Origin of the sequence: Actinomadura atramentaria DSM 43919, assembly GCF_000381885.1 — a bacterium.
Taxonomy (GTDB): domain Bacteria; phylum Actinomycetota; class Actinomycetes; order Streptosporangiales; family Streptosporangiaceae; genus Spirillospora; species Spirillospora atramentaria.
The window spans coordinates 677,751-728,992 of record NZ_KB907209.1 but is presented as its reverse complement, the minus strand read 5'-3'; the positions used below and the strand labels follow the sequence as shown (position 1 = coordinate 728,992).

Below are 51,242 nucleotides of genomic sequence, written 5' to 3'. Positions count from 1 at the left end.
CCTTTCCGCTCGACTTGCATGTGTTAAGCACGCCGCCAGCGTTCGTCCTGAGCCAGGATCAAACTCTCCATCAAGGCCCAACGACGCACCAGAGGGGCGAACCCCCAGCACGCCAAACCTTAAAAGGATCGAAATCCCAGCAATGCGCCGACTCCATCAAAAGAAGCCGACGACTGCCTCAAAGAAATCCCCGCCACCATCGTCAGACGACAGTGACCACGGGGCGGCCGAGCAAACCGAAAGGTCACCCGGCCGATAAAGGCACTGGCTTTTAACACGCTGTTGAGTTCTCAAGAAACGGACACCCACCGCGCTCCGACCGCTTCCGCGATCCTCGCTCCGGGGCAACCCTTCAAGCTTACCCGGGACTTACCCCCTGTCAAACCGATCCACCGGAAGGAATTTTCCGCCGCATCGCCTTGACCGAGAAGCCAGCCCACCCACCCGACCGCACGCAAGCCACGCTCACGAACCATGATCGAAGTAGAGTCCCTCGGGCCGACCGCCAACCGGCGTTCCGCATCCCGTGCTGGGCTGTCCACTCAAGCGTACCCCGGCGCGAAGCGAGCTTCGAACCGTTTTCCGCTCGGGTGTTCCCCGGGGCCGTCCGCCTTCCGGCGTCCCGCATCCCCTCGGGGCAGGAAGAACATTAGGTACGGTCCCGAGGTCCGTCAAATCGGGGTCGGCGGGGGTTCGCGGGTGTGCGGCGGCGGGTTCGGGAACGCGCAGGTCGCGGGCTTCCCGGCCGGTTGCGGGCACTGCCCGGTCCGGCAACGGCGTGCGGGGTGTCGGCCGGTGTGGACAGACTCGTCTCCGGGTCCGGCGACGCGAGGGAGAGCGGTCATATGAGCGCGGTACGGGGTGGGCGCAGCGGGCAGATCGTCTGCGCGGTCGTGCGGCGGGGCGCGGACGTCCTCATGGTGCGGGAGCGGATGCTGCCGCCGGACGAGGCGTGGGTGCTGCCCGGCGGTCTGGTCGAGCCGGGCGAGCTGGTCCACGACGCGGTGGTCCGCGAGGTGCAGGAGGAGACCGGGCTCGCGGTGTGCAGGCCGGTCGGCCTCGCCTACGTGTGCCAGTTCTCCGTCGAGGAACCCGCGTGGCCGGGGATGTGGACGGTGTTCGCGTTCGAGACGGAGATCGTCCCGCAGGGTCTGGCGGCGACGGACCACGCGTTGGACCCCGACGATCCGGACGGCCTGGTGCTCGAAGCCGCGTGGGTTCCCGGCGACGAGGCCGTCGCGCGGCTGGCCCGGTCCACGTTCCGGCCCCGCCGCGACCCGGCCGTCCGCCATCTGCGCGACGGCGGCGCGGGCGCGGCGCTGTGGCTGTGGCCGGACGGAGTCGAGGGCGAACCGCTCGTCCTTCCAACGCGTCCGATGGGCGTCTGACCTGGGCTGATACACCGCTGATACGGCCACGCCAGCGGCGTGTCAGCGCCCTGTCAGCGCGTGACGGCGCGATATCAGCGGCATGGACCACGGTGTGTCCCATGACGGAAGTGATTCGGGCCGAGGGCCTGCAGAAGAGGTACGGGGCGACCCGCGCTCTCGACGGGGTCGACCTCTCGGTCCCGCGGGGCTCGGTGCTCGGGGTGCTGGGCCCCAACGGGGCGGGGAAGACGACGGCCGTCCGCACGCTGGCGACGCTGATCAAGCCGGACGCGGGCCGCGCGGAGATCTGCGGTTTCGACGTGGTGCGCGACGCCGTCCAGGTGCGCGCGAAGATCGGGCTGACCGGGCAGTACGCGTCGCTGGACGAGGAGCTGACCGGCACCGAGAACCTGGTGATGATCGGTCGGCTGCTGGACTTCCCGCGCGCCGAGGCGCGGTCCCGGGCGCGGGAGCTGCTGGCGCGGTTCCGGCTGACGGACGCGGCGGGCCGCGCGGTGAAGACGTACTCGGGCGGGATGCGGCGGCGGCTGGACCTGGCCGCGAGCCTGGTGAACCGGCCGGAGGTCGTGTTCCTGGACGAGCCGACGACGGGCCTGGACCCGCGGGCGCGCAACGAGGTGTGGGACACGGTCCGCGCGGTCGTCGCCGAGGGCGCGTCGGTGCTGCTGACGACCCAGTACCTGGAGGAGGCGGACGCGCTCGCCGACCGGATCGTGGTGTTCGACCACGGCAAGGTCATCGCGGCGGGCACGGCGGACGAGCTGAAGGCGGGCGCGGGCCGGCAGACGCTGGTCGTCCGCGCGAAGGAGGCGCACCGGACGGAGCAGCTCACGGCGATCGTCGCGCAGCTCACCGGTGAGGTGCCGGACGTCGTCGCGGAGACGGGCCTGGTGTCGGCGCCGGTCGCGGACTCGGGCGTGCTGGCGTCGCTGATCCGCGCGCTGGACGGCGCGAGCCTCGGGGTGACGGAGCTGGCGCTGCGGATGCCGAGCCTCGACGAGGTGTTCCTCACCCTCACGGGTCACAGCGCCGAGCAGAGCGCGCGGGCCGAAGAGAAGATCACGGAAGGGAGCCTGGCATGACCACGGCCGTTCTCGCGCCGCCCCGGCGGATCAGCCTGCGCCGCACGCTGCGGCACGGCCTGACACTCGCGTGGCGCAACATCTCGCAGTTGAAGCACTCGCCCGAGAAGCTGATCGACAGCACGCTGATGCCGATCGTGTTCCTGGTGCTGTTCCTCTATGTGTTCGGCGGCGCGGTGCAGGGCAGCACGCACGCCTACCTGCAGATGCTGCTGCCGGGCCTGGTGGCGCAGATGGCGATGTTCGCGACGATGGGTCTCGGGACCGCGTTGAACGAGGACATCCACAAGGGGGTGTTCGACCGGTTCCGGAGCCTGCCGATCGCGCGGTCCGCGCCGCTGGTGGGGACGATCCTGGGCGACACGGTCCGGTTCGCGACGTCGATGGTGATCCTGACGGCGTTCGGGTCGCTGCTCGGCTTCCGGTTCCACACCGATCCGCTGTCGGTGCTCGCCGGGTTCGCGCTGGCGTACGTGTTCTACCTGGCGGTGAGCTGGATCTCGGTGCTGATCGGGCTGGTGGCCCCGTCGCCGGAGACGGTGCAGGGGCTGGCGTTCCTGTGGGTCATGCCGCTGACGTTCGGCAGCAGCATCATGGTGGCGGACACGTCCACGATGCCGGGCTGGCTGCAGGCGTGGGCGAAGGCGAACCCGGTGTCGCACCTGACGGAGTCGCTGCGGGCGCTGATGCTCGGCGGGCCGGTCGGGAACCACGTCTGGTACACGCTGGCGTGGGCGGCGGGGATCATGCTGGTGACGTTCCCCCTGGCGATGCGGATGTACGGGCGCCGCGCGTGAGCGCAGGCGCGTCGCCGACGCCCGGCTCGTCCCTCTGGGGCGGCCGGGCGTCGGCGCGTCAGGGGCGGAGGGCGCGGACGGTCTCGCGGGGCAGCGCGCGGCCCCGCTCGCGGGCGGCCGCGAAGGCGTCGTCGCCGAGGGCGGCGCGGGCGGCGGCCGCGGCGAGGGCGGCGTCGTCGTTGTGGCGGTCCTCGTAGCCGTTGAGGGTGTGGGCCGCGCCGAGGAGTTCGGCGGCGCGCTCGTGGTCGCCGCCGGTCGCGGCGTGCAGGGCGAGGCCGCTGACCAGGACCGCGACGGTCTGGTTGCTGATCATCGTGTCCTCGTCGAGGCGGCCGAAGGCGCGGCGGTGCCAGGCCGCGGCGGCGGCCGGGTCGCCGTCGAGGTCGGCCAGGGCGCCGAGCCTGCTCAGCACCGTCGCGGAGATGGAGCCGAAGTCGGGCCGGTTCAGCCCGTGTTCGACGTGCTCGTAGGCGATCCGCAGTTCGTCGCGGGCGCGCTGGAGGTCCCCGGCGCGGCGGGCGAGGTCGGCCAGGGCGACGTGGCCCCCGGCGGCGTCGGCGAACTCCCCGACGCGTTCGAGCCGGGCGATGCCGGTGTCGATGTCGCGGCGGCCGGCGGCCTCGTCGCCCGCGCGGGCGCGCAGCGTGCCCAGCTCCACCAGCACGGCCGCGCCCTGCTCGGGGCTGACGCCCTGGACGGCGTAGTCGTGGGCGCGCTCGCCGTGCCCGATGGCGGCGGCCAGGTCGCCGCGCACGACCGCGCCGCGCATCAGCCCGATCTGCCCGACGATCATGCCGAACCGGTCCCCGAGCGCCTCGAACGCGGCGTACCCGGCCGCGACGCGCCGCTCGGCCTCCTCGACGCGGCCGTCGTTGAGGGCGAGGAACGCGCGGGCGAGGTGGACCGCGCCGCCGATCCACGGGTCGGCGGTGTCCTCGATCTCGTCCAGTCGCCGCGCGCACAGGTCGTAGTCGGCGGTGAACAGGCACGACAGGGGGCGGACGAGCACCAGCGCGGGATGCTTCGGGTTCGGCGGGATCGCGCGCAGCGCCTGGTCGATCGCGGTCCGCAGGCTGGACGCCGTGGGGCCGGTCTCCGCCACCATCTCGCTGACGAGCCGCGCGCTGAACTTCATGATCGCGAACGGTTCGGCCAGGCCGGGCGGCGCGGTGTCGCCCGCGATGGCCTCGACCTCCAGCGCCCAGCCGCCCGCCTCGCGCTCCAGGTCGCGCATGAACCAGAACCAGGCGAGGGAGCCGACGAGCCGGACGGCGAGCGGGACGTCGCGGATCTCCACGGCGTGCCGCATCGCGGCGGCGCAGTTGTCGCGCTCGGCGCCGAGCCGGTCGGCCCAGGCGAGCTGGTCGGCGCGGCGCAGCTCGGGTTCGGCGCGCTCGGCGAAGTCGGCGTACCAGGCGGCGTGCCGGTCGCGGACGGCGCGTTCCTCGCCGGACTCGGCGAGGCGTTCGGCGGCGTAGACGCGGACGGTCTCCAGCAGGCGGTAGCGGACCTCGGCGTCGCCCTCGGCCATGACGAGGGACTTCTCGACCAGGGCGGCGACGACGTCCACGACGTCCGCGACGCGCGCGTCCGCGCCGCCGCAGATCCCGGCGGCGGCGTCGGGCGTCGCGCCGCCCGCGAAGACGGCGAGGCGGCGCAGGACGGTGCGCTCCTGGTCGTCCAGCAGGTCCCAGGACCAGTCGACGACGGCGCGCAGCGTGCGGTGCCGGGGCAGCGCGGTGCGGCTCCCGGCGGTGAGGAGGCGGAAGCGGTCGTCCAGGCGTTCGGCGACCTGGGCGGAGGTGAGGGAGCGGAGCCGGGCGGCGGCGAGCTCGATGGCGAGCGGGATGCCGTCGAGGGCGCGGCAGATCCGCACGACGTCGGGGGCGGTGGCGGCGTCGACCTCGAAGCCGGGGCGGACGGCGGCGGCGCGGTCGGCGAACAGCCGGACGGAGGCGTAGGCGAGCGCGTCGGCGGGGGTTGCGGCGGCGGGCGGGAGCGGCAGCGACGGGACGGGGCACAGCGCCTCGCCGGTGATGCCGAGCGGTTCGCGGCTGGTGGCCAGGACGCGGACGCGCGGCGCGGCCCCCAGCAGCCGGTCCACGACGGCGGCGACGGCGTCGATGAGGTGCTCGCAGTTGTCCAGGACCAGGACGGCGTCCTGCCCGGCGAGGTATTCGGCGAGCCGGTCCAGGGCGGGGCGCGTCGGCCGGTTCTCGGGGCGCAGGACGACCTCGTGGACGCCGAGGGCGGTGAGGACGGCGGCGGGGATGTCGCGGCCGTCGCTGACGGACGCGAGCGGGACGAACCAGACGCCGTCGCGCGCGTCGTCCAGCAGCCCGGCGGCGGCCTCGGCGGACAGCCGGGTCTTGCCCGCGCCGCCGGGGCCGGTGAGCGTCACCAGGCGGCTGTCGCGGACGAGCTTGCGGACGCGCTCGGTCTCGGCCTCGCGGCCGACGAACGTGGTGAACCGGGCGGGCAGGTTGGTGCGGCGCCCGGGTTCGGGCTCGTCCTCGCGGGCGGGGGCGGACTCGCGGCGCAGCAGGGCGAGGTGGACGGCGGCGAGTTCGGGGGACGGGTCCGCGCCGAGCCGGTCCGCGAGGAGTTCGCGGCCGTCCTCGAAGACGCGCAGCGCGTCGGCGGGCCGTCCGGCGGCGGCGAGCGCGCGCATCAGCAGCCCGCGCAGCCGCTCGCGCAGCGGGTTCGCGGCGACGAGCGGTTCGAGTTCCGCGACCAGGCCCGCGCCCTCGCCGAGGGTGAGGGCGGCGTCGGCGCGGTCCTCGACGGCGGTGAGCCGGGTCTCGGCCAGCCGGGCGACGGGCGCGGCGGCGAAGTCGGCGTCGGCGACGTCGGCGAGGGCGGGGCCGCGCCACAGGTCCAGGGCCGCGCCGAGCGCGGCGACGCGGCGGCGCGGGTCGGGGTCGGCGCGGGCGGCGGCGACGGCGCGGTCGAACACGACGGCGTCCACGGCGGCGGGGTCGACGGCGAGGCGGTACCCGGCGGGGCCGTGCTCGACGAGGTCGCGGCCCGCGGCGGCGCGGAGCCGGGACACGACGGCCTGCAGCGCGTTGCCGCCGCCGGCGGGCGGGTCGCCGTCCCACAGGTCGTCCAGCAGGCGGTCGGCGGAGACGGGCCGGCCGGGGTCGAGGGCGAGGCGGATGAGCAGGGCGCGCAGCCGCGTGCCGCGGACGGGGACGGCGCGGCCGATCCCGTCGCGGACGTCGAGCGTTCCCAGGATTCCGATGCGCACATGACCTCCGACCACCATTGTCCCCCTTGTTCCGCCCTCGTTCGGAAAGGCCGGAACGGGCGGAGGCAAGGGGATCATCATGCCGGAGTCGGCGGGGGACGTTTGGCGCGCGCGGGACGGGTAGTGCGGGCCGCATGGATCTGTCTTCGCTGAAGCCCCTGTACTCCCGGCCCGGCCCGTTCGTCTCGGTGTACGCCGAGCTGCTGCGCCCGTCGGAGGACGCGGCGAAGGCCGCCGAGCTGCGGTGGCGGGCGCTGCGCGCGGAGCTGTGCGCGCGGGACGCGCCGGCGGGGGCGCTGGCGGCGGCGGAGGACGCGGTGGCGGCGGCGCTGGCGGAGCGGCGGACCGGTGGGCTGGCGGTGTTCGCGGCGCGGGACGGGTCGGCGCGGGTGGAGGCGCTGCCGGACGCGCCCGTCCCGGCGGCGCGGGTGGCGGCGCTGCCGCACGTCCTGCCGTATCTGGCGGCGCGCGGGGAGCGGGTGCCGTACCTGGTGGCGGTGGTGGACCGGCGCGGGGGCGCGATCGACTGCGTCGCGGCGGACGGGGCGCGGCGGCGCGTGGCGGTCGAGGGGGACGCCGAGCCGCGCGGCGCGTCCGGGCGGGACCGCGACGAGGCGCGCGCGCAGCGGTCGGCGGAGACGGTGTGGAAGGGCAACGCCAAGCGCGTCGGGCGGGCGCTGGACCGGGCGGCGCGGCGGTGCCGGGCGGAGGCGGTGGTCGTCGCGGGGGACGTGCGGGCGCGCGCGGCGGTGCTGGAGGAGGTGTCGGACGGGCTGCTGGCGCGGACCGTCGAGTCGGACCGGGGGGCGGGGCCGGGGCTGGCCGAGGACGTCGAGCGCGTCCTGGAGCTGAAGGCCGCCGAGCGCGTCTGGGCGGTGGCGGAGCGGTTCGAGCGGGAGCTGGCGCGCGGCGAGCGGGCGGTGGCGGGGCTGCCCGCGACCGTCGAGGCCGTCCGGCGGGGGCAGGTGGCGAGCCTGCTGCTGGACGACCCCGACTCCCCCGCGCGGCTGTGGGTCGGGCCGGAGCCGGGGCAGGTCGCGGCGTCGCCGGACGAGCTGCGGCGGCTCGGCGTGCGGGAGCCGGTGGAGGACCGGGCCGACGCGGCGCTGGTCCGCGCGGTCGCGGCGACGGACGGGGAGCTGGTGGTGCTGCCGGGCGACGGGCCGAACGCGGAGCTGGGGGTGGGCGCGGTGCTGCGGTACGGCGATCCGGCGTAGCCGGTCAGGTCCGGCGGGCGCGGTCCAGGATCTCGTCCTCGGTCAGCGGGCCGGACGGGTGGTGGGTGAGGCACAGCGGGGTCTTCGTCAGGACGAACGGCAGGCCCTCGCTGGCGACGTAGAACCGGCCGCGGCCGAGACCGCCGATGTTCTCGGCGTTCCCGCCCTTGGCGCGGGCCAGCTCGCGGGCCGCCGCCTGCTGGGCGGGGCTGTTGAGCTGGCCGAAGAACTGCGTCGTCGCGCTGCCGGAGATCTTGTTGTGCAGGCCTTTGGGCGCCTGCGTCGCGAAGACCAGGCCGAGGCCGTACTTGCGGGCCTGCGAGGACAGGACCAGCGCGCTGTCCAGCGCCGTGGAGCGCTGGCCGACGAGCGTGTGGGCCTCGTCCATCACGTACAGGCCGCCGAGCGGGCGGTCGCGGGCCGGGTTGCGCTTCACCCAGGAGAACAGGGCCATCTGGAGGCGGCCGGCGAAGCCCTCCCGGCGCTCGTCGCCGAGGCCGACGAGGCTGATCACCGAGACGCGGGCGCGCTTGCCCGGCGGCGGGGTCAGCAGCGTCCCCGGGTCGACCGGTTCGCCGCCGCCCGCGAACAGCGGGTCGTTGACGGTCGCCGCCGTCAGCGCCTCGGCCATCTCCGCCGCGAGCGGGACGGCCCTGGCGATCCGGCTCGCCTCGAACGGGAACTCCGCGAGCAGGCCGAGGAACGCGGTGAGGTCGCCGCCGCCGCGGCGCGCGAAGTACTGCAGGGCCTCGCGGAGGACGGCGTGGCCGAGTTGCGCCTTGCGTCCGGTGAGGGCGGCGTGCGGGGCCAGGGCCTCGACGGCGACGTCGATCCCGGAGCGCAGCTCGTCGGGGTCGTCGCGGACGGCCGCGAGGTCGGGCAGCGGCTGGAAGCTCAGCGGACGGCCCGACGCGCGGCCCGGCGTCCACACGACGACGTCGGTCCCGTCCAGGTAGGCGCGGGCGCGGTCGGCGTCGCCGGGCAGCCAGCCCGGCGGCGGCTCCGGCCACGGGTCGCCGAGGCGGGCGAGGTCGTTGTTGGGGTCCAGCACGATCGCGGACACGCCCCGCAGCGCGCACTCCTCCACCAGGCGGCGCAGCAGGACGGTCTTGCCCGAGCCGGACCCGGCGAAGATCGCCGTGTGTCGGGTCAGGACGGCCAGGTCGAGCTCGACGTCCCCGTCCCCGCGCGCCCGCTCCCCGACCCGCACCCGCGCGGCCTCGGGCGGGTTCTCCAGCGCGAGCCTCGGCGCCGCGCCGGACGGCGCTGCGGCAGGCGTCTGCGCGGCGGGCGGCGCGGTGGCGGGCGGCGACGTCCCAGCGGTCGGCGCCGCGTCCGGCAGAGGCGCTGCGCCGAGCCGTGGCGTCGCAACGGGCGGCGGCGCGGTCAGCGGCGCGGCGGGCGGGATGGCCGCATTGGGCGACGGCATGGCCGACGGCGGTGCGGCAGCAGGCGGCGCCGCGGCGGGCGGCGGCGCGGCCAGCGGCGGCGCGGCCGACGGCGCGGTCTCGCCCGGCGGCGGCGCAGCGGGTGGCGGCGCGGCGGGCGGGGTTGCCGCGCTGGGCGGTAGCGCGGGCGGCGGCGATGCGGCAGCGGGCGGCGGCGTTGGCTCGTCCGGCGCTGCGGCGGGCGGCGGTGTCGGTTCGGCGGGCGGTCGTGGGGCGGGCGGCGATTCGGCGGGGCGTGTCGCGGGGTGGGGCGGTGAGGTGAGGAGCGGCGGGATCGTGTGGGGCGGCGGTGGCGCGGTAGCGGGGAGGGCGTCCGCGAGGACGGTCGCCAGCAGCCCGGTGCGGCTCGCGGGGCGGCGGGCGCGGAGCCAGTCGTCCAGGTCGGGGGCGCGTTCGGCGAGCAGGGTCGCGAGCGCGGCGAAGGTGCGCAGGTCGGTTTCGGTGAGCGGCAGCGCGCAGCCGCCGCTGTCGGCCAGGAACTCGGTGCGGTCGCGCGTCCGCTCGCCCGCGGACCAGCGGGCGTTGCGGAGCACGACGAGCGTGCGGTCGGGGACGTCGGGGCCGATGCCCGCGGCGGTGAACGCGTCGTCCAGGCGTTTGAGCACCGCCCGGTGGTGCGGCGCGCCGATCGCGCGGAACGCCCAGTGCCGCTGCGCGTCGGTCCGCTCGTCGAGGACCTGCCGGAGCCGGGCGTGCAGGGCGGGCCGGTGGCCGGGCGGCGGGTCGACGGAGAAGGCGCGGCCCGCCGGGCCCGCCTCGGCCTTCCACGCGGTGAGGCCCGCGGCGAGCAGCCGGGGCACGACGGCGTCCTCGGCGGCCGGGTCGAGCGCGCCGGACGGGTCGGCGGCGGCGAGCAGCTCGGCGAACCGCGCGTCGAGCGCGTCCAGCTCCGGCGGCGCGGCAGGCGCGACAGCAGGCGGTGCAGCGGCAGGCGCGGCATCAGGCGGCGCGGCGGGCGTGACAGCAGGCGGCGCGGCGGGCATGGCGGCAGACGGCGCGGCGGGCGCGAGCACGGGCGGCAGGTCGTCGGTGAAGCTCTCCAGGAGCCGCACGGCGTCCTCGCGGCGGCACGCCTCGACATGCGCGGCGAGGCGTTTCAGCAGCGCGCGCGGCGTGCTCCCCGGCGCGGTCTCGAACGCGCCGGGCGCGACGGGCCAGGCCGGATCGGGCGGCGTGAACCCCGTCCCGGCGAGCGCGGCCGCGATCCGCCGCTCGATCAGCACGCGCGCCGTCTCCGGATCGCCGACCATCTGCAGGACGAGCGACGAGCGGAACCGGTCCGAAGCCGTGGCCACGGCCTGGTTGCGCACGTGTGTCCACGACGACGTCAGGCACGCCAGGACGCACAGCGTCCGCCGAGTCGTCTGCCGGAGCGCCATCAGCCCCCCGGCGATCTTCTCCAGCGTGGTGTCGTCGCGGGGCGCGTCGTCGTCGCCGACCGCGCCCGCCGACTTCGCGGTGTGCTCCAGCAGCGCGTCGATCTGGTCGACGGCGATCACGCTCGGCCCGGTCAGCGCGAGGATCGACGACAGCTCGACCACGACCTCCTGCGGGCTGCGCACGCGGCGGCTCATCCCCCACGCCTGCCGCTCGCCGGGCTGCGCCTCGTCCGTCGAGGTCAGGTGCGCGTATCCGACGTCCGCGGCGGCCAGATCCGGGGCGGCGAAGAGCGCGAGCGCGCGCAGCGTGTCCGCGCACCGGATGATCAGCCGCCGGTCGCGGGCGAGCAGGCCGTGGACGAGCGCGTCCAGGTCCGCGCGCGTGCAGGGGGCCGCGCCGGTGAGCGCGGCGGCGGTCGCCTCGGTGACGCCCGCGAGCGAGGCGAGGCGGCGCAGCAGGACGACGACCTGGTCCGGCGCGTCCCCGCCCGACCCCGGGTCGGGCCGCCCCAGGTCCTCGACCATCGCGCGCGCCGTCAGCTCCCAGAACTCCCCGCCGACGCTGAAGTCCACCAGGAAGAAGTAGCCGCCCGCCGCCCCGACGCGGCGGCGGACCCAGCCGAGCAGGTGCGTCTTGCCCGCGCCGCCCTCGCCTTCGAGCACGACGCCGAGCGGGCTGGCGGCGTGGGACGCGGCGGCGTCCTCGATCCCGTCCGTGATGAGCAGTTCGGCCCGGCGGTGGAGCCCGTCCACGTGGAAGGCGGGCGTCGCCCACGCGTGCTCGGCGGTCGCCGCCCAGTCCAGTCCGGCCGCGATGGCGCGCAGCGCCCGCCGCTCGGCGTCGTTCACCGCGCCTCGATCGACAGCAGGTGCTTGTCGGTCCCGCCGACGCGGACGGCCGCGGCCCGGTCGGCGGCGGTGAGCGTCCGCTGGTTGGCCTCGGGCGCGAGGTTGACGTCGGGGAGCCGCTCCATCCGGCGCAGGACGTCGTCCACCTCGGCGCGGGGCGCGTCGCCGAGCAGCGGGCGGACGGCCGTGAGCAGCACCCAGTCCTGCGGGCGGCGCGCGAGCCGCCGGTAGGCGTCGCGGATGCCCGCCTCCAGGTCGACGGGCTCCGGCTCGGCGCGCACCAGGAACTCGCCCAGGCTCGTCCCGGACCGCCGCAGCGCGTCGCGCAGCGCGGGCAGCAGCAGGTACAGCGCGCGGCCGAGCGATCCCGCGCGCGGCGGCGCGGCGGCCGACAGCTCGGCGACGCACCACGCCCAGCCGTCCTCGGTGAGTTCGTGGTGGTACGCGCGGCCGCGCTTCTCGCTCGCGACCAGCCCGAGGCCGTTCATCCGGCGGCGGGCCGCGCCGTCCAGCGCCGCGCCGAACGCGTCCCGCAGCTCCGGGTTCGACGCCGACCCGCCCAGCGCCATGAGCGCGACGAGCAGCGCGCGCTCCGGCGTCCCGAACTCGGTGTGTGCCATGCGGAGTCCTCCTAGGGGTCGGCCCGGACGCGGAATTCGCCCGGCCCGGTGACCAGTTCGGTGTGGCCGTGCTCGACGGTCAGCCCGCCGGACGCGGTGACGGCGCGCTGCTCGCGGTGCGCGGCGATGGCCCGGTCGTAGGTCGCGGCGTCGGGGAGCCGGACCCACAGGGCGCGCGCGACGTCGGGCGTCACGGTGCCGCGCACGTGGACGCGGAACCGGCCGCCGCCGTCGTCGCGGAGCGCGTCGACCAGGCCGGTGACGCTCGCCTCGCCCGCGAACCGGAGCCTGCGCAGCCGGAACCCGGCCCGGCCGAGGAGCCGCCCCGCGCCGGGCCCGAACGCGACGGACTCCTGCGGCGTGTCGCGCGGGAGCGCCCGCGCCCAGCGGAAGCCGACCTCGAACGGGCCGGTCCCGTCCGGCCCGGCGAACCGCGCGAGCGCGCGGCACAGGTTGGCGGACGCGCCGGACCCGACGCTCGCGTCGAAGCCCGCGAGGTCGCCCGCGTCGGCGGCGGCGCTGAGCCGCAGCGCCGCGCCGCGCAGCAGGACGAGCGCGCGGCGGCCGAGCGGGTCCGGGCCGTCGCCGAGCGGCAGCCGCAGGGCGACGCGGTCGCCGCCGGGCTCGAACGGGGCGACGCCGACGGTGTCGAGCAGGTCGCGGACGGGCCGGGGCGGCGGCCCCTCGAACACGGCGCGCGGCCCGGTGACGACGGCGCGGGCCGCCGCGCCGAGGACGTCCTTCGCACTCTCCAGCGCGGTGAGCGCGGCGGTGAGGCCGCCGGTGCCGCCCGCCGCCCGGTACCACTGGACGTCGTCGGCGGGCGCGGCGACGTCGGCGGCGACGGCCGCGCGCGACCGGCCCTCGACGGCGGCGAGCGCGGCGACGATCTCGCGGACGCGGCGCGGGCCGTCGCCCATCCCGTCGCGCGCGGGCACGAGGATCTCGTGCTCGTCGCCGTGGACCCACACCGACGCGCCCCGCCACGTCCCGGGCCGGCGGACCCACCCGGACGCGGCGAGGTAGCCGCTGATGTCGGCGACCGACAGGACGCCGGTCATGCCGCCGGATCGGAGCGCTCGGGCGCGCGCACCAGGTCGAGCAGGGACCGCGTCGTCAGGACGTTCGCCAGCGGCACGCCCACCCGGTGCCGGCGCCGGGCGTCGGGCCGGGCGACGGGCTTCTCGCCGTCGAAGCCGTGGAAGAACCCGAGCTGGCCCAGCAGCATCCCGCGCGTCTCGAAGCTGGCGTACGCGTCGTTGTCCTGCGGGACGACGATGACGAACAGGTAGCGCGGCACGGTGAACGGCCCGTCCGCGAGCTTGTTGTACTGCACCTCGGTGAGCCCGTCGTACAGCAGTTCCCCGCCCGCGTACTGCGGGTTCGAGCACGACTTGATCTGCGCCTCGACGGCGGGCGACGCGGCGAGTCCGCTGCGGCCCGGGTAGCGGAACCCGAGGTCGATGCCGTCGTAGTCGAGGTCGTCCTTGTAGATCAGGAGCCCGGCGGCGGACGCGAGGACGCGGACGTAGTCCTCGGCGAACTTCCCCTGGTGGTTCCACGGGTCGAGCACGGCGTCCCCCTTACAAGCCCCTGCGGCCTCGCGCTGCGCGGCAGCGTAACGGGGAAAACCGCATCAACCGGGGGTTTCGGGCGCTGTCCGGCCACGATCGGCCATCAGCGCAGCGGCACCACCGGGACGGCCGGGACGACCGTGTTGCGCAGTTCGCCCAGTCCCTCGACGGCGGCGACCACCTCGTCGCCCGGCCTGAGCCAGGGGTAGGCGTCCGAGCCGTGCGTCTGGGACAGCTCCAGGATGCAGCCCGTCCCGCAGGTGCCCGAGCCGATGACGTCGCCGGGCCGGACCTCCGTGCCGCGCGACGCGTAGGCGATCATCTCGCCGAACGACCAGTACACGTCCGACCAGAGCGCCCGCGAGTACGGGCGGCCGTTCACCGAGCACGTCATCGCCAGCCGGTGCCCGCTCCCCTCGCGGAAGTCCGCGATCTCGTCGGGCGTGACGAGGTAGGGGCCGAGGCCGGTCGCGGTGTCCTTGCCCTTGACCGGGCCCATCGCCTGCCGCATCTCGCGCCGCTGGACGTCGCGGCCGCTCCAGTCGTTGAGGACGCAGTAGCCGATGATCAGATCCTCGGCGTCGCGCGGCGTCAGGTCGCCGCCGCCGCGACCGACGACGGCGGCGACCTCCAGCTCGAAGTCGAACCGCTCGGTGCCGGGCGTCATGCGGACGTCCCCGCAGCCGGTGACCGCGTACGGGTTGGAGAAGTAGAAGACCGGCAGCTCGTACCAGTCGGCGTCGATCTTCCCGCCGCGCGAGGCGCGCCCGGCGCGGACGTGCTGCTCGAACGCGTAGAAGTCGCGGACGGTCGGCGGCGCGGCCAGCGGCGACAGCGGCGTGATTTCGGCGAGGGCGCGGGCGGGGCCGCCGCGCAGCGCGGTCTCGCCCGCCTCGCGCAGGGCGTCGGGGCCCGCCTGGACCAGCGGCAGCAGGTCGGCGGCCCCGGCGATGTCGCGGACGGCGTCGCCGTCGACGACCGCGACCTGCGCCGACGCGCCGTCGGCGTAGCGCACGAACCTCATCTTCCGTCCCCCTCGCTCGGCGGGTCCTGGCGCGTCCATCTAACGGGTTGCTCAGCGCGCGGCGGAAGAGCGGTCCTGGATTGCGCAGTCGGAGCCATAACAACGGCACACTGTGTGGCACACACTGTGGCGCAGTTTCCTCCCGCCACCGGCGCGGCCGGTCCGGACGAAAGGCGCACGGCATGGTCCTGGCGTTTCTGTGCCTGGTCGCCGCCTGCATGGCCGCGAACGCCGTCCGGCTGCGGCGGCGGCTCACCGCGCTCGACCGGCTGCCCGCGGACGGCCCCGGCGCGCCCGGCTACGCGCTGCTCGCCGCGCGCGGCGTGACCGTGCCCCCGGCCGTGCGCCGCGCGGCCGAGGCGTACGCCCGCGACCACGGCCTGGGGATGCTGGACCTCGTCCCCGCGAACCTCCCGGTGGACGAGGCGCTGGACCTGCTCCGCCACCTGGACGTCCGCCGGTACCGCGCCGACACGCTCGGCATGGGGCGCGGCGCGTGCCACGCCCTGCTGGTCGAGCGCGAGGCCCTGGCGCGCGCGGGCGTCGACGCCGCCGAACTCGACCCGGACGAACTGGGCGAGGCCACCGCCCGGCTGCGCCTCTACACGGGCGCCGCCGACCTGGTCGTCGCGGACATCGAGGCGCCGGGCCGCCCCGAGTTCCGCCGGTCGCGGCTGCGCTCGCTCGCGCTGGTCATCCCGCAGACGCTGGCGCTCCCGCAGACGTTGCTCGCCTCAACGGCGGGCTACCTGCTGATGCTCGCGGGCGTCGCGCTGGCCTGGCCGTACGGGCTGGCGCTGGCTGCTCTGTACTGCGCGCTGCCCGCCGTCGTCTTCACGCGCACCGCCGTCGTCCCGCGCGACCTGCTCCGCGTCTGCGCGACCCGGGTCGTCCACACCCCGTGGTCCAGCTTGCAAACGCTCCGCGCGCCCCGAACGCCCTGGGAGCAGCGCCTCATCGCCCGCCGCGAGGCCGCGCGCGGCTGGTACCGGGAGCAGATCGACCAGGGCGTCGAGCGGTTCGTCGGCCCGCGCCGCGCCGACTGCCCGTGGTGCGGCTCGGAACGCGTCGCGCGGCTCGTCAGGGTCCGCGACGTCCTCCAGGGCAAGCCCGGCCGGTTCGCGCTCGACCGCTGCCGGGCGTGCGGCCACGTCTTCCAGAACCCGCAGCTCACGCGCGAGGGCCTGGACTTCTACTACAAGGACGTCTACGACGGCCTCGGCGACGTCCTCGCCGAGCGGATCTTCAGCGCGAACACCGCCTGGTACCTGGCGCGCGTCGCGATGGTGCGGCGCTTCACCGACCCGGCGGCGTGGCTGGACGTCGGCACCGGCAAGGCGCACTTCTGCCGCGCCGCGCGGACCGTCCTGCCCGGCGCGCGGTTCGACGGCCTCGACATGAGCGCGGGCGTGGACGAGGCCGTCGCGCGCGGCTGGATCGACAACGGCTACCGGTGCGAGTTCCCGACCGCCGCCGACCGCCTGACCGGCCGCTACGACGTGATCAGCATGCACCACTACCTGGAGCACACCACCGACCCGCAGACCGAGCTGGACACGGCGGTGAAGGTGCTGCCGCCCGGCGGGCACCTGCTCGTCGAGATGCCCGACCCCGAGTCGCGGTTCGGCCGCGTCCTGCGCGGCTACTGGGTGCCGTGGCTCGCGCCGCAGCACCTCAACATGGTCCCGTTCGGCAACCTGCGGCGCGCGCTGGAGCTGCGCGGCATGGAGATCCTCGCGGTCGAGCGGCGCGAGGCCGACCAGGGGCCGGACTTCGTCGCGTCCGCCGCCGCCGTCGTCAACCGGCTCGGCCTGGATGTGGACAGACCCTGGTGGCCGCGTCCGCCGGGCCGCCGCGAGCACGCGCGCGTGCTCGGCACCCTCCTGCTGGCCGGACCGCTCATGGGCGCGGCGATCGTCGCGGACGTCCTGACGCTCCCGCTCGCACGCACCGACAGCAACGCCTACCGGATCTTGGCGAGGAAGAAGGCGGGATGAGAAAGCTCCTGAGCACGCTGGCGGCCGTCCTGTGCCTGGCGGCGACCCTCGCGTCGGCGGGCACCGCGCGCGCGGCCGGCGTCGCCGAGCACTGGCTGGACGCGCGGACGCTCGACCTGACGTGGTACTCCCCCGACGTCGGCGAGGACGTCAGCGCGCGGCTGCTCCTGCCCGCCGGATGGACGCGCGGGACGAAGAAGACATGGCCGGTCGTGTACGCGTTCCAGGGCGGCCGCGACGACTACACGTCCTGGACGCGCGAGACCGACATCGCGGCCCTCGCCCGCCGCTACGACGTCATGGTAGTCATGCCGTCCGGCGGCGACAACGGCAGCTACGTGGACTGGTGGAACGACGGCCACGGCGGCACGCCGCGCTGGGAGACCTTCCACACCGACGAGCTGCCCAAGCTGATGCGGCGCTACCACGCGGGGAACCGGCGCGCGACGCTCGGCGTCTCGTCCGGCGGCCAGGGCGCGGTGGCGTACGCCGCGCGGCACCCCGGCATGTACCGGTACGCGGCGTCGTTCAGCGGGTCCACGCATCTCACGATGGAGGGGATGCAGGCGTTCCTGACCACGGTCAACCTGCTCGGCTCGGGTCTTGACGCGTTCCGCATCTTCGGCGTCCCCGGCCGCGACGACGCGAACTGGCGCGCCCACGACCCGTACGTCCAGGCGGCGAAACTGCGCGGGACGGGCCTCTACATCTCCAGCGGAACCACCGGGTTCAACGGCCCCTACACCCCGCCGGGCGCGCAGTGGCGGCTGACGCAGCTCAGCGAAATCCTCATCGGCCGGATGAACCGTTCGTTCGTCGACCGGTTGCACACGCTGAAAATCCCCGTCACCAGCCACATCTACGGCGACGGATGGCACGCCTGGCCCGAGTGGAAGCACGAGCTGCACACCGCCTGGCCGCTGATCATGCGCGGCCTCGACGCCCGAGGAGCCGCCCGATGACCCCGCTGATCGCCCGGCTCGCCCGCTGGGCCCGCGAACTCCCCGACGAGACCGCGTACACGTTCGTGGACTACGCGACCGACCCCGGCGGCGCCCACCGCGCCGGCCGGCTCGGCTGACCCCGGTGGCGCTCCGGGTCCTCGACGTGGAACGGCCGGACGACCGGCTGCGGCTGATGACCGTGCGGACCTCGGCCGTCCCCGGCGAGGAACTGCGCGTCCAGGTCCTGCTTCCGCGCGGCTGGTCGCCGCGCGCCGCCCGGACCTGGCCGCTGCTCACGCTGCACCACGGCGGCCTGGACGACTGCACGTCCTGGACGCGCCGCACCGACGTCGCCCGGCTCAGCCGGGACGAGGACGTGCTCGTCGTCATGCCCGACGGCGGCCGCGCGGGCGGCTACACCGACTGGCGGCGCGGCCCGCAGTGGCAGCGTTTCCACATCCGCGAGGTTTTCGCGCTGATGCGCGACTGGTACCACGCGGCACCGGTGCGCGCGGTCGCCGGGGTATCGGGCGGCGGATACGGCGCGCTGCTCAGCGCCGCGCTCGCGCCCGGCGAGTTCCGCGCGGTCGCGGCGCTGAGCGCGCCGTGCTCGATCCGCACGCCCGTCACGGCGGTCGGCCTGCTCGCCGCCACCGGGATCGCCGGACGCGTCAACCCGCTGAACATGTGGGGCGTACCGGTCGTCCAGGACCGGCACTGGCGCGCCAGCGACCCGCTGCACCTCGCGCCGCGCCTGCGCGGGACGCGGCTGCACCTGTCCGCCGGGCTGACCGGCCGCCGCGGGCCGCTCGACCCGCCGGACGAGCCGTGGAGCCCGGCGAACGTCGCCGAGCCGATCGTCCGCTCCACCGTCCGGCCGTTCCTGCGCCGCCTCCGCGCCCACGGCATCCCGTACACCGCGCACCTCTACCGGGACGGCACCCACAGCTGGCCCTACTGGGAACGCGAACTGCACCGCGCGTGGCCGATGCTGATGCGGTCGCTGCGCTGACCGGCGGGCCTCCCCCCGGCCCTAAACTTGCGGGACATCCCGCGCCAGCGGTCGTCGTTCTGGCGCGGCTCCCCGAAGGAGGCGGCGGACCGCCATGACGCGCAGCACGCTCGTGGACGAGATCACCGAGCGCATCGCGTTCCAGATCGCCGCGGGCCATCTGCGCGCGGGCGACCGGCTCCCGTCGATCCGGCGGCTCGCCGAGGAGCACGAGATCAACCCGACGACGGTCCAGATGGTGCTGGCCCGGCTGCGCGCGATCGGCTTCGTGGAGGCCCACCACGGCCTCGGCGTCGTCGTGTGCGACATCGAGTCGCAGGGCGGGATCGAGACGTGGCGGTACCTGCTGCGCTTCTCCCGCCGCCTGCCCGGGACGGCCGCGCGCATCCTGCGGGACCTGCTGGAGACGCTGGCGATCTTCTACGAGTCCACGATCGCGCGGATCGAGAAGGACCCGGGGGCCTACGACCCGCGCCCGGCGCGGAACGCGCTGAACCGGCTGGACCGGCTCGTCGCGAGCGGGAGCGCGTCGGCGGCGGAGGTCCACCAGGGCGTCCTGGCGGTGCTGCGCGCCGGGGCGTCGGCGCTCGGCGGCGGCATCCTGCTCGGGGTGCTGAACTCGCTCGGGCCGATGCTCGGGGACGTGCCGGAGGTGCTGGACGCCGTCTACCACGACCAGGGCGTCCACGTGTGGTGGTGGGAGCAGGTCGTCGCGGCCTGGGAGACCGGCGACGTGGCCGGGGCCCGCGCGGCGGTCGGGCTGCTGGACGCCTGGCACGACGAGGTGACCGAGCGGCTCAGGCGCGCGCTGGAGTCCCAGGTCAACGGCTGACGGCCGACGTTTTACGCAAAAGTACGCGCGTATTTCTTTGGAGAACACTCACCCGTCTCGCTAGGCGCGGCCGACTGTGTGACACAGACTGCGGCACACGATCCCCCCAGCGAAGGATGAGGAACCATGCGGCCGAAGACACCGCGGACCCTCCGGCGCGCCGCGCTCGCCCTGGCGACCGCCGCCGCCCTGCTGACCCCGGCGGTCACCGCCCTGCCGTCCGCGAACGCGATCCCCCCGGACGACCTGCCCCCGGTCGGCGTCGACACCGGGCGGTTCAAGCTCCCGATCGCCTGCACGATCAACTTCGCGGGCGCGCTGCCCGTCCTGTGGCTCCCCCTGGACGTGGACATCCAGGGCGTCGCACCGGTGCAGCTCGGCCCCGGCCAGGAGTTCTGGCTGACGCAGGGCGCGGGCAGCATCACCTTCCCCGACTGGCTGACGTCCCTGGCCCCGATCCTCGGCATCGACAAGGCGGACGCGACGATCAGCGACATGTCGATCGGCGCGACCAACTCCACGCCGAACGCCGTCAACATCGCCAAGGACCCCATCTCGATCAAGGACATCCCGATCGTCGCGGGCAAGCCGCTCAAGGTCGGGCTCCCCGCCGCCGGCCAGCAGCCGTTCGACGTCGGCCCGTACACCGCGCCGCAGAGCGGCAAGGTGACGCTCGGCTTCAACAGCGCGTTCGCCAAGGTGGACCTGAAGTCGAGCTGGGGCTTCTCGCTGCCCATCACGGCCGACTGCAAGCCGCGCGGCGGCAACGCGCTGCTGACGATCGCGGTCGGCGGCGCGGCCGGGCAGCCGCCCGCCAAGATCCAGGGCGCGCCGCTCAACTTCGCCGAGCCGAAGTCCGGCGAGCTGGCCGGGATCATCAACGCGCCCTACAAGTGCGTCTGGAACGGGCAGACCTATGACGCGGGCATCGCGGTCGGGGCGGACGGGATTCCGCTGACCGTCAGCAAGTCCGGGTCGTTCTCGTTCACGAACGCGTCCGGCGCGCTGACGGTGCCGAAGGCGACGGTGAACAAGCTGCTCGACCAGGGCGTCAAGACCGTCTCCGGCACCGTGACCGCCCTGAACCTCGACGTCGAGGGCGGCACGCCGCAGAAGCTCAACGTCATCCCGAGCAGCGGCGTCGCGATCCCGAAGACGGCCCTGACGCGCGACCGGGAACTCGTCGTCCCGCTGCCGCAGGACGGCACGCTCACCGCCGGGCCGTTCACCCCGGCCGCCGGGGCGTCCAGCGTGCAGGTCTCGCTCGGCGACGCGAGCGCCACCCTGTCCTTCGACGGCGGCGCGGCGACGCAGGCCGCCTGCGGGAAGCCCGCGCCGAGCGTCTACCTGGTGGACAACCCCGTCACCTGACGCGCGGACGGCCCTCCCCGGCGGCGGGGAGGGCCGTTTACGCTGGCGGCATGGCCAAGGACAGCGACCCCCGCGAGTGCTCCATCGCCGACGCCCTGCAGATCATCGGCGAACGCTGGAGCCTGCTGATCATCCGGGAGCTGGTCTACGGCGTCCGCCGGTTCGACGGAATCGCGCGCAACACCGGTGGCCCGCGCGACATCCTCACCGCGCGGCTGCGCAAGCTGGAGACCGCCGGGATCGTCCGCCGCGAGCTCTACAACGAGCGCCCGGCGCGCTACGAGTACCACCTCACCGACGCCGGACGGGAGCTGAGCGACGTCCTCGCGGTGCTGATGCGGTGGGGCGACCGGCACCTGAACCCCGAGGACCCGCCCGTCCGGTGGATCCACACCTGCGGCGAGGTGCTGGAGCCCGAGGTCGTGTGCGCGTGTTGCGGACGGCCCGCGCGGGAGGGCGGGACGCCGACCGGGCGCGGCGCGCGGGTCTGACGCGCGCCGCGCCCGTCCGTCAGAGCCGTTCGAGGACCGTCGCGTTGGCCAGGCCGCCCGCCTCGCACATCGTCTGGAGGCCGAACCGGCCGCCGCGGTCCTCCAGGGCGTGCAGCAGCGTCGTCATGATCCGCGCGCCGCTCGCGCCGAGCGGGTGGCCGATCGCGATGGCCCCGCCGCGCACGTTCAGCCGCTCCGCGTCCACGCCGAGTTCGCGCTGCCAGGCCAGGACGACGGACGAGAACGCCTCGTTGACCTCGAACAGGTCCACGTCGTCCAGCGTCAGGCCGGACCGGGCGAGGACCTTGCGCGTCGCCGGGATGACGGCCGTCAGCATCATCAGCGGGTCGTCGCCCGCGACCGCGAAACCGTGGAAACGCGCGCGCGGCCGCAGCCCGAGCCGGTCGGCGGCCGCCCGGCTCATGATGAGCAGCGCGGCCGCGCCGTCGTTGATCGGGGACGCGTTCCCCGCCGTGACCCGCCAGTCGATCTCGGGGAACCGCTCCTCGTAGGACGGCTCGTAGTAGGCGGGCTTGAGCCCGGCGAGCGCGGCCGCCGAGGTCGTGGGGCGGACGGTCTCGTCCCGCCGCCCCGGCCAGGCGACCTCGCGGTCGAACTCGCCGTTCTCCCACGCGGCGTGCGCGCGCATGTGGGACTCGTACGCGAAGGCGTCCAGTTCCTCGCGGCCCAGCCGCCACTTCGCGGCGATGCGCTCGGCCGCGATGCCCTGCCCGATGAGCCCGCCCGGGTAGCGCCCGTTCAGCGCGGGACCGAACGGGTCGCTGCCCGGCAGCACGGCCGCGCCCATCGGCACCCGCGACATCGACTCGACGCCGCACGCGATCCCGATCTCGTACGCGCCGCTCATCACGCCCTGCGCGACGAAGTGCGCGGCCTGCTGGGACGAGCCGCACTGCCGGTCCACGGTCGTCGCGGGGACGCTCTCGGGGAACCCGGCGGCGAGGACGGCCGAGCGGGTGGCGTTGAGCGCCTGGTCGCCGGCCTGGGTGACGATGCCGCCGACCACGTCGTCGATCTCGGCCGGGTCGATCCCGGCGCGCTCGACCAGCGTCTTCAGCGTCCGGGCGAGCAGGTCCACCGGGTGCTCGGCGTGGAGCAGGCCGCCGGGCTTGCCCTTGCCGACCGGCGTGCGCACGGCCTCGACGATGACTGCTTCTCGCATCTTGCGTCTCCTTTGCTCGAATCCCGTTCGGTCCGACTGTCCGCCCATAAGTTGGATTTCACAACCCACTGGTCGCGTGGGGGCGCTCACACGTCCCGGCTCGGCCTCGGCACCGCGAGGCAGGCGACGGCGGCCGCGCCCGCGGCGGCCGCCGTGACGTACCACCCGGCGTCGAAGCGGTCCCGGCCGAGCACCGCGACGAGCAGCGCCACGCCCAGGACCGTCCCGACCTGGCGGGCCATCGTCACCACCGCCGAGCCCGTCGAGAACCGCTCCGGCGGGACCGCCGACACGGCCGCGCCGATCAGCGTGGGCAGCGCCAGGCCGACGCCGACGCCGGTCAGCAGCATCCCCGGCAGCAGGCCCGCCGCGTACCCGTCCTCGACGCGCCACGCCCACCACAGGACGCCCCCCGCGAACACCGCGCAACCGGCGAAGGCCAGCGGCCCCGCGCCGAACCGGCGGGCCAGCGGCGCCGCGCCGACCGCGAGGCCCGGGACCATGAGCGGGCCGGGCGCGACCGCGAGGCCCGTGCGCAGCGCCGACCAGTGCCACGCGTCCCGGCACCACAGGACGGCGGACAGCAGCATCGCGGCGAACGCCACCGCGAACAGCAGGCTCGCGACGGTCGCCGGGGCGAACGCGGGCAGCCTGAGCAGCCCGCGCGGGATCACCGGCGCCGGGTGCCTCGCCGACCGGACGGCGCACAGCGCGAGCAGCACGGCGGCGGCGGCGAGCGCGCCGCCCGACGCCCAGCCGTCCTGGACGATGCCGAGCGCGAGCGCGGCGATCCCGGCGGTGAGCAGCGCGGCCCCGAGCGCGTCCGGGCGCGGCCCGTCCCGGCGCACGGGCGGACGCGGCAGCACCGCCGCCCCCGCCGCGAGCGCCGCCGCCCCGATCGGCACGTTCGCCAGGAACGCCCAGCGCCAGTCGAGCTGGGTCAGCAGCCCGCCCGCGACGGGACCGAGCGCCGCCGCGACGCCGCCGACGGCCGTCCACCCGCGCACCGCCGCGACCCGCCGCGCGGGCGGCGCGGCGGCCAGCAGCAGCCCGAGCGACGACGGCACGAGCGCCGCCGCCCCCGCCGCCTGCACGACCCGCGCCCCCACGAGGAACCAGACCCCCGGCGCGACGGCACAGGCCGCCGAGGCCCCGGTGAACACCCCGAGCCCGAGCAGATAGGCCGGCCGTGCCCCGACCCGGTCCGCGAACCCCCCGGCGGGCACCATCAACGCGGCGAACACGACCGCATAGGCGTTGAGCACCCACGACAGCGTCGACAACGACGCCCCGGCGAACCGCTCCCCGATCTCCGGCAGCGCGACGTTGACCACGAACGCGTCCAGATTCGCCATCGCGACCCCCGCGACGACGACCCCGAACACACTCCCCACCCTTGAGGGTTGGATTGTCAAACTCATGACGCGCCAACCTAGCAACACCAAGTTTGATAAGCCAACCAACCCGGCTTCGTCCCCGGGGATGGAGCAAGTGGCGGACGCCCGGGTGTCGGCGGTCAAGGACAGGAATCGAGGCCCAGCCCGCCGCGGTCGCGGGCGGCAACGTAGACCTCCGCGATGCAGCCGCTGGTGTTCTGCGGCTGCAAGGTGACCCTGGACCAAAGCGACTGCGGCGCCTTGCAGCCGCGCTTGGCGCAGAACGCCTCGGGTCTCGTGGACAGGTAGACGGGCGGCGAACCTGCTCGTACCGTTCCCGCCGCAGCCCCACATCGCCGTCGCCGCCAGGGACTCACCCGTGCAGGAAGGAAACGAATCCATGCCCCGACTGATCGGCAGGACCCGCGCGAAGCTGACGGCCGCGGTCGTCGCCGTGACCACCGCCGCGTCGGCCGCCGCGGTCGCCGTCGCACCGGCCGCTTCGGCGTACGCCCCGATCTTCACGGTCGTCAACGCGGACGGCGGCGTCTACTGGCGCAATTCGCCGAACTGGTCCGACACCAGCCGCATTCCCGGCTGGGGCGTCTACAACGGCGACCGGCTCGCGTTGAACTGCTACGCGTACGGCGGCGCGGTCGCGCCTTATGGGAACACGCTCTGGTACTACGCCGTCGACCTGTCCCGAGGCCCCGTCGACCAGTACGGCAACCACCCCAGCGGATGGGTCTCCGACCACTACCTCAACACCCCGGGAACGGCCGCGAACCCGCAGCCGCAGACCCTTCCCTGCTGGTAGAAAACGCCGATGGGGCCGCCTCTCCGAAGAGAGGCGGCCCCATCGGCGACCGTGGAGCTATGGGGATTCGAACCCCAGACCTCCTCCATGCCATGGAGGCGCGCTACCAACTGCGCCATAGCCCCGTGCTCGTTGAGAAGCCTAGTGCATGTTCGGAGCGGTCGCGCACCCGAGCTGAGACGGTACCCATAGCGCTCCGCTACCTTTCGGTTGCGGAGAGGAGAACATCGCCGGTTTAGGCTGCGGTCAATGAGCATCGACGATGCCGCCGAGCGGGCGCGAACCCGGCTGGTGGACTACCTCCGCGACGAGGGGGTGGTCCGCTCCGCCGCGGTCGAGAAGGCGCTGCGCCGCGTGCCCCGCCACCGGTTCCTCGACGGGACGGACGCGGCCGAGGCGTACGCGGACCGCGCCGTCCCCACCAAGCGCGACGCGGACGGGACGCTGGTCAGCTCCGCGTCGCAGCCGACGATGGTCGCGACGATGCTGGAGCAGCTCGACGTCCGGCCCGGCGACCGCGTCCTGGAGATCGGGACGGGCACCGGCTACAACGCCGCGCTGCTGAAGGAGCTGGCGGGCGACGCGGGCGCGGTGACGACGCTCGACGTCGCCCCCGACCTGGTCGACCGCGCGCGGGCGAACCTCGCGGGCCTGCCGTTCCCGGTGACGGCCGTGGCCGCCGACGGCGTGGACGGCTACGCCCCGAACGCCCCCTACGACCGGATCATCGTGACGACGGGCGCGTGGGACCTGCCGCCCGCCTGGTGGGAGCAGCTCGCCCCGGACGCCCGGATCGTCGTCCCGCTGCGCTGGCGCGGCCTGACCCGCTCGGTCGCGTTCGACCACCGGGACGGACGGCTCACGGCCCGGTCGATGCTGCCGTGCGGCTTCCTGCCGATGCGGGCGCGCGACGGCGAGCGGTCGCTGAGCCTGGTCGGCGGGCGCGTCACCGTCGTCGGCGACGAGGACCAGGCGATCGGCGCGGACGCCCTGGCGGGCGTGTTCGACCGGCCGCGCGCGGAGACGTGGTCGGGCGTCCACGTCGCGACGGCGTGGGAGCCGGTGCAGGCGCTGGCGCTGCGCCTGGCGGCGGCCGAGCCCGGCGCGTGCGCGCTGCACGCGCAGCCGTGGGCGGTGGACGGCGGCCTGGTCGCGCCGGTGCTGCCGACGTTCGCCCCGGCGGTGGTGGACGGCCCGTCGCTGGCGTACCTGGCGGCGCGGCCGACGAGCCCGGGCCGCGCCGAGCTGGGCGCGATCGGCCACGATTCGGGCGATCTCACCGACCGCGTCGTCGACCAGATCCACCTGTGGCACGAGACCGCGCCGGAGCCGACGCTGACGGCGTACCGGAACGGCACCGCCCGTCCGGACCGCGGAACGGCCATGCTGAAACGCCACACGACGCTCGTCATGACGCTCCCCTCCGCCCACTGACGGAAGTCCCGGCCCGGTTCCGGGCGAGCGCTACCGGGAGGCGGTGGACCGGCCCCCGCAGAGCGCCGTCTCGACGGCGGCCCTCATGTCGTCGCTCTGCGCGTCCGTGCCGCCCGGGTCGAGGTTCACCACGGCCGTCGCCTGGCCGCCGCCGACGGTCGCGCCGCCCACGGTCTCGTATCCGAAGATGTCGCCGCCGTGCCCCCAGTACAGGCCGCCGCAGGGCAGCGGCCTGCTCTCCAGCCCGAGGCCGTACGCCCGTCCGCCGGAGTCGCCGGTGGGCCGGGTGCGCATCATCTCCCGCAACTGGGCCGGGCGCAGCAGCCGGCCGTCGACGAGCGCGCCCAGGAACCGGTCGACGTCGGCGCCGCTGGAGATCATCGCACCGGCGGCGCCCGCGACCGAGGGGTTGAAGCCGGTGAGGTCCGTCAGCGGCGCGTCCTGGCCCGGCCGCACGTATCCGCGCGGGTGCGGTCCGGGGATCGCCGTCTCGTCCTCCGGCGCGGAGGTGTGGCGCAGGCCCAGCGGGACGATGATCCGTCTGCGGACCTCGTCGTTCCAGGTCCTGCCGGTCACGTTCTCGATGAGCATTCCCGCGAGCAGGTAGTTGGTGTTGGAGTACTGCCAGCCGGTGCCGGGCGCGAACGTCGGCTGGTTGGCGAGCGCGACGTTCATCAGGTCGCGGGTGTCGTGGTGGGCGAGCGGGTCGGCGAGGATGTCCCGCGGGTCGAGGTGCGCGAGGTAGTCGGGTACGCCGCTGGTGTGCTGCAGCAGTTGGCGGACGGTGATCTTCCGCCCGTCGTTGCCCGCGCCGCGGACGACGCCGGGCAGGTAGCGTTCCACCGGCGCGTCGAGCGAGACGCGGTGCTCCCCCACGAGCTGGAGCACGACGGTGGCCACGAACGGCTTGGTCATGCTGCCGATCCGGAACCTGCTGTCGCGGGGCATCGGCGCCTGGCTCTGCACGTCCGCGACGCCGCTGGTCAGCACGGTGTCGCCGCGCCGGTCCCGCACGTGGAGGAGCGCGCCGGGCCCGCCGTCGACGGTGGTCAGCCGGTCCAGGAGCCGGGAGAGGCTCGCCTGGTCGGCACGGTCGTTTCCAGCACGGTCGGCCCACGCTGTACCGGCACCGGTCAGCGCGCTCACCGCGACACCGGACGCCGCCGCCAGGGCCAGTGCGCCGCGCAGCGCACGCTTCTGCTTGATCATGGGTTCTCCCGGAGTTCGAGACCTGCCTCGTTGCGATCTCGATCTTCGTGAATCCCGGCAGCCGGGCGGATCACCACCGCGAGCCATCTTCGGCCATCAACACCACGGGGGAGGACCGGGTCCGCAACTCCCCCACACGAGGGAGCCGCCCCTTCCTCGACCGGGCGCCTGCCGCCCTCGATGACTCGGACGTCACCAAAAGGGCGTCGGCGTTCCCGGTCCGCGCCTTCGCGACTGTCGGAGGCGCCGGTTAGGGTCGGCCGCGCAATGGTCCGGGGACGAGGGGCGGGAACATGGCGATGGCGCACTGGCTGCAGGCCGTGACGGACGAGGAAGCCGCCGCGCTCCGCCGAGATTCGTCTTCGGTCAACCGTCTCGACAGCCCGGTCTTCTCAATGACGCACTTTTTCGCCGCCGTCGAGCACTTCGCAGCGGCAGGCGGCCCACTGGACCCCGCCGAGGCCCCGGAGCACATCGCCGCCGAAACCGAGCGACTCGCCGCCTTCTACACGGCGGCCGCCGACAGGAACCTGGGCGCGGCCCTATACGTCACCTGAACCAGCCGTAAGCGCAACTGACAGCAAGTCGGCCGCACCTGTCCACGGCAATACGCTGACGCCCCAGTCACCGCGACCCACCGAGCCGCGCGGCCCCCACTGCCACGGCGCGTCATCGCGCGCGACCTCGGCATCGTCCGCTCCGTCTACTTGGACGGCCGAATCACCAAGACCGGCGCGTGGTCAGAGGGGCGATCCGCGCGACTGGTCCCCGACAACGCCGAGCGCACACCGCGTCAGGAAACCAAATACTCGACCGAAGACATCAACTCCTCCCCGAAATCCAACAGCGATGCGACCTCTTCGTACTTGATCCAAGCGGAGCCATCCACCGGCACGGAGTTGGCGACGTGCATCTTGAGAAGAAGCCGAAAAGCAAGGTCGGCGGAGGCCGACTTCGCGCACGCATCCAGGACGTCACGCACCTTCGATACATCGGAATCGAAGTATCTTCGCACTTGCCCGGGGAGCCGCAGAGGGGTCCCCCTGATGACATTACAAACCTCGTCCACCACGACGCGCGAAGACCACTCGGGGTCGAAGTCTACGGGAACATGCCCGTATACATCCCGCCACCGCCGACATGCTCCATCGATCCGACGCAGGAGCACCCTTCCCGCATCATCTCCGCGGAATCGGTGATTCCAGGAGGTCGACGCCGAGAGAAGCAGCTCGATCTCGCCGTCCTCCATGCTGGAATCAATCAATGCGGCGACGTCACAAGCAAGTGCGGCCGCATTTTTCTGCGACGACCTGTCGGCGACGGGCTCCTCCCCGGTAGAGAGATAGGAGTATACGACTTCTTCGACTCCCCCTACATGATCCCAGTCCTGATGGAACAACTCAGTAAGATAGGACAACCCAAAATCGAAACTCGTGAATCTATCCACATTCACTACTTTAGGAAAAGGGTTGAAACATAAAATCCGCCGGGATGGCCCTTTGCTCGCGTCAATTGTATGAAGTACCCATTCCCCGCTGCGGCACGGGATCCGTCCGCATAGAACGTGGTACCCAGGGAACGTCAACTGCTGGTCCGATCCCCGCAGCCACTTGCTGATGCGGGCCTGGTTGAAGGCTACCGCATAGTCCGCCACCTGTTGCGCAAGCTGCTCATCAATGAACACGCTATTCTTGCCACTCGACTTTTTCATAGCGAGCACAATTGCCTCTTCGTCCGATATTCCGACGTGTTCATCGAGCGCATGAGCCAATCTAGGAAATTTATCGCCGACCGCCGTGAGGCAGGAGGAGTTGTGTACGAGGATCGACGCATCCCCCGCCTGCACGTAGTACGTGTGCAGGTCGGCGACGGTCAGGTTGTAAACGCGTTGCCGGTGGGCGGCCCAGTGCCTGATCGCGGTAACCTGGACGTAGGTCCCGGCGCTCGTGCGAAGCCACATCCCCGGCCGGAGATCCGTGGCGTTGATCCAGGAATTGACGCCGCCGGCGACCCAGAACGGGTGGCGCCCGGTCGCGATCACGATTCCTGTGGCCTCGTCCCCGCCGACGCGGATCTTCGCTCCCGCCAGTGGTCCACGCATTTCTCCACCTGCCCAGACCAGCGGCCTCGGCGTTGTGTCGACGGATATCTCGACCAGATCCTTGTCTCCACTCCCTACAATCGTCGCGAGAACGGTTTTTGCTTCGACCTCACCGGTCTCGGGATCGGAGGGTACGGGGAGGTCGGGGCCGGATGGTCCAGCCGTGGGTGTGGGGACGGGTGGTGCTGTCACCACGGAGGCTGTCTCAGCTTCTTTCAGTGAAGGGGTGTTGGGACTGGCCCGGGCAGGAGGCGGCGGAGTTGTTCTTGGCGGAATGAGCCACCGCCCCTGCCACGGGTCGTTATCGGGCCGGACCGGTGTCCGGCGGTGAGTAAGCGGTGCCGTGCTCGGCGATCTCGCCGGACAGAGCGGTCACCGCGACGGTGAGCCGATCGCGAAAGTCGATCACCTGACTCGAACCGAGCGGCAGGTTGATCGTGATGTGGTCGCGGCCGTCACCGATCCGCACCTCCGGACCCGTCAACGCCCCGGAGTCGGTGTAGATCACGTTCGCGGCATCCAGAGCGGATCGGCGACGAGATGCGCGGGCGAACGGCGAGTCCCAGCAACCACCCAGCGTGACCGCTCGCCACGAGAAATCCCGGCCCCCAACGAGGACCGGGATCTGGGCGTTCAGCTATTTACCGAGGTTTCCTCAGGCCGAACTGTGCTTTTTACGCAGGGCCTTTCCAGCTCATCACAATGGGAAGTCATTGTGCCATGGAACATTCAGATCCTCCGGGTCAACGCCGACCCCCACCACCAGGGCTTCGGCTTCAGAGATATCGGCGACGGTCCCGATGTGGGTTCGCACGATGTCGTCCTCGAAGAAGCAGATGTCTTCGTCCACAAGGTGTTTGGGAACTTCTACCGTGGAGACCTTGAACGTCCCGTCGCTCAGCGGGGTGATCCACACCCAGCCATACACGTCTGGCGAGGCCACCTCCTTACGTGCCGACACTAGGGCGTGCGACATGACCAGGCGATTCTTCACTTCAGTGCGCATCTCTGACCTCACCAGAAGATTCGGATGATCGCCCCGCCCCAGGGCGAATCTTCGAAGGTATGGATCTGAAGATGAGGCAGGTCTCCGTCTCGGTTTCCAGAGCCATGGCCCAGAACTCGACCATCCGCTCCGACCTGATCATCCCAGTGGTAGGTTCCCGACTTCGAGCCGAAGTACCGCTTCGTCCCGACGCCGTCGAATCCAGTGGCATTTCGATATCCCCGCCCTTGGAACATGCCGAGGAACAGCTCTCCGGCCTCGTCACGGGACCCTACCCTGATGCTCGTAGAGCCTGCCTCAATTGCCTTGGCTGCCCTCGAAACGCTCGGACTCGACCACGGAATGTCGCACGGTCCGGCGTTATGGACGAGGACAGGGGTGTTACCGGCGAGCGCGTAGTACGTGTGGAGGTCGGCGATGGTGAGGTTGTGGACGCGTTGGTGGTGGGCGGTCCAGCGTTTGACGGCGGTGACCTGGACGTAGGTCCCGGCGCTCGTGCGAAGCCACATCCCCGCCCGAAGATCCGTGGCATTGACCCAGGAGTTGATGCCTCCGGCGACCCAGAACGGGTGGCGTCCGGTCGCGATCACGATTCCTGTGCCCTCGTCCCCGCCGACGCGAATCTTTGCCCCCGCCAGCGGCCCGCGCATTTCCCCACCGGGCCAGACCAGCGGTCTCGGCATTGTGTCGACGGAGACTTCGACGAGATCCTTGTCCCCACCGCCCACAATCGTCGCGAGAACAGTTTTTACCTCTACTTCACCGGTCTCGGGATCGGACGCAAGAACTGCCTCACCGGCCTTGACATCCTCGATCGGACGTTTCTCTCCGTCCGCCATCATGACTTGGGTGCCCGAAACAAAGCTGTTGCAGTCGACAACTCCCGCCGCTTTGGACGCTCTCGCCAGCCGCTTTGCCGTCGCGAGGTTTCCGAGAATCGGGACTATCGCGATCCCCGAGATTATGGCGTTCTTCCAGTCGCCCTCGAAGCCATAGTAGACGGCGTTGACGACGTCGGCCTCGTCGAGCCCTGCCATGCCCATGGCGTCTAGCGCCGCATGCAGGTTCTTCTCTCCGGAACAATTGGATTCGCCCGGGAACTCCGAGCAGAAGGCCAGCTTCGACTGGAAGTAGCGCTTGATATCGTCCGGGCGGGTCAGCGGACCGTTGAGGAGCATGTCCATCTGCCTGCGGTAAGCCGTTTGACGGCGCTTACCCTCCGGCAGCGCGGGGAAAATGACCGGGTAGGACGGCCGGTCGTGCTGCCAGCCATCGCGCGGAACCGGTTTGTCGCAGTTCTTGTTCGCGTAGAGGCAGTCGACGTTACCGCGGAGGGCGCCGTCCAGTCCGGTCGGGTCGCTGGCGGTCACGGGGTTGTCGTTCGCGTACGCGTAGCCGTTCCAGCTTTGGGTATTGTCGGTGTTGAAGACCGGATCGACGGAAACGAAGCGGCCCGTCTCGGGGTCGTACTCGCGCGCGCCGAGGTGCGTCAGGCCCGTCGGGTCCTTGGTGCCTCCGACGAAACCCTTGTCGTTCGGCCAGGTCGCGTCGTCGTCGAAGCCCCGCTCGCTTCCGAAGGGTGTGAAGCGACGCGTCGTCGACTCCTGGGTGGACGCGTTCACCGCGAGTTGGGCGGTGCCCTGGTGGTCACCGACCAGGAAGGTCACGGTGCCGTCAGCGGTCCGCATCGCGACCGTTTGCGCGGCATAGGTGTAGTACCTGGTCCCGCTCGCGGTCGGGGAACCGCTCGTGGCACGCAACTCCATGCCGGGCAGGTAAAGGGTGGTACCGGTCGGGTCCTTGCGGATCACCCGATTGCCGTCCGCGTCATAGACGAACGACGTCTCGCCGGCGTTCGAGGTGGCCTTGGTCAGTCGGCCCTCGGCGTTCCACGCGAGAGCTTGGGAATCGGTGCCGAGGGTCCGGCTCGTCATCCGCCCGGTGTCGTCGTAGTCGAAGAGGTCGGTCCGCGCGTCGCCTCCGCCCGCCTGGACGATTTTCGCGAGGCGGCTGCCCTGACCTGCGGGCGGATATGTGTACGTGCGCACGGTGTCATCGGTCCCACCGATGCCGTGGCGTGTCTCGCTCGTCCTGTTGCCGATCTTGTCGTAGGAGAACGTTTGCCAGTAGGGGGCGGGCCCGGCGATCACCGAAGCGGTCGGAGTGCTCGCGCAGGTATCGGTGTTCTGGGTCCAGGCCTCGGCGAGCCGCTGCTGGTAGTCGTAGCTGAAGCATTGGTTGTCGGTTCCGTCGGCGCCTTGATCAATGATCGAGGTGATGTCGCCGGAATCGGCGTAGTGGTAGGTCGCCTTCCGAGTGGCTCCCGCGATGTTCTCACGCAGCGTCGTGGTTTCGGCGAGGCGCTGGGTTCCAGGTTCCCAACTGAAAGTTTCCCATACCCGCTTGCCCTCGGCTCCGAGTTCCTGAGAAAGCGTCTTACCCGTGGGCGTGTAAACCGTTCCGCCCACATAGGTGAACTGCGGTGATTTCAGCGAGACGGGTCGCAGGTAGTCGTCGTAGCCGAAGGCCAGGCTCTCCGCCGGAAGACCTCCGGCCGCCGGAAGGCCTTGTCCCTTGACGGTTCCGTCGAGGTTGTAGGTCGTGCTGAACGTATAGGTACCCGCCAGCGGACCTTGGGACGACGGCACCGTGATGGCGCTGACCGCGACGCGGCCGAGAACGTCGTAATTGCGAACGGCCGTTGTGTAGTCGCCGTCGTCCTCGTGTTGTATCGAGGTCGCGACAAGACCTTTCCCGCGGGGTGCGGTGTCATAGGTCCACGTGGTGCGGACCGATCCGGTCGCCGAGCCCTCGCGGATCTCTGTTCTGCGGCCAACACCGTCATAGATTGTGAAGAGCTTGGTTCCGCGCGCGTCCGTGGTCGAAACCTGTCGGTCGAGATCGTCGTAGGTGAAGGTGGTGGTGCCCGTGTCCGGGTCGGTCGCCTTTGTTTGGCGTCCGCGAAGGTCGTATTCATGGGTGAAAACATTACCGACCGCGTCGGTGATGGTCTCGACTTGCCCTGCCGGCGTGTAGGTGTAACGACTTACGTCGAACGCCCCGGTCGGGGTGGAGCCCTGGTACTCGCGATGTTCGATCGTTTGCCCGCGGGCGTTCGTGATCTCCGTAAACGGCGTTCCGCCGGACGGAGGCGTGACGGATGAGCGGTTCCCACCCCCATAAGCGTAGGTCGTTCGCCAGAGTTCGGCCTCGGGTTGGTCGCCGTTTCCGGTCATGAGACGTTCGAGGGTCTTGCGTCCGAGCCCGTCATAGCTCGTTCGGGACTGCGAATCCACGGCGCCGGGTGTGTCGATCCCGAAGAGGTTAGTGGACGGTGTTCCCGTCGCGGGATACGGAGCGTACGTTTTGGTGACCTGGCCCCTGGAGTCGTAGAACGTGTCGGCGATGATGCGGCCGCCCGAGGTCGGCGCCTGGGTCTGGCGAACGCGCAGCCAGCCGTCGAGCAGCTCGATGTTCGAGACCCGCTGCGAACCGGTCGCGGTGAGCGTCTTGGTGGTGACCGCGGCGATCTCGCCGTCCGTGATCTTGTACCCGTACTCGAAATTAGGGTTCTGACCGTTCTTCTTCGACCTGTCCGGGAGCCAGACCTTGCTCAGCCTTCCCAGCGGGTCGTATTCCAGGTCGGTACGCAGGTTGTTCGCATCGATCTTCGCGATGGGCTGGCCGCTTGCCGGATCGAGTTCCTCCTTGCTCGTCAACGCCGTCGCCGCGTCGCCGGCCGTCGCGGGCGGTGTCGTGGTCGTTGTGCTACCGACGAGGCCGTTGACGTCGGTGTACGCGGTCATCGTCGCCTGACCGAGCGCGTTCGTCACTTTGAGCGAGCGACCGTACGCGTCGTAGGTGGTCGCCGTATCGGTCACATATACCGGCGTACCGCCGGAATAACTCGCGACCTTCTCGCCCTTGGTGAGGAGACCGCGCGTGGGGGCGTCCCCGAATTCTCCACCGTCGTACATATAACGCACATCGGAGATTACCTGCGCGGGTCGCGTTGCGGATTTCCCGCATTCGGTCGCAACGGTCTCTTTTCGAGACGGCAGAGAGACGATGTGCGCGCCGGTGTTGTCCGTGTACGTGGTTCTAACACACTGATCATCCGCATCGGTGGAGACGTCACCCAGGTCGTTGACGGTCTTGGGACGCCCGACCCCCGGCCCGGACGACTCGAAGTCGGTGTCAGTTCTGGTCTCGGTCCAGCCCCCGCCGTCCTTCGCCGTCCACGTAGTGCTGGTGTCGACGTTCACGACATTGGCGGTCGTCGTTCCCCACGATCGCGCACGTGATGCCGTTTGGACCCGCCAAGGCTTGTTGACGGTCTTGCTGAAGATCGTGCCGCCGGGCGCGGTGTACGTGACGCTCTTCAACTCGAACCCGGCGAGCGCGTCGTGATCGAGGTGGTCGCCGCCCTCACCGTCGGAGACCGTGACCGACTTGGTCCCGCCGTCCTTGTTCTTGCGGTCTCCGTCCATACCCCGCAGGTAGTAGACGTCGGACTGTGATGCTGGTGCGGCGAAGTCGCCGGTCAGCGTCCGGACCTGTCCGTACCCTCGCCATTGCGACCAGGTCTTGTACTTCTCTTTGGTCAGCCCGTCGTCATCGTCATAATGCCAGGCCCCGCCGCCCAGATATTCGTACTTAGTCACCATGTTCGGCGAGAGGCCCGTGCGATCCACCTGGGTCACGGCGGTGACCACGTACTTGTGGAACCAGTCGGTGATCGGATCTTCTCGGCCGGGCGGAGCCCAGATGACCGGAAAGCAGCGCCGCTCGTTGGTCTCCGGGACCGGCAGGTCGGTGAGAGAGCAGTCGGCGTCAGAGTAGGTGATGTCGAGTTGCCCGCCGGATTCGTCGTAGATGGCACCGACCCGGTAGCGGATGTAGGGCAAGATGTCGTCGCCGGTTTTGTCCAGCCGGTTCGCCAACTGGACGTGGTTGAACGTCACTTTGGGCAGATCCATCGTCGTGCCGTCCGCGGCGTGCCCTGTGTGCCGGATCTCGTCCAGACGCAGATCGCGGTCAACGTCGGCGAGTCCCCAGCTGTGGTCCAGCGTCCAGGAGTCCACTGGTCGATAGCCGGAGGCGTCCGGCTTGAGGATTTGGGTGGTGACCTTGGTGAGCCGCTTGCGAGACCAGAAGGTAGGTGACACGGAGCCGTGCGGGTCCTCGCACTTCTGGCCGGAGTCGCAGTGCAGGTCCCAGGGTACGTCCATCCAGGCGCTCGGCTTATCGCCGATCTTCGAGGCATCGCAGTCGAAGGACGAGTCCGCCTTGCAGCGTTCGGAGGTGTCGAAGACCACCCGCGCGGGCGCGTCGGCGAAAAGGGAGGTCTTGCGCAACCCATAGGAGATCGAGTTCAGGTAGCCGCCGCGCGTATAGGGCGTCTCATCCTCGGACTTGAGGTTCCGCCCGTAGTGGTTGGTCTCCTTCGTGTAGTTGTAGACGAGGGCGTTGCCGTTCGGGTCGACGACGTAATCGAGATTCCATCGATACGCTTGCTGGCACCATGACGCGGCGAATCCAGAGGACTGATGGCACGGTTCCGCATCGTCGTCGCCGAAGACCGGCACGGTCCACGTCGAATTAGTCTCCGCTTTCCCCGTGGACCAGCCCGGCACGCGGTTCAGCCCGAAGAAGTACTGGATTCCGTCGGTCGTGGTGACCTTCCAGTACTCCCCGTTGTCGTCACCGTTTCCGTTGGCCGAGTCGGTGAGCTTCTCGAACTTCGTGCCGTCGTCGGCCTTCGTCCGCCAAGTGCCATCGGAAGCCTTGATCAGCTCGCCGCCCTTGCCGTTCCAGGTGACAGTGGCGTTGTCATAGCCCCAGCACTGGTCGCCGGGGGAGTTACCCCACTCGTCCTTGGGCGCACCATCGTCCTTACAGGACTTGTAGCGCCGTTCGATGAAGCCCGGCTAAAGGTCGAAGCCCTCACCGACCCAGGAGGGCTGGCCGTTGGTGTTCCCCGTCCGCCCGTCCACACTCGCCGACGAATAGTTGATGGCGACCTGCGGACTCAGACCCCCGGGAACCGGGGGGACCCGCATCGGGTACGTCCAGGTGAAGTCGCCCGCGTTGCCTCCGGCCTTCCAGGTGGCGGACGCGGACAGCGACGTCGCCCCGTAGTCGCCCTGCGAACCGGAGGTGTCGGCCTCGACGGCGAGCAACGTGCCGCCGACCGCAGTAGTGTTCTGCGCATTCGTCGTTCCGGTGGCGGGATCGACCGTCACATCGGCGGTGAGCGTCTGGGCTCCCGTATGGTTCGTCGTCACGACCGGCGTCGCGGTGCGACACGTCGATTCGCCAGGCGTCGTGAGCGCACAGATGGGGCGGCGGACGAAACGCAGTCGCGATCCATATGAACCACCGAATGCCTGGGCGAACTCGCTGTAGTCCAGGCGGACGCCGATGTTCCCGGAGGCGGACGTGTCCGTTCGGGCGATGACGACCCCGGGACCGTCGATACCGACCCGTTGAAGCGTGGCGCGATCCACCATCGAAACGCGAACCTTGCTCGGCGCGACCTTCGCGGATTTCGAACGGCGTTTCGGTGGCGCAACCCAGACGGGGAGATTTCCGGCCTTGACTTCACCGGACGCGTGTACGGCGACCTCCGCCGCCCCCGCCTTCGGCCACGAGACCGCCTTCGGCCGACCGGTGAAAGCCGTGCGGTCAACGGCACGAGCCCGCGCTTTGAGGTCGCGTCCCGCGACGGGACGCTCGTGCGTACCGACCTTCGGCCTGGCAGCGTCCCATCGCCCCGCCGCGGCGTCCGGAATCGTCGCAGGTAGAACCGAGACGATGAGAGCGACCGCCAACCCGCCGGTGACCGTGCTCGTTCCACGCCGAATGCGCAGGAACAGCTTCCGTCGGCCCAGTTTCACTACGTCCTCCACACGAAAGGCGGGGTGACCGTCGCCGGATCGCACCGGCGGTGGACACGTCCGGTCACGGGCCGTCGGTTGTCGCGAGTTCGACTGGTTGGGCGAGGTAGGTGATCTGGGTGTCGGTGAGTGCGCCTTCGTAGACCCACAGGTCGTCGACGGCGTCCGGCCATGTCGTCTCGTCCGCGGTTTGCGCGAAGGTATTGCGTCCGATGTTGAGCGTCGGGTTGCTCACCGGGAGTCCCTTGACGTCGCCGACCTGGGAGGTGCCGTCGGCGCTTTCCTCGATGACGCCGTTGACGTAGAGGCTCAGCCGGTGGTTGAGGGCGTCGTAGGTGACCGCGAGGTGGTCCCAGTCGTTGTCGGCGAAGCTCGTGCTGGCCGTTTTCCGGACAGTCGTCATGTCGGTGGAGTCGGTGTTCGACATCTGCGCTTCCCAGCGGCCGGCCTCGGCCGGGTCCTCCGCATCGGGGACGTAGCGCAGGACGAGAGCGTTGGTGTTGTGGCCGGGTACCGAGAGGACGGTTGATGTCTTCTGCGGGCGGCCGAGGTTGCGGACCCAGCCGGCCACCGTGAAACTCCGGCTCGTGTCGAGGGGCAACGTGGTCGCGTCGGCGTACGCACCATCTCCGTTGAGTTGGAGACCACCCGGGGATACCCATGCGAATCCGGCGCCTGTGCTGATCAGCGCACCGTTGTGCGGGTTCAGCGGCGGGGTTCCGGCGGGTTCACCGGCACCGTCTGTGTTGAGTTTCCACCGTGCTTTGAGCACCGGCTGTTGACTGACCAGCTCCTGTGCTTCCTTCGGGCCGACGATGCGGTCGTAGATCCGGACGTCGTCGATGGATCCGAGCCAGTAGTCGGTGGTGACGCCGAGCCATTTCCCGCATCCGATCTGGAACCCGCCCGTCGAGGTCCAGGACACGTCGATCGGGCCGCTTTCGATTCCGGGTTCCCCGTTGACGAAGATCCTCAGCCGCTGCACCGTCGCGTCGTACACACCGACCAGGTGCGTCCAGGCGCCGAGCTGCGCGTTCTGTGCGGACTCGGCCTGGTACCAGCCAGACTCGTCGGAGTCGGTTTTCGTGCGGCCGAACAACCATTTCTTGATTCTGCCGTCGTATTTGAGATAGAAAGGGCTCTTGCGTGTGCCGTCCTGGCTGAGGACGACCTGCTGCGCGTCGACCTTCGACGCGTCCAGCCGAACCCAGGCGCCGACCGAGAAACTCTTCGTCGCATCGACCAATGCGCCGCTGGTCGATGCCTTCCCGTTGACTCCGTCCAGGCCCATCGCCGTGCCGTCCTGACCGGCCGCGCCGAGCGTCGTTCCTCCGGAGGCCGCGGCCGCGACGGCGGATTCGCCGGTTCGGACGTCGGCGTTCAGCGCCGTTGCGCCCGCCGGTTCGTCCAGGGTGAATCGGACTTTCTCCGGGCTGCCGTTGCCCGCGACGAACTTGTACGTCGTGGGCGCGCTGTTCTGGCTCGCCGCGGTGAACGACTGGACGGTCAGGACGTTGGGCCCGGCCCGGTCCGGCGCCAGGGACACGGTCCGCGCCGCCCCCGCGGTCGTGGGGACCGTGATGGGTTGCTGATCGTTCATCGTGACCTGGTAGCTGTTGGCGGCCCCGGACGGGTCTTTGATAGTGAACGCGCCCGGTTCGCCCACGCCGCCGTGTGCGACGTCGTCGTCGTCGTAGTCGACCGAGTCCACTGTCGGCGCTTCGGGGATGGTCGGGTCGTAGGTGAAGTAACACCCGGTCTGCGCGCCCGCCCAACTCCACGGGCCCCAGACCTCGCCGTCATAAGCACGCACGTGCCAGTCCATGACCTTGCCGACCGGCAGCGGCGCGTTGAGTGCTTCCGACGGCGGCCCATCATGAAACTAGTGACTGTACGTCTGTGGACACTCACCCGGCCGGCGTTGTCGGGAAACCGTCACCGACACTGAACTCCGCACGGAAGCGACTGATCTGCATTGAGCGGACCGTCCTCGCACGGCTCACGGAAATACTGATCATCGAATAAAGGCCACGGGAAAGAGCAGCGACCATCCGCGTCGCCACACTTACGATGCGACGACGAGCCGGAAGAACAAGAGACTCGGAGTTCGCCCGGTCTGATGGGCCGCGTTCCGATCCCGACAGCCCCGGACGCCGGTAGGGCCGCCTCCCCAATGAAAGGCGGCCCTACCGGTACGTGCGGTCTGCGGCGGCTCATGGATTCTCATAAGCCCTACGAGGTGGAGCTATGGGGATTCGAACCCCAGACCTCCTCCATGCCATGGAGGCGCGCTACCAACTGCGCCATAGCCCCGCCGCCACGTGGACGTGCATCCCGTGGCGCGCCGCCAGTCTAGCGGAAACCGGAGGCGGGGATCGAATCGGTTGTTCCGGTCCCCGCCCCGTGCGTCAGGCGCCGTTCTCGGTGCGGTCGTCGCCGAGGACGGGCTCGGGCAGCGTCCCCGCGTTGTGCTCGGTGAGCCGCCAGCCGCCGTCGCGCATCTCGCTGAGCACCGACCAGCAGCAGTTCGACAGGCCGCCGAGCCGCTCCCAGACCTCCTCGGGCAGCCCGAGGAGCGCCGACATGCCGAGCCGGAGCGCCGCGCCGTGCGACGCGACGACGAGCAGGCCGTCGGCGGGCAGGTCGTCCACCGCGCGGTCGAGGGCCGCGCCGACGCGCTTGGCGACCTGCGCGCTGGTCTCACCGCCGGGCGGCTGCCAGATCGCCCGCTCGGCCGGGTAGCGCTCCTTGATCTCGGCGGCGGTCAGCCCCTCCCAGACGCCGCCGTCGCGCTCGATGAGGTCGCGGTCGAGGCGGACGGGCAGGTCGGTGAGGTCCGCGAGGGCCTGCGCGGTCGCGGCGGCCCGCTGGAGCGGCGAGGCGAGCAGCGCCGTGGGCCGCAGCGCCGCCAGCAGCGCGGCGGACCGGCGGGCCTGGCGCAGCCCGGTGTCGTCCAGCGGGATGTCGGTCTTGCCCTGGAAGCGCTGTTCGAGGTTCCAGGCCGTCTGCCCGTGCCGCCACAGGACGAGCCGCCGCCGACCGGGGGTGCGCGTCCGCTCAGTCACCGGCGCTCCCCACGGGGGCGCGGTGGACGTTGACGCCCTCGGGCAGCTCGATCTCCGGGCAGTCCTTCCAGAGCCGTTCGAGGCCGTAGAACGTCCGCTCCTCCTGGTGCTGGACGTGGACGATCACGTCGACGTAGTCGAGCAGGATCCAGCGCCCCTCCCGCTCGCCCTCGCGGCGCACGGGCTTGGCCCCGGCCTCCTCGCGGAGGCGCTTCTCGATCTCGTCGACGATCGCGCGGACCTGGCGGTCGTTGGCGGCGGAGCAGAGCAGGAACGCGTCGGTGATGACGAGCTGTTCGCTCACGTCGTAGGCAAGGATGTCGTCGGCCAGCTTGTCGCCCGCCGCCTCCGCGGCGATCCGGATGAGCTGTGCGGCCCTGTCGGATGCGGTCACGATGCGCTCGCGATCCTCCCTGTAGGGGTCGGTACCCGGGACAGCCTCTCACGGCGGGCCGCGGGGGGACCTTCGTGTTTTGTGCGCCGGTTCCGCCCGGTTCGTCCGAACGGCGGTCCCGTCCCCTCCAGAGTAGGCGCGATTCGCCGGTGCGGGACGCGGAGCGGCAGCTCAGGGGGTTGCCGGACGGTACAGGGACCGCTTGCCGATGTACTGGACGATTCCGTCCGGCACGAGATACCAGATCGGCTCCCCCGCCCGCACCCGGTCCCGGCACTCGGTGGACGAGATCGCCAGCGCGGGCACCTCCATGAGGCTGACCCGCCCGGACGGCAGCCCCGGGTCCGCGAGCCGGTGCCCCGGCCGCGTCACGCCGACGAAGTGCGCGAGGTCGAACAGCTCCCGGCTGTCGTGCCAGCCGAGCATCTTCTCCAGCGCGTCCGCGCCGGTGATGAAGAACAGCTCGGTGTCGGGTCCGTGGCGGTCGCGCATCTCCCGCAGCGTGTCCACGGTGTACGTCGGGCCGGGCCGCTCGATGTCGATCCGGCTGACCGAGAACCGCGGGTTCGAGGCGGTCGCGATGACGGCCATGAGGTAGCGGTCCTCGGCGGGCGTGACGTCTCGCTCCCCCTTGTGCGCCGACACACCGGTGGGCACGAACACGACCTCGTCCAGCGAGAACACGTGCGCGACCTCGCTGGCCGCGACGAGGTGGCCGTGGTGGATGGGGTCGAACGTCCCACCCATGATCCCCAGCCGCCGCTTTTGCGTCATGCCGACGAGAATAGCCAGCCGAGAAACCGACCCCCCGACCGGACCCGCACACCCGACGGAAACGGGACGCGGCGGGAACCTCCACCCCCTTCCGGTCGTCAGACGTACCATGCCGGACATGACGACGAACACACCGGATCGCTCACGTACGCGGTTCCCCGGGATCAGCTCCCGCGCCTACGAACACCCCGCGGACCGCTCGGCCCTGGTCGCGCTGCGCTCCCTGACCGGCTTCGACGTCGTCCTGCGGCGGATGTCCGGGCTGTTCAACGAGCGCGCCATCCGCCTGACCTTCCTCGCGGGCTCGGTGCGGGCCAGCGAGAACCAGTTCCACAACCTCTACGACATGGTGCGCGACGCCGCGTACATCCTCGACCTGCCCGAGGTCCCCGAGCTGTACGTCGAGCAGAACCCGGCGGCGAACGCGTTCGCGATCGGGTCGGACAAGCCGTTCATCGTCGTCACCACGGGCCTGCTGGACCTGCACGACGACGAGGAGCTGCGGTTCATCATCGGCCACGAGGTCGGCCACATCCTGTCCGGCCACGCCGTCTACCAGACGATGATGATGATCCTGACGCGCCTCGGCGCGCGGCTCGCGTGGGTACCGCTCGGCAACATCGGCATCGCGGCGATCCTGATGGGCCTGCGCGAGTGGCACCGCAAGTCCGAGCTGTCGTCGGACCGGGCGGGCCTGCTCGCCGGGCAGGACGTCGAGGCCGTGAAGCGCGCGCTGATGAAGATGGCGGGCGGCACGCGGCTGGCGGACATGAACACCGACGCGTTCCTCGCCCAGGCCCGCGAGTACGACGAGGCGGGCGACGTCCGCGACGGCATGCTGAAGTTCCTCAACCTGCTCGGCCAGTCCCACCCGTACTCGGTCATCCGGTTCGCCGAGATCGACCGGTGGGCGCGCGACGGCGAGTACGGCCGCATCCTCGCGGGCGACTACCCGCGCCGCGCCGAGGACAAGGACGCCAAGATCAGCGACGAGGTCCGGAACGCGGCCCGCTCCTACAAGGAGTCGTGGGAGCGCAGCGCCGACCCGTTCATCGGCAAGGTCCGCGACATGGCGGACGCGGCGGCGGGCGCGGCGGGCGGCCTGTTCGACCGGCTGTCCCGGCGCGGCGACGGCGGCGGCGGCTCGAACAACTGACGCGAGCGTGAGGCAGGCCCCGGCGCGTGGACGCCGGGGCCTTTCGCGTGAAAGGGCGCGTCAGAACGGCGCGGGCACGAGCAGTTCGACGTTGCGGTCCTCGGCCGCCCCGCGCCGCGCGCCCGGCTCGTCCTGCCAGTCGTTCCCCGACAGTTCGCGGGACAGCGACGCCAGGACGAGCGGGTCACCGGTGCGTCCGCCGAACGCGTCAGGCCCGGCCGAGTCCAGGACGGTCGCGAAGACCGACAGGGTGCCGTCGCGGTTGTCGGCGAGTTCGACGATGCGGCTCTGCTGCGGGAAGTCCACGTGGGACGCGGTGTTGACCTCCCAGAACCCGCCCCCGCCCGACCGCGCGTGCGGGATGACCTCGTTGCGGTGCGTGTGCCCGTTCACCCACAGGACGACGTTGGGGAAGCGCAGCAGCAGCGCCTCGACCTCGTCCCCGAGCACCCGGCCGCCGCCGAGCGGGTTGCTGAGCGACGCGACCGTGTGGTGGCTGAACAGCACGAACAGCCGGTCCTTCACGGCATGCCCGACCTTGGCCCCGGACGCGTCGTAGTACCGCGAGCTGCCCGCGACGAGCTGCTTCTCCAGCCACGCGAACTGCGCCCGGTCCAAAGAGCCCTCGGCGTACCCGGCGGGGTTGACGGTGTCGAGCACGAGCCCGCGCACGACGCCCTGGTCGAAGCCGTAGTAGGCCGTCCCGTCGCGCAGGTTCGTCTGGGTGAACCCGTGCCCGCGCAGGGCGGCGGTCGTCGTGAAGTGCTCGCGGACGACCTCGGCCCGCGTCAGCATCCGCCGCCGCAGGTCGGGCGTGACCTGCCGGAACAGCCCGCCGTTCGCGCCCCGCTGCCCGGCCAGCCGGACGAGCGCGCCCGGGTCGTTGCCCGCGAGCATCCGGGCGAGCTGCTCGGCCTGCTCGTCGCTCCCCGGCGCGCTGATCTTGATGCCGCCGGTCGCGAGCCCGCCGACCAGGGGGTTCGGCGGGAGGTTGCCCTGAATGAGCCCGTCGTGGTTCCCGAACGCGGCCAGCCACGGCATCGCCAGGCCGGTGGCGCGGAACGGGCGGCGCGCGGCGTCGAGCAGGCCCGGGACGCGCGGGAACCCGTGGTCCGCGAGCGCGACGTCGGTCTTGCCGCCGGGCGGCGGCCCGTCCGGGTGCCAGAACCGGTCGTCGTAGTTGACGCGGTCCATCACGCCCTCGTACTTCGACGGGTCGCCGGAGTCGGGCCGGACCGTCCCGCCGTCGAGCAGGTCGATGATCCAGCGCAGTTCGTTGTACTGGACGTTGTCCGCCGCGTCGCCGGTGTTGATGGTGAAGGCGAGCTTCAGCCCGGTCGCCGGGCCGCGCCCGACCTTGTTGACCGCGTGGACCATCGCCTCCGCGACGTGCGTGGTCAGGACCTCCTGCGGCCGCCACGCGCCCTCGACGGGCAGGACGGACACGAGGTCCTTGAACCGGTCCAGGAACTCCACCCGCGCCGGGGACTGCGCGTCGATGACGTGGACGTCGGTGAGCTGCCCGAACGCCAGCAGCCCGCGCCGCGCCGCGGCCCGTCCGGCGGCGGCTGCGCCGCCGAGGTCGCGGCGGAGCCGGTGCGGCTCGCCGGGCCCGGCGGCGATCTTCCGGTAGCCGCCCTTCCCGGCGGGGCCGAGCAGCAGCGTGCGGTCGAGGGTGGTGCCCGCGACCGGCCCCCGCAGGGGGGCCGGCGCGGCTGCGGCGGGACGGGTGGGGAGCAGGAGCCCGGTGGTGGCTAGCCCAGCGCCCAGGGCGGCGCCGCGCAGGACGCCGCGACGGCTGATCTCAGGTGTCACAACAGTGGATCAGATCACACTTACGTTGTGACAACAAGGGTCAAACTGTCACATATCCGCTACCGGACATGCCCCTCGCCCGTCACGACGTACTTGGTGGAGGTCAGCTCCGGCAGACCCATCGGCCCGCGCGCGTGCAGCTTCTGCGTCGAGATCCCGATCTCCGCGCCGAACCCGAACTCCTCGCCGTCGGTGAACCGCGTGGACGCGTTCACCATCACCGCCGCCGAGTCCACCAGCGCCGCGAACCGCTTCGCGGCGGGCTGCGAGCCCGTCACGATCGCCTCGGTGTGGCCCGACCCGTACCGGCGGATGTGCGCGACGGCCTCGTCCAGCGAGTCCACGACGCGCGCCGCGATGTCCAGCGACAGGTACTCGGTGCCCCAGTCCTCCTCCGTCGCCGCGACGACCGCGTCGCCGTGCGCCCGCACCCGCTCGTCGCCGTGGACCGTCACGCCCCGCTCCGCCAGCGCCGCCAGCGCGCGCGGCAGGAACGCCTCCGCGACGTCGGCGTGGACGAGCAGCGTCTCGGCCGCGTTGCACACCGACGGCCGCTGCGTCTTGGCGTTCACCAGGATGTCCACGGCCATGTCGAGGTCGGCGGCGGCGTCCACGTACACCGAGCAGTTCCCGACGCCCGTCTCGATCACCGGCACCGTCGACTCCTCCACCACCGAGTTGATCAGCGACGCGCCGCCGCGCGGAATCAGCACGTCCACCAGCCCGCGCGCCCGCATCAGGTGCTTCACCGACTCGCGGCTCGTGCCGGGGACGAGCTGCACCGCGTCCGCCGGGACCGGCGTCCCCGCCAGCGCGCCCTGCATGACGTCCACCAGCACCGAGTTCGACTCGTACGCCGACGACGAGCCGCGCAGCAGCGCCGCGTTCCCGCTCTTCAGGCACAGCGCCGCCGCGTCCACCGTGACGTTCGGCCGGCCCTCGTACACGATCCCGACGACGCCGAGCGGCACCCGGACCTGCCGCAGGTCGAGCCCGTTCGGCAGGACGTTCCCGCGCACCGTCTCCCCCACCGGGTCGGGCAGCGCCGCGACCTTGCGGACGGCGTCCGCGACGGCCGTGATCCGCTCCGGCGTCAGGCTCAGCCGGTCGATCATCGACGCAGGCGTCCCCGCCTCCCGCGCCCGCGCCACGTCCAGCGCGTTCGCCTTGACGATCCGCGCCGCCGACGCCTCCAGCGCGTCCGCGACCGCGTGCAGCGCGGCGTCCTTCACCGCGCGCGGCAGCGGCGCGAGGTCCGCCGCCGCGTCCTTGGCGCGCCGCGCCGTCCGCAGGAACTCCGCGCGCTCCAGCTCGCTCATCACCGGCTCCTTCAGGTCGATGTCCGATCAGGGGTCAGTCGTCGGCGAGGATCACCATGCGGTCGCGGTGGATGATCTCGCGCTCGTACTCGGGGCCCAGCTCGCGGGCCAGCCAGCGGGTGGAGCGGCCCATCAGGTCCGGGATCTCCGCCGCGTCGTAGTTGACGAGGCCGCGCGCGACGACCCGGCCGTCGCCGTCGCACAGGTCCACCGGGTCGCCCGCCGCGAAGTCGCCGCGCACGCCCGTCACCCCGGCGGGCAGCAGCGACGTGCGGCGGCGCACCACCGCCTCGACCGCGCCCGCGTCCAGCAGGACGCGGCCGTGCCCGGTCGTGGCGTGCGCGAGCCACAGGTGGCGGCCCGACATCAGCCGCGGCGACTCGGGGTGGAAGTAGGTGCCGATCGGCTCGCCCGCCAGCGCCCGCTCGGCCGACGCCGCGTCGGTCAGCACCACCGGGACGCCCGCGATCCGCGCCGCCTCCACCTTGGTGATCATCCCGCCGGTGCCGACGCGGCCGGACGCGCCCAGCTCGATGCCCGCCAGGTCCTGCGGGCCGTGGACCTCCTCGACGCGCCGCGCGCCCGGCCGCCGCGGGTCGCCGGTGTAGAGCGCGTCGACGTCCGACAGCAGGATCAGCGCGTCCGCGCGGGTCAGGTGCGCGACGAGCGCGGCGAGCCGGTCGTTGTCGCCGAACCGGATCTCGTCCGTCGCGACCGTGTCGTTCTCGTTGACGATCGGGACGATCCCGAACTCCAGCAACTGCGCCAACGTCCGCTGCGCGTTGCGGTGGTGGGAACGGCGCATCATGTCGTCGGCGGTCAGCAGCACCTGCCCGACCGTCAGCCCGTGCCGGGCGAACGCGGCCGTGTACTGCGCGAACAGCAGGCCCTGCCCGACACTCGCCGCCGCCTGCTGGGTGGCCAGGTCGCGCGGGCGGCGGGCCAGCCCGAGCGGGCCGAGGCCCGCCGCGATGGCCCCCGACGACACGAACACGATCTCGGTCCCGGCGGCGCGGCGGGCCGCCAGGACGTCCACGAGCGCGTCGATCCGCGCCACGTCGATGGTCCCGGCGGTGGTCGTCAGCGACGACGACCCCGCCTTCACCACCAGGCTCCGGGCCTTCTCGATCTCCGAACGGCGAGTGCTCACGATCGTCACCTCGGGGGTTGCGGGCGGGTCAGCGGCGGCCGTCGAGTCTCCGGTCGGTGCCGCGCGGCCCCGGCAGGCTCTCGCCCGCCGCGATCTCGGGTTCCCAGTCGAACACGACCGCGTCGTCGGGGGTGCCGATGAGGACGGTCGCCCCGGACTCCGCGCCCGCCGCGGCCAGCTTGTCCTCCACGCCGAGCCGGGCGAGCCGGTCCGCGAGGTAGCCGACGGCCTCCTCGTTGGCGAAGTCGGTCTGGCGCAGCCAGCGCACCGGCTTCTCGCCGGTGATCAGGTAGGTGTTGTCGCCCATCGGCTTGACGGCGAAGTCCGCGCCGCCCGCGACCGGCGTCGGCCGCAGCACGATCCGGGTCGGCTCGGCGGGCGGCAGCGACGCCCGGTGCTCCGCGACCATCTCCGCCATCGCGAACGCCAGCTCGCGCAGGCCCTCGTGGCTGGCCGCCGACACCTCGAACACGCGCAGGCCGCGCTTCTCGAACTCGGGGCGGACCATGTCGGCCAGCTCGCGGGCGTCGGGGACGTCCACCTTGTTGAGGACGACGAGCCGCGGCCGGTCCGACAGCGGCCGGTCGCCCAGCGCCCGGTCGTAGGCGCGCAGCTCGTTCTCGATCGTCTCGAAGTCGGTGACGGGGTCGCGGCCCGGCTCGGGCGTCGCGCAGTCCACGACGTGCGCCAGCGTGGACGACCGCTCGATGTGCCGCAGGAACGCAAGGCCCAGGCCCCGGCCCTCGCTGGCGCCCTCGATCAGGCCCGGCACGTCCGCGACCGTGAACGTCTCGTCGCCCGCGCTGACCACCCCGAGGTTCGGGACGAGCGTCGTGAACGGATAGTCCGCGATCTTCGGCTTGGCCGCCGACAGCGCCGCGATCAGCGACGACTTGCCCGCGCTCGGGAACCCGACCAGCGCGACGTCCGCGACGCTCTTCAGCTCCAGCACGATGTCGCGCTCGTCGCCGGGCTCCCCCAGCAGCGCGAACCCCGGCGCCTTGCGCTTCGCCGACGCCAGCGCGGCGTTGCCGAGCCCGCCCCGGCCGCCCTCCGCGACGACGAACCGGGTGCCCTCCCCGACCAGGTCCGCCAGGACCTCGCCGCCGGGGGTCTTCACCACGGTGCCGTCCGGGACGGTCAGCACGATGTCGCCGCCGTCCGCGCCCGTCCGGTGCCCGCCCTGCCCCTGCTTGCCGTTCGGCGCGCGGCGGTGCGGGCGGCGGTGGTACTCCAGCAGGCTCGCCGCGCCGGTGTCCACGACGAGGACGACGTCGCCGCCGCGCCCGCCGTTCGCCCCGTCCGGCCCGCCGAGCGGCTTGAACTTCTCACGGTGGACCGACGCGCAGCCGTTGCCGCCGTTGCCCGCGACGACGTGCAGCACCACCCGGTCCACGAACTGCGCGCCAGACCCGGCTCCTGCGGCCACGGCCCCTCCTCGGCTCGTCGTTGCCCTGCCGGAAGACAGAGCAAGGGGCGGACCGGTACGGTCCGCCCCTTTCAAGAAAGCTTCTCGATCCGCGGACTATTCCGCCGGGACGATGCTCACCGCGTTACGGCCACGGTAGCGCCGGAACTGCACCGCGCCCGCGACCAGCGCGAACAATGTGTCGTCGCCGCCACGGCCCACACCCGGTCCGGGGTGGAAGTGGGTGCCGCGCTGCCGGACGATGATCTCGCCCGCGTTGACCTGCTGGCCACCGAAGCGCTTGACACCGAGGCGCTGCGCATTCGAGTCACGACCGTTACGGCTGGACGATGCGCCCTTCTTGTGTGCCATTGCCCCGCTCCCTTACTTCCCGGAGATGCCGGTGATCTTGATCTCGGTGTACGGCTGACGGTGACCCATCCGCCGCTTGTAACCGGTCTTGTTCCGGTAGTGCATGATGTTGATCTTCGGGCCCTTGACGGCGCCGACGATCTCGGCGGTCACCTCGTAGTTCGCGAGGTCGGCCGCCTTGCTGACGACGTTGTCGCCGTCGACGACCAGCAGCGCCTGCAGCTTCAGCGCGTCACCGGGCTCACCGGTCAGCTTGTCGACGGTGAGGACGTCGCCCTCGGCGACCTTCTCCTGCCTGCCGCCTGCGCGGACAATCGCGTACACCGCGGAAACCTCTCGTCTGCGCGCGCTTCCGGATCGAACCGGTCCCACGCGTGGTCGAAACCAGCCCTCGGCTGAGGGCCTACCCCCGGATCGCGCCGGAGGCGGCACACCGGCGGAGGACTCCACCGGCGCTCTCTGCTGGACCCGCCGAAGACGGCGGAGACGCACCCCTGCGGACCGCGCCAGCGGCCCGGCGGATGACTGGACGGCGCGCCTACGACGCACCGACATCCGAGAATACAGTACTAATCGCATCCCCGGACCAGCCGCTCGCCCGGCGGTCGTGTTCACTGCAGCCCTGCCCGACGCGCTCGCATAGGGCCTGCCTCAGCCACACCGCGAGTGCGTTACCTGGCCGCTGAAGCGAGCCGGAGGCGAGCTTCGGCGGCCAGATCGCGAAGCGATGCCGCCGGGAGGCTCGCCTTCGGCGTCGCCTCCCGGCGGCAGGTCACGCACTCGCGCTGTGGTCGGGGTCCTTGTACGGACCCCGCGTGCTGCTACTCGGCCGCGACCGTCTCCTCCGCCGCCTGTTCGGCGGGGGCGTCGTCGGTCGCCGCGGTCTTCGCGGTGCGGGTGCGGCGGGTTCGGCGGCGGCGGGCCGGGGCTTCCTCCTCCGGCTCCGGCTCGGCCTCGCCCGTGTCGCTGCCCGTGTCGCTGCCCGTGTCGGTCTCGTCCAGGTCCGCGTCGATGGGCTCGTCCGCCGTCAGGGCGCCCGGGGCGGCCGACGACGACTCGGCGGCGGCCTCCTCGGCCTCCACCACGGCCTGCGGGTCGGTCTCCTCCGACTCGTCCTCGGCCGCCGCGCGGGACTTCGCCGACTCCTGCCGCGCGAGCTTGTCCTCGACGGCCTTCTCGACCTCGCCCTTGCGCTTGCGGCGGCGGCCGTTCTCCTTGCCCGCGGACTTCCCGCCGTCCTTCCCGCCGCCGCCGGACTCCACCGGCGTGAGGTGGACGTGGATGCCCCGCCCGTTGCAGCAGTCGCAGGTCTCCGAGAACGCCTCCAGCAGCCCCTGCCCGACCCGCTTGCGCGTCATCTGGACGAGGCCGAGCGACGTCACCTCGGCGACCTGGTGCTTGGTGCGGTCCCGCGACAGGCACTCCACGAGCCGCCGCAGCACCAGGTCCCGGTTGCTCTCCAGCACCATGTCGATGAAGTCGACGACGATGATCCCGCCGATGTCGCGCAGCCGGAGCTGGCGGACGATCTCCTCCGCCGCCTCCAGGTTGTTGCGGGTGACGGTCTCCTCCAGGTTCCCGCCCTGCCCGGTGAACTTGCCGGTGTTGACGTCGATGACCGTCATCGCCTCGGTGCGGTCGATGACCAGCGACCCGCCGCTCGGCAGCCACACCTTGCGCTCCAGCGCCTTGGCGATCTGCTCGTCCACCCGGTACTCGGCGAACGCGTCGCCCGCGCCCGCCCAGCGCTCCACCCGGTCCTCCAGGTGGGGCGCGACGTAGTGGACGTACTCCGAGACGGTCTCCCACGCCTCGGGCCCCGCCACGACGAGCTTGGAGAAGTCCTCGTTGAAGATGTCGCGGATGACGCGGACCGTCAGGTCCGGCTCGCCGTGCAGCAGCGACGGCGCGGACGCCGTCCTCATCTTCTTGCGGATGCTCTCCCACTGCGCCGACAGGCGCGAGACGTCCCGCTCCAGCTCCTCCTCGGTGGCCCCCTCGGCGGCCGTCCGGACGATCACCCCGGCGTTCTCCGGCATGATCTTCTTGAGGATCTGCTTGAGGCGGCTGCGCTCCTTGTCGGGCAGCTTGCGGCTGATGCCGGTCATCGAGCCGTCCGGCACGTACACCAGGTACCGGCCGGGCAGCGAGATCTGGCTGGTCAGCCGCGCGCCCTTGTGGCCGAGCGGGTCCTTGGTGACCTGCACCAGCACCGACTGGCCGGACTTCAGCGCGACCTCGATGCGGCGCGGCTGGCCCTCCAGGCCGGACGCGTCCCAGTTGACCTCGCCCGCGTACAGCACCGCGTTGCGGCCCTTGCCGATGTCGACGAACGCCGCCTCCATCGACGGCAGCACGTTCTGCACCTTGCCGAGGTACACGTTGCCGACGTAGGACTGGCTGGTCGCCCGGTTGACGTAGTGCTCGACGAGGACGTCGTCCTCCAGCACCGCGATCTGCGTGCGCTCGCCCTCCTGCCGGACGAC

The 51,242-nt window shown here is 72.0% G+C and carries 41 protein-coding genes, 2 tRNA genes and 1 rRNA gene (1 of these 44 only partly in view); 16 read left to right on the top strand and 28 right to left on the bottom strand.

The genetic code is table 11. From position 1 onward, the window contains the following. Positions 1 to 74 (bottom strand): 16S ribosomal RNA (locus tag G339_RS0107340); the annotation flags it as partial. A gap of 771 nt (positions 75 to 845) precedes the next feature. On the opposite strand from G339_RS0107340, the gene G339_RS36510 reads away from it, so the two are divergent. The 3 genes from G339_RS36510 (at position 846) to G339_RS0107325 (ending at position 3,270) form a co-directional block, all read left to right on the top strand. Beyond that, positions 846 to 1,388, top strand: coding sequence for an NUDIX hydrolase (locus tag G339_RS36510; RefSeq protein WP_019630426.1), 543 nt, complete (start codon positions 846 to 848; stop codon positions 1,386 to 1,388). 101 nt (positions 1,389 to 1,489) lie between these two features. Next, positions 1,490 to 2,473 (top strand): daunorubicin resistance protein DrrA family ABC transporter ATP-binding protein, encoded by a 984-nt coding sequence (locus G339_RS0107330; RefSeq protein WP_019630425.1) that lies wholly within the window; start codon positions 1,490 to 1,492, stop codon positions 2,471 to 2,473. Next, on the top strand, positions 2,470 to 3,270 hold the full coding sequence (locus G339_RS0107325; protein ID WP_019630424.1) for an ABC transporter permease: 801 nt from the start codon (positions 2,470 to 2,472) through the stop codon (positions 3,268 to 3,270). Before G339_RS0107330 ends, G339_RS0107325 begins: the two co-directional genes overlap by 4 nt. Before the next feature lie 58 nt (positions 3,271 to 3,328). On the opposite strand, the gene G339_RS0107320 is transcribed toward G339_RS0107325, so the two are convergent. Continuing rightward, positions 3,329 to 6,520 (bottom strand): AfsR/SARP family transcriptional regulator, encoded by a 3,192-nt coding sequence (locus tag G339_RS0107320; protein ID WP_019630423.1) that lies wholly within the window; start codon positions 6,518 to 6,520, stop codon positions 3,329 to 3,331. Positions 6,521 to 6,654: 134 nt separating this feature from the next. Here G339_RS0107320 and G339_RS0107315 point away from each other — a divergent pair, with 134 nt between their 5' ends. Continuing rightward, on the top strand, positions 6,655 to 7,737 hold the full coding sequence (locus G339_RS0107315; RefSeq protein WP_019630422.1) for a baeRF2 domain-containing protein: 1,083 nt from the start codon (positions 6,655 to 6,657) through the stop codon (positions 7,735 to 7,737). A 4-nt stretch (positions 7,738 to 7,741) separates the two neighbouring features. On the opposite strand, the gene G339_RS0107310 is transcribed toward G339_RS0107315, so the two are convergent. The 5 genes from G339_RS0107310 to G339_RS0107290 all read right to left on the bottom strand — a co-directional run bounded on the left by G339_RS0107310 (position 7,742) and on the right by G339_RS0107290 (position 14,631). Then, entirely contained in the window at positions 7,742 to 11,413 is a 3,672-nt protein-coding gene (locus G339_RS0107310; protein WP_019630421.1) for an ATP-binding protein, read from the bottom strand. Continuing rightward, positions 11,410 to 12,033 (bottom strand): hypothetical protein, encoded by a 624-nt coding sequence (locus G339_RS0107305; protein WP_019630420.1) that lies wholly within the window; start codon positions 12,031 to 12,033, stop codon positions 11,410 to 11,412. The genes G339_RS0107310 and G339_RS0107305 overlap by 4 nt, the downstream gene beginning before the upstream one ends. A gap of 11 nt (positions 12,034 to 12,044) precedes the next feature. Next, positions 12,045 to 13,094, bottom strand: coding sequence for a hypothetical protein (locus G339_RS0107300; protein ID WP_019630419.1), 1,050 nt, complete (start codon positions 13,092 to 13,094; stop codon positions 12,045 to 12,047). Further along, the gene (locus G339_RS0107295) at positions 13,091 to 13,606 is read right to left on the bottom strand and encodes a DUF4365 domain-containing protein (protein ID WP_019630418.1); all 516 of its coding nucleotides are present in this window, start codon (positions 13,604 to 13,606) and stop codon (positions 13,091 to 13,093) included. Before G339_RS0107295 ends, G339_RS0107300 begins: the two co-directional genes overlap by 4 nt. 104 nt (positions 13,607 to 13,710) lie before the next feature. Then, positions 13,711 to 14,631 (bottom strand): fumarylacetoacetate hydrolase family protein, encoded by a 921-nt coding sequence (locus G339_RS0107290; RefSeq protein ID WP_019630417.1) that lies wholly within the window; start codon positions 14,629 to 14,631, stop codon positions 13,711 to 13,713. A gap of 182 nt (positions 14,632 to 14,813) precedes the next feature. On the opposite strand from G339_RS0107290, the gene G339_RS0107285 reads away from it, so the two are divergent. The 7 genes from G339_RS0107285 to G339_RS0107255 all read left to right on the top strand — a co-directional run bounded on the left by G339_RS0107285 (position 14,814) and on the right by G339_RS0107255 (position 21,278). Then, positions 14,814 to 16,628 carry a class I SAM-dependent methyltransferase gene (locus G339_RS0107285; protein WP_019630416.1) on the top strand — a complete coding sequence of 605 codons (1,815 nt, stop codon included), beginning with the start codon at positions 14,814 to 14,816 and terminating at the stop codon, positions 16,626 to 16,628. After that, positions 16,625 to 17,590 carry an alpha/beta hydrolase gene (locus G339_RS0107280; RefSeq protein WP_019630415.1) on the top strand — a complete coding sequence of 322 codons (966 nt, stop codon included), beginning with the start codon at positions 16,625 to 16,627 and terminating at the stop codon, positions 17,588 to 17,590. Before G339_RS0107285 ends, G339_RS0107280 begins: the two co-directional genes overlap by 4 nt. Next, positions 17,587 to 17,709 (top strand): hypothetical protein, encoded by a 123-nt coding sequence (locus tag G339_RS40825; protein ID WP_019630414.1) that lies wholly within the window; start codon positions 17,587 to 17,589, stop codon positions 17,707 to 17,709. The genes G339_RS0107280 and G339_RS40825 overlap by 4 nt, the downstream gene beginning before the upstream one ends. A gap of 5 nt (positions 17,710 to 17,714) precedes the next feature. Further along, entirely contained in the window at positions 17,715 to 18,584 is an 870-nt protein-coding gene (locus G339_RS0107270) for an alpha/beta hydrolase (protein ID WP_019630413.1), read from the top strand. A gap of 94 nt (positions 18,585 to 18,678) precedes the next feature. Further along, positions 18,679 to 19,416 carry a GntR family transcriptional regulator gene (locus G339_RS0107265; RefSeq protein ID WP_019630412.1) on the top strand — a complete coding sequence of 246 codons (738 nt, stop codon included), beginning with the start codon at positions 18,679 to 18,681 and terminating at the stop codon, positions 19,414 to 19,416. A gap of 126 nt (positions 19,417 to 19,542) precedes the next feature. Next, positions 19,543 to 20,787: a hypothetical protein gene (locus G339_RS0107260; RefSeq protein ID WP_019630411.1), complete on the top strand. Its 1,245-nt coding sequence runs from the start codon at positions 19,543 to 19,545 to the stop codon at positions 20,785 to 20,787. A 50-nt stretch (positions 20,788 to 20,837) separates the two neighbouring features. Next, the gene (locus tag G339_RS0107255) at positions 20,838 to 21,278 is read left to right on the top strand and encodes a winged helix-turn-helix transcriptional regulator (protein ID WP_019630410.1); all 441 of its coding nucleotides are present in this window, start codon (positions 20,838 to 20,840) and stop codon (positions 21,276 to 21,278) included. Positions 21,279 to 21,297: 19 nt separating this feature from the next. Here G339_RS0107255 and G339_RS0107250 read toward each other — a convergent pair whose 3' ends face one another. Beyond that, complete coding sequence (locus G339_RS0107250; RefSeq protein WP_026341236.1) at positions 21,298 to 22,461, bottom strand: thiolase family protein; 1,164 nt, start codon at positions 22,459 to 22,461, stop codon at positions 21,298 to 21,300. Positions 22,462 to 22,547: 86 nt separating this feature from the next. After that, positions 22,548 to 23,846 (bottom strand): MFS transporter, encoded by a 1,299-nt coding sequence (locus tag G339_RS0107245; RefSeq protein ID WP_019630408.1) that lies wholly within the window; start codon positions 23,844 to 23,846, stop codon positions 22,548 to 22,550. Between the two features lie 391 nt (positions 23,847 to 24,237). Between G339_RS0107245 and G339_RS0107235 the strand changes: the two genes are divergently transcribed. Beyond that, positions 24,238 to 24,654: a hypothetical protein gene (locus G339_RS0107235; RefSeq protein WP_019630406.1), complete on the top strand. Its 417-nt coding sequence runs from the start codon at positions 24,238 to 24,240 to the stop codon at positions 24,652 to 24,654. 52 nt (positions 24,655 to 24,706) lie between these two features. On the opposite strand, the gene G339_RS0107230 is transcribed toward G339_RS0107235, so the two are convergent. After that, positions 24,707 to 24,779 (bottom strand) — tRNA-Ala (locus G339_RS0107230). 124 nt (positions 24,780 to 24,903) lie between these two features. Between G339_RS0107230 and fxlM the strand changes: the two genes are divergently transcribed. Beyond that, a complete protein-coding gene (fxlM, locus tag G339_RS0107225) occupies positions 24,904 to 26,088 on the top strand; it encodes a methyltransferase, FxLD system (RefSeq protein ID WP_019630405.1) in 1,185 nt (394 codons plus the stop codon). Positions 26,089 to 26,118: 30 nt separating this feature from the next. Here the strand turns inward: fxlM and G339_RS0107220 are convergent, their stop codons facing one another. Further along, complete coding sequence (locus G339_RS0107220) at positions 26,119 to 27,297, bottom strand: serine hydrolase domain-containing protein (RefSeq protein WP_019630404.1); 1,179 nt, start codon at positions 27,295 to 27,297, stop codon at positions 26,119 to 26,121. Between the two features lie 293 nt (positions 27,298 to 27,590). Here G339_RS0107220 and G339_RS0107215 point away from each other — a divergent pair, with 293 nt between their 5' ends. Continuing rightward, the gene (locus G339_RS0107215; RefSeq protein ID WP_019630403.1) at positions 27,591 to 27,854 is read left to right on the top strand and encodes a hypothetical protein; all 264 of its coding nucleotides are present in this window, start codon (positions 27,591 to 27,593) and stop codon (positions 27,852 to 27,854) included. Between the two features lie 236 nt (positions 27,855 to 28,090). Here the strand turns inward: G339_RS0107215 and G339_RS0107210 are convergent, their stop codons facing one another. The 4 genes from G339_RS0107210 to G339_RS39755 form a co-directional block, all read right to left on the bottom strand. Beyond that, positions 28,091 to 29,590 carry a polymorphic toxin-type HINT domain-containing protein gene (locus G339_RS0107210; RefSeq protein WP_169514715.1) on the bottom strand — a complete coding sequence of 500 codons (1,500 nt, stop codon included), beginning with the start codon at positions 29,588 to 29,590 and terminating at the stop codon, positions 28,091 to 28,093. Positions 29,591 to 29,699: 109 nt separating this feature from the next. Continuing rightward, the gene (locus G339_RS0107205; protein WP_019630401.1) at positions 29,700 to 29,906 is read right to left on the bottom strand and encodes a hypothetical protein; all 207 of its coding nucleotides are present in this window, start codon (positions 29,904 to 29,906) and stop codon (positions 29,700 to 29,702) included. 189 nt (positions 29,907 to 30,095) lie between these two features. Then, positions 30,096 to 30,404: a hypothetical protein gene (locus tag G339_RS0107200; RefSeq protein WP_157407383.1), complete on the bottom strand. Its 309-nt coding sequence runs from the start codon at positions 30,402 to 30,404 to the stop codon at positions 30,096 to 30,098. A gap of 8 nt (positions 30,405 to 30,412) precedes the next feature. Then, a complete protein-coding gene (locus G339_RS39755; protein ID WP_205625492.1) occupies positions 30,413 to 35,992 on the bottom strand; it encodes an RHS repeat-associated core domain-containing protein in 5,580 nt (1,859 codons plus the stop codon). Positions 35,993 to 36,023: 31 nt separating this feature from the next. On the opposite strand from G339_RS39755, the gene G339_RS36505 reads away from it, so the two are divergent. Beyond that, on the top strand, positions 36,024 to 36,242 hold the full coding sequence (locus G339_RS36505; RefSeq protein WP_019630398.1) for a hypothetical protein: 219 nt from the start codon (positions 36,024 to 36,026) through the stop codon (positions 36,240 to 36,242). A 92-nt stretch (positions 36,243 to 36,334) separates the two neighbouring features. On the opposite strand, the gene G339_RS38605 is transcribed toward G339_RS36505, so the two are convergent. From G339_RS38605 to nadD, 6 genes are all read right to left on the bottom strand, one after another. Beyond that, positions 36,335 to 37,303 (bottom strand): hypothetical protein, encoded by a 969-nt coding sequence (locus G339_RS38605; RefSeq protein ID WP_157407382.1) that lies wholly within the window; start codon positions 37,301 to 37,303, stop codon positions 36,335 to 36,337. 64 nt (positions 37,304 to 37,367) lie between these two features. Then, entirely contained in the window at positions 37,368 to 39,116 is a 1,749-nt protein-coding gene (locus G339_RS0107190; RefSeq protein ID WP_169514714.1) for a LamG domain-containing protein, read from the bottom strand. A gap of 427 nt (positions 39,117 to 39,543) precedes the next feature. Beyond that, a tRNA-Ala gene (locus tag G339_RS0107185) sits at positions 39,544 to 39,616 on the bottom strand. Positions 39,617 to 39,711: 95 nt separating this feature from the next. Then, a complete protein-coding gene (locus G339_RS0107180) occupies positions 39,712 to 40,368 on the bottom strand; it encodes a histidine phosphatase family protein (RefSeq protein WP_019630395.1) in 657 nt (218 codons plus the stop codon). Further along, positions 40,361 to 40,762 carry a ribosome silencing factor gene (gene rsfS / locus G339_RS0107175; protein WP_019630394.1) on the bottom strand — a complete coding sequence of 134 codons (402 nt, stop codon included), beginning with the start codon at positions 40,760 to 40,762 and terminating at the stop codon, positions 40,361 to 40,363. The genes G339_RS0107180 and rsfS overlap by 8 nt, the downstream gene beginning before the upstream one ends. 171 nt (positions 40,763 to 40,933) lie before the next feature. After that, the gene (gene nadD / locus G339_RS0107170; RefSeq protein WP_019630393.1) at positions 40,934 to 41,536 is read right to left on the bottom strand and encodes a nicotinate-nucleotide adenylyltransferase; all 603 of its coding nucleotides are present in this window, start codon (positions 41,534 to 41,536) and stop codon (positions 40,934 to 40,936) included. A gap of 118 nt (positions 41,537 to 41,654) precedes the next feature. Between nadD and G339_RS0107165 the strand changes: the two genes are divergently transcribed. Beyond that, positions 41,655 to 42,692 carry a M48 family metallopeptidase gene (locus G339_RS0107165; RefSeq protein WP_026341232.1) on the top strand — a complete coding sequence of 346 codons (1,038 nt, stop codon included), beginning with the start codon at positions 41,655 to 41,657 and terminating at the stop codon, positions 42,690 to 42,692. Positions 42,693 to 42,752: 60 nt separating this feature from the next. Here the strand turns inward: G339_RS0107165 and G339_RS0107160 are convergent, their stop codons facing one another. From G339_RS0107160 to G339_RS0107130, 7 genes are all read right to left on the bottom strand, one after another. Next, positions 42,753 to 44,507, bottom strand: a complete 1,755-nt coding sequence (locus G339_RS0107160; protein ID WP_019630391.1) for a TIGR03767 family metallophosphoesterase — start codon at positions 44,505 to 44,507, stop codon at positions 42,753 to 42,755. 59 nt (positions 44,508 to 44,566) lie between these two features. After that, positions 44,567 to 45,826: a glutamate-5-semialdehyde dehydrogenase gene (locus G339_RS0107155; RefSeq protein ID WP_019630390.1), complete on the bottom strand. Its 1,260-nt coding sequence runs from the start codon at positions 45,824 to 45,826 to the stop codon at positions 44,567 to 44,569. Positions 45,827 to 45,860: 34 nt separating this feature from the next. Continuing rightward, positions 45,861 to 46,976, bottom strand: coding sequence for a glutamate 5-kinase (proB, locus tag G339_RS0107150; RefSeq protein WP_205625491.1), 1,116 nt, complete (start codon positions 46,974 to 46,976; stop codon positions 45,861 to 45,863). A gap of 28 nt (positions 46,977 to 47,004) precedes the next feature. Continuing rightward, on the bottom strand, positions 47,005 to 48,405 hold the full coding sequence (gene obgE, locus G339_RS0107145; RefSeq protein WP_033322358.1) for a GTPase ObgE: 1,401 nt from the start codon (positions 48,403 to 48,405) through the stop codon (positions 47,005 to 47,007). 96 nt (positions 48,406 to 48,501) lie between these two features. Further along, a complete protein-coding gene (gene rpmA, locus G339_RS0107140; RefSeq protein ID WP_019630387.1) occupies positions 48,502 to 48,756 on the bottom strand; it encodes a 50S ribosomal protein L27 in 255 nt (84 codons plus the stop codon). A 12-nt stretch (positions 48,757 to 48,768) separates the two neighbouring features. Next, on the bottom strand, positions 48,769 to 49,080 hold the full coding sequence (gene rplU / locus G339_RS0107135) for a 50S ribosomal protein L21 (RefSeq protein ID WP_019630386.1): 312 nt from the start codon (positions 49,078 to 49,080) through the stop codon (positions 48,769 to 48,771). A gap of 497 nt (positions 49,081 to 49,577) precedes the next feature. After that, positions 49,578 to 51,242, bottom strand: the 3' portion of a protein-coding gene (locus G339_RS0107130) for an Rne/Rng family ribonuclease (RefSeq protein WP_019630385.1). 1,368 nt of this gene lie beyond the right edge of the window; the window shows 1,665 of its 3,033 coding nt (coding positions 1,369–3,033); the start codon falls outside the window, past its right edge — the gene reads right to left on this strand; it ends in the stop codon at positions 49,578 to 49,580.

Coding starts and splice junctions, on each gene's coding strand:
- G339_RS36510 (WP_019630426.1), top strand. CDS start 846: ATGAGCGCGGTACGGGGTGGGCGCAGCGGGCAGATCGTCTGCGCGGTC.
- G339_RS0107330 (WP_019630425.1), top strand. CDS start 1,490: ATGACGGAAGTGATTCGGGCCGAGGGCCTGCAGAAGAGGTACGGGGCG.
- G339_RS0107325 (WP_019630424.1), top strand. CDS start 2,470: ATGACCACGGCCGTTCTCGCGCCGCCCCGGCGGATCAGCCTGCGCCGC.
- G339_RS0107315 (WP_019630422.1), top strand. CDS start 6,655: ATGGATCTGTCTTCGCTGAAGCCCCTGTACTCCCGGCCCGGCCCGTTC.
- G339_RS0107305 (WP_019630420.1), bottom strand. CDS start 12,033: ATGGCACACACCGAGTTCGGGACGCCGGAGCGCGCGCTGCTCGTCGCG.
- G339_RS0107300 (WP_019630419.1), bottom strand. CDS start 13,094: ATGACCGGCGTCCTGTCGGTCGCCGACATCAGCGGCTACCTCGCCGCG.
- G339_RS0107290 (WP_019630417.1), bottom strand. CDS start 14,631: ATGAGGTTCGTGCGCTACGCCGACGGCGCGTCGGCGCAGGTCGCGGTC.
- G339_RS0107285 (WP_019630416.1), top strand. CDS start 14,814: ATGGTCCTGGCGTTTCTGTGCCTGGTCGCCGCCTGCATGGCCGCGAAC.
- G339_RS0107280 (WP_019630415.1), top strand. CDS start 16,625: ATGAGAAAGCTCCTGAGCACGCTGGCGGCCGTCCTGTGCCTGGCGGCG.
- G339_RS40825 (WP_019630414.1), top strand. CDS start 17,587: ATGACCCCGCTGATCGCCCGGCTCGCCCGCTGGGCCCGCGAACTCCCC.
- G339_RS0107265 (WP_019630412.1), top strand. CDS start 18,679: ATGACGCGCAGCACGCTCGTGGACGAGATCACCGAGCGCATCGCGTTC.
- G339_RS0107260 (WP_019630411.1), top strand. CDS start 19,543: ATGCGGCCGAAGACACCGCGGACCCTCCGGCGCGCCGCGCTCGCCCTG.
- G339_RS0107255 (WP_019630410.1), top strand. CDS start 20,838: ATGGCCAAGGACAGCGACCCCCGCGAGTGCTCCATCGCCGACGCCCTG.
- G339_RS0107250 (WP_026341236.1), bottom strand. CDS start 22,461: ATGCGAGAAGCAGTCATCGTCGAGGCCGTGCGCACGCCGGTCGGCAAG.
- G339_RS0107235 (WP_019630406.1), top strand. CDS start 24,238: ATGCCCCGACTGATCGGCAGGACCCGCGCGAAGCTGACGGCCGCGGTC.
- fxlM (WP_019630405.1), top strand. CDS start 24,904: ATGAGCATCGACGATGCCGCCGAGCGGGCGCGAACCCGGCTGGTGGAC.
- G339_RS0107220 (WP_019630404.1), bottom strand. CDS start 27,297: ATGATCAAGCAGAAGCGTGCGCTGCGCGGCGCACTGGCCCTGGCGGCG.
- G339_RS0107215 (WP_019630403.1), top strand. CDS start 27,591: ATGGCGATGGCGCACTGGCTGCAGGCCGTGACGGACGAGGAAGCCGCC.
- G339_RS0107200 (WP_157407383.1), bottom strand. CDS start 30,404: ATGCGCACTGAAGTGAAGAATCGCCTGGTCATGTCGCACGCCCTAGTG.
- nadD (WP_019630393.1), bottom strand. CDS start 41,536: ATGACGCAAAAGCGGCGGCTGGGGATCATGGGTGGGACGTTCGACCCC.
- G339_RS0107165 (WP_026341232.1), top strand. CDS start 41,655: ATGACGACGAACACACCGGATCGCTCACGTACGCGGTTCCCCGGGATC.
- G339_RS0107155 (WP_019630390.1), bottom strand. CDS start 45,826: ATGAGCGAGCTGGAGCGCGCGGAGTTCCTGCGGACGGCGCGGCGCGCC.
- rpmA (WP_019630387.1), bottom strand. CDS start 48,756: ATGGCACACAAGAAGGGCGCATCGTCCAGCCGTAACGGTCGTGACTCG.